The organism is Stenotrophomonas sp. YJH_SMC_14-1, assembly GCF_059372275.1.
Window position 1 is genome coordinate 171,770 of record NZ_JCAFVK010000006.1, and the last position, 57,671, is coordinate 229,440.

38 protein-coding genes (1 of these 38 cut by a window edge) are annotated in these 57,671 nt (G+C 66.3%); 29 read left to right on the plus strand and 9 right to left on the minus strand.

Features of this window, described 5'->3' with window-relative positions:
* Positions 1-3,303, minus strand: the 5' portion of a protein-coding gene (locus AC5P9P_RS15005; protein WP_495232902.1) for an indolepyruvate ferredoxin oxidoreductase family protein. 384 nt of this gene lie to the left of the window's left edge; 3,303 of the gene's 3,687 nt are visible here — the first part of the coding sequence; the start codon lies at positions 3,301-3,303; its stop codon lies beyond the left edge, outside the window.
* 171 nt (positions 3,304-3,474) lie between these two features.
* On the opposite strand from AC5P9P_RS15005, the gene AC5P9P_RS15010 reads away from it, so the two are divergent.
* Positions 3,475-4,110, plus strand: coding sequence for a tetratricopeptide repeat protein (locus AC5P9P_RS15010; RefSeq protein ID WP_005407536.1), 636 nt, complete (start codon positions 3,475-3,477; stop codon positions 4,108-4,110).
* Positions 4,111-4,232: 122 nt separating this feature from the next.
* Here AC5P9P_RS15010 and AC5P9P_RS15015 read toward each other — a convergent pair whose 3' ends face one another.
* Positions 4,233-5,717: an AAA family ATPase gene (locus AC5P9P_RS15015; RefSeq protein WP_033834601.1), complete on the minus strand. Its 1,485-nt coding sequence runs from the start codon at positions 5,715-5,717 to the stop codon at positions 4,233-4,235.
* A gap of 123 nt (positions 5,718-5,840) precedes the next feature.
* On the opposite strand from AC5P9P_RS15015, the gene AC5P9P_RS15020 reads away from it, so the two are divergent.
* The 9 genes from AC5P9P_RS15020 (at position 5,841) to AC5P9P_RS15060 (ending at position 14,810) form a co-directional block, all read left to right on the plus strand.
* Positions 5,841-6,470, plus strand: coding sequence for a nucleotide-binding protein (locus AC5P9P_RS15020; RefSeq protein WP_005407538.1), 630 nt, complete (start codon positions 5,841-5,843; stop codon positions 6,468-6,470).
* Between the two features lie 49 nt (positions 6,471-6,519).
* Entirely contained in the window at positions 6,520-6,996 is a 477-nt protein-coding gene (locus AC5P9P_RS15025; protein ID WP_005407539.1) for a SixA phosphatase family protein, read from the plus strand.
* A gap of 4 nt (positions 6,997-7,000) precedes the next feature.
* Positions 7,001-7,618 (plus strand): YceI family protein, encoded by a 618-nt coding sequence (locus AC5P9P_RS15030; protein ID WP_005407540.1) that lies wholly within the window; start codon positions 7,001-7,003, stop codon positions 7,616-7,618.
* On the plus strand, positions 7,615-9,663 hold the full coding sequence (locus AC5P9P_RS15035) for a phospholipase D family protein (RefSeq protein ID WP_005407541.1): 2,049 nt from the start codon (positions 7,615-7,617) through the stop codon (positions 9,661-9,663). The genes AC5P9P_RS15030 and AC5P9P_RS15035 overlap by 4 nt, the downstream gene beginning before the upstream one ends.
* Before the next feature lie 10 nt (positions 9,664-9,673).
* Positions 9,674-10,108, plus strand: a complete 435-nt coding sequence (locus tag AC5P9P_RS15040; protein ID WP_005407542.1) for a hotdog fold thioesterase — start codon at positions 9,674-9,676, stop codon at positions 10,106-10,108.
* A 120-nt stretch (positions 10,109-10,228) separates the two neighbouring features.
* Complete coding sequence (locus tag AC5P9P_RS15045; RefSeq protein WP_024956258.1) at positions 10,229-11,020, plus strand: lysophospholipid acyltransferase family protein; 792 nt, start codon at positions 10,229-10,231, stop codon at positions 11,018-11,020.
* Between the two features lie 52 nt (positions 11,021-11,072).
* Positions 11,073-12,062, plus strand: coding sequence for a YheT family hydrolase (locus AC5P9P_RS15050; protein WP_181453280.1), 990 nt, complete (start codon positions 11,073-11,075; stop codon positions 12,060-12,062).
* A 56-nt stretch (positions 12,063-12,118) separates the two neighbouring features.
* On the plus strand, positions 12,119-14,188 hold the full coding sequence (locus AC5P9P_RS15055) for a tetratricopeptide repeat protein (protein WP_111109048.1): 2,070 nt from the start codon (positions 12,119-12,121) through the stop codon (positions 14,186-14,188).
* 10 nt (positions 14,189-14,198) lie between these two features.
* Entirely contained in the window at positions 14,199-14,810 is a 612-nt protein-coding gene (locus AC5P9P_RS15060; protein ID WP_005407546.1) for a YbhB/YbcL family Raf kinase inhibitor-like protein, read from the plus strand.
* Between the two features lie 36 nt (positions 14,811-14,846).
* Here AC5P9P_RS15060 and AC5P9P_RS15065 read toward each other — a convergent pair whose 3' ends face one another.
* The 3 genes from AC5P9P_RS15065 to AC5P9P_RS15075 form a co-directional block, all read right to left on the minus strand.
* Positions 14,847-15,314: an META domain-containing protein gene (locus AC5P9P_RS15065; RefSeq protein ID WP_049432642.1), complete on the minus strand. Its 468-nt coding sequence runs from the start codon at positions 15,312-15,314 to the stop codon at positions 14,847-14,849.
* A 142-nt stretch (positions 15,315-15,456) separates the two neighbouring features.
* Positions 15,457-16,284, minus strand: coding sequence for an META domain-containing protein (locus AC5P9P_RS15070; protein WP_495232903.1), 828 nt, complete (start codon positions 16,282-16,284; stop codon positions 15,457-15,459).
* A gap of 73 nt (positions 16,285-16,357) precedes the next feature.
* Positions 16,358-17,152 carry an undecaprenyl-diphosphate phosphatase gene (locus AC5P9P_RS15075; RefSeq protein ID WP_024956253.1) on the minus strand — a complete coding sequence of 265 codons (795 nt, stop codon included), beginning with the start codon at positions 17,150-17,152 and terminating at the stop codon, positions 16,358-16,360.
* Between the two features lie 223 nt (positions 17,153-17,375).
* Here AC5P9P_RS15075 and glnA point away from each other — a divergent pair, with 223 nt between their 5' ends.
* From glnA to AC5P9P_RS15165, 18 genes are all read left to right on the plus strand, one after another.
* Positions 17,376-18,785, plus strand: a complete 1,410-nt coding sequence (gene glnA, locus AC5P9P_RS15080) for a type I glutamate--ammonia ligase (protein ID WP_005407550.1) — start codon at positions 17,376-17,378, stop codon at positions 18,783-18,785.
* 323 nt (positions 18,786-19,108) lie between these two features.
* On the plus strand, positions 19,109-19,447 hold the full coding sequence (locus AC5P9P_RS15085) for a P-II family nitrogen regulator (RefSeq protein WP_004134334.1): 339 nt from the start codon (positions 19,109-19,111) through the stop codon (positions 19,445-19,447).
* Between the two features lie 21 nt (positions 19,448-19,468).
* On the plus strand, positions 19,469-20,899 hold the full coding sequence (amt, locus tag AC5P9P_RS15090) for an ammonium transporter (protein ID WP_049402861.1): 1,431 nt from the start codon (positions 19,469-19,471) through the stop codon (positions 20,897-20,899).
* Positions 20,900-21,203: 304 nt separating this feature from the next.
* Complete coding sequence (locus tag AC5P9P_RS15095) at positions 21,204-22,928, plus strand: ShlB/FhaC/HecB family hemolysin secretion/activation protein (protein ID WP_495232904.1); 1,725 nt, start codon at positions 21,204-21,206, stop codon at positions 22,926-22,928.
* A 106-nt stretch (positions 22,929-23,034) separates the two neighbouring features.
* On the plus strand, positions 23,035-38,559 hold the full coding sequence (locus tag AC5P9P_RS15100) for a hemagglutinin repeat-containing protein (RefSeq protein WP_495232905.1): 15,525 nt from the start codon (positions 23,035-23,037) through the stop codon (positions 38,557-38,559).
* Between the two features lie 28 nt (positions 38,560-38,587).
* The gene (locus tag AC5P9P_RS15105) at positions 38,588-39,139 is read left to right on the plus strand and encodes an imm11 family protein (RefSeq protein WP_197628585.1); all 552 of its coding nucleotides are present in this window, start codon (positions 38,588-38,590) and stop codon (positions 39,137-39,139) included.
* Between the two features lie 724 nt (positions 39,140-39,863).
* Complete coding sequence (locus tag AC5P9P_RS15110) at positions 39,864-40,538, plus strand: hypothetical protein (RefSeq protein ID WP_033834608.1); 675 nt, start codon at positions 39,864-39,866, stop codon at positions 40,536-40,538.
* Positions 40,539-40,933: 395 nt separating this feature from the next.
* Entirely contained in the window at positions 40,934-41,386 is a 453-nt protein-coding gene (locus AC5P9P_RS15115) for a hypothetical protein (protein WP_495232906.1), read from the plus strand.
* A gap of 74 nt (positions 41,387-41,460) precedes the next feature.
* Positions 41,461-42,279, plus strand: a complete 819-nt coding sequence (locus AC5P9P_RS15120) for a VENN motif pre-toxin domain-containing protein (protein WP_053451608.1) — start codon at positions 41,461-41,463, stop codon at positions 42,277-42,279.
* A gap of 196 nt (positions 42,280-42,475) precedes the next feature.
* Entirely contained in the window at positions 42,476-42,883 is a 408-nt protein-coding gene (locus AC5P9P_RS15125; protein ID WP_141097868.1) for a hypothetical protein, read from the plus strand.
* 258 nt (positions 42,884-43,141) lie between these two features.
* Entirely contained in the window at positions 43,142-43,888 is a 747-nt protein-coding gene (locus AC5P9P_RS15130; RefSeq protein WP_033834611.1) for an N-acetylmuramoyl-L-alanine amidase, read from the plus strand.
* 67 nt (positions 43,889-43,955) lie between these two features.
* Positions 43,956-45,122, plus strand: a complete 1,167-nt coding sequence (mltA, locus tag AC5P9P_RS15135) for a murein transglycosylase A (RefSeq protein ID WP_049402885.1) — start codon at positions 43,956-43,958, stop codon at positions 45,120-45,122.
* Between the two features lie 108 nt (positions 45,123-45,230).
* Positions 45,231-45,545, plus strand: a complete 315-nt coding sequence (locus AC5P9P_RS15140; protein WP_049402859.1) for a hypothetical protein — start codon at positions 45,231-45,233, stop codon at positions 45,543-45,545.
* A gap of 107 nt (positions 45,546-45,652) precedes the next feature.
* Complete coding sequence (locus tag AC5P9P_RS15145) at positions 45,653-47,698, plus strand: TonB-dependent receptor (protein WP_049402858.1); 2,046 nt, start codon at positions 45,653-45,655, stop codon at positions 47,696-47,698.
* 114 nt (positions 47,699-47,812) lie between these two features.
* Entirely contained in the window at positions 47,813-48,874 is a 1,062-nt protein-coding gene (locus tag AC5P9P_RS15150) for a two-component system sensor histidine kinase NtrB (protein ID WP_033834635.1), read from the plus strand.
* Positions 48,867-50,315, plus strand: a complete 1,449-nt coding sequence (gene ntrC / locus AC5P9P_RS15155) for a nitrogen regulation protein NR(I) (protein WP_033834614.1) — start codon at positions 48,867-48,869, stop codon at positions 50,313-50,315. Before AC5P9P_RS15150 ends, ntrC begins: the two co-directional genes overlap by 8 nt.
* A 93-nt stretch (positions 50,316-50,408) precedes the next feature.
* Positions 50,409-50,978 (plus strand): superoxide dismutase family protein, encoded by a 570-nt coding sequence (locus tag AC5P9P_RS15160; protein WP_005407586.1) that lies wholly within the window; start codon positions 50,409-50,411, stop codon positions 50,976-50,978.
* A 31-nt stretch (positions 50,979-51,009) separates the two neighbouring features.
* The gene (locus tag AC5P9P_RS15165; RefSeq protein ID WP_012478735.1) at positions 51,010-51,636 is read left to right on the plus strand and encodes a superoxide dismutase family protein; all 627 of its coding nucleotides are present in this window, start codon (positions 51,010-51,012) and stop codon (positions 51,634-51,636) included.
* A gap of 100 nt (positions 51,637-51,736) precedes the next feature.
* Here AC5P9P_RS15165 and AC5P9P_RS15170 read toward each other — a convergent pair whose 3' ends face one another.
* A complete protein-coding gene (locus tag AC5P9P_RS15170) occupies positions 51,737-52,804 on the minus strand; it encodes a TonB family protein (RefSeq protein WP_229295647.1) in 1,068 nt (355 codons plus the stop codon).
* Between the two features lie 98 nt (positions 52,805-52,902).
* A complete protein-coding gene (locus AC5P9P_RS15175) occupies positions 52,903-53,790 on the minus strand; it encodes a hypothetical protein (protein ID WP_033834616.1) in 888 nt (295 codons plus the stop codon).
* Between the two features lie 93 nt (positions 53,791-53,883).
* On the opposite strand from AC5P9P_RS15175, the gene AC5P9P_RS15180 reads away from it, so the two are divergent.
* Positions 53,884-55,179 (plus strand): acetyl-CoA C-acetyltransferase, encoded by a 1,296-nt coding sequence (locus AC5P9P_RS15180; protein WP_012478738.1) that lies wholly within the window; start codon positions 53,884-53,886, stop codon positions 55,177-55,179.
* Positions 55,180-55,298: 119 nt separating this feature from the next.
* Here AC5P9P_RS15180 and AC5P9P_RS15185 read toward each other — a convergent pair whose 3' ends face one another.
* Together AC5P9P_RS15185 and AC5P9P_RS15190 are read right to left on the minus strand one after the other, a co-directional pair.
* Positions 55,299-56,594: a heme biosynthesis HemY N-terminal domain-containing protein gene (locus AC5P9P_RS15185; RefSeq protein ID WP_012478739.1), complete on the minus strand. Its 1,296-nt coding sequence runs from the start codon at positions 56,592-56,594 to the stop codon at positions 55,299-55,301.
* A gap of 6 nt (positions 56,595-56,600) precedes the next feature.
* Positions 56,601-57,578, minus strand: a complete 978-nt coding sequence (locus AC5P9P_RS15190) for a uroporphyrinogen-III C-methyltransferase (RefSeq protein ID WP_012478740.1) — start codon at positions 57,576-57,578, stop codon at positions 56,601-56,603.
* Between the last annotated feature and the right edge of the window lie 93 nt (positions 57,579-57,671).

Genomic DNA, 57,671 nt, shown 5'->3' on the forward strand with positions numbered 1-57,671 from the left:
GTGGAAGCGCAGCTGGTAATCGCCCTCGAACTGCTGCTGCAGGCGGCGCTGGAAGTCACCGCTGGTGTACAGGCGGGCCACTTCGTACTCGTCCTTGTAGGCCATCAGCTTGAACAGGTAGCGGGCTACCGTCTCGGTCAACGCAGTGGAACCGCCGATGCGCTCGGCTTCGGCGGCGCGCACGCGCTCGACCAGGCTGCGGTAGCGGTTGGCATAGGCAGCATCCTGGTAATCGACCAGGAAGGCGGCGCGACGCTCGATCATTTCGTCCAGCGAACGCGACAGGCGTGCGTCGTCCAGCGGCAGGAATGCCACGTCGCCACCGTGCGAGGGCAGGCCACGCAGCTCGCGTTCGTCGCCGGTGTTGCGCGGTGCCGCGGTCGCACCCCATTCATTGCCTTCCCACTCGCCCGGCGGCAGCGGGTGCAACGGGCCGGGGGTGGACTCGGTATCGGTGTGGCGGTTGCGCACCAGGCCGGCGGCCTGCTGCACGGCCTGCGGGTCGACCACCGCCAGGCGGCCCCAGGCAAAGGCCTGCTGGTTCATCGCCACGGCGGCGCCATTGAGTTCGATGGCGCGCATCAGCGACTCGAACGACAGCGGCACCAGGCCCTGCTGCCAGGCGTAGCCGAGGATGAACAGGTTGGCGGCGATGGCATCGCCCAGCAGCGCGGTGGCCAGCTGGGTGGCATCGAGCAGCAGCGGCTCCTGGCCGCCCAGGGCTACGCGCACACCGGCGATGATGTCGGCGGCGGGGAACTGCATGTCCGGACGGGTGGTGAACGTGCCCGGCATCGCTTCGTAGGTGTTCAGCACCACCTGCGAACGGCCGGCGCGCACCTTCGAAAGCGCCCAGTAGTCGTTGACCACCACCATGTCGCAGCCCAGCACCAGGTCGGCTTCACCGGCGGCGATGCGCACGGCGTGGATGTCATCCGGGCGGCGTGCGATGCGGATGTGCGTGGTCACCGCGCCACCCTTCTGCGCCAGGCCGGTCTGGTCGAGCACGGTCGCGCCCTTGCCTTCCAGGTGGCCGGCCATGCCCAGCAGTGCACCGATGGTCACCACGCCGGTACCGCCGACGCCGGTGATCAGGATGTTCCAGGGTTGTTCCAGCGTGCCGCGGATGGTTGGTGCCGGCAGATTGTCCAGCAGCGTGGAGGCATCGCGCTTGCTGTCCTTGCGCGGCTGGCCACCGTGTACGGTGACGAAGCTCGGGCAGAAGCCGTTCACGCACGAATAGTCCTTGTTGCAGTTGGACTGGTCGATCTCGCGCTTGCGCCCGAACTCGGTTTCCTTCGGCAGCACCGACACGCAGAAACTCTTCTTGCCGCAGTCGCCGCAACCTTCGCAGACCAGCGAATTGATCAGCACCCGCTTCTGCGGATCTTCCAGCTTGCCGCGCTTGCGGCGGCGACGCTTCTCGGTGGCGCAGGTCTGTTCGTAGATCAGGATCGAAACACCCTTCACTTCGCGCAGGCGCTTCTGCACCTCCTCCAGTTCGCTGCGGTCGTGGAACTCCACGTCGCTGGGGAAGTGCTCGCGCTGGCCGGTCCACTTGCCGATGTTGTCCGACAGCACCACGATGGTGTGGATGCCTTCGGCGCGCATCTGCCGTGCGATGTCGGGCACGCTCAGCGGGCCGTCCACCGGCTGGCCGCCGGTCATCGCCACCGCGTCGTTGTAGAGGATCTTGTAGGTGATGTTGACGCCGGCCGCGACCGCCTGGCGGATCGCCAGCGAGCCGCTGTGGAAATAGGTGCCGTCGCCCAGGTTCTGGAACACGTGCGGGGTATCGGTGAACGGCGCCTGCCCGGCCCAGGTCACGCCTTCGCCGCCCATGTGGGTGAAGGTGTCGGTGCTGCGGTCCATCCAGGTCACCATGTAATGGCAACCGATGCCGGCCAGTGCCCGCGAGCCTTCCGGCACCTGGGTGGAGGTGTTGTGTGGGCAACCGGAGCAGTAGTGCGGCACGCGCGGGAAGCTGGCGCGCGGCAACGCAAGCTCGGCCTCCTTCTGCTGCATCCACTGCAGGCGTTGTTCAATGGATTCGTTGTTGAAGAACTTCTGGATGCGGCGGCCGATCACGCCGGCGATGGTGGCCGGGGTCAGTTCGCCGGTGGACGGCAGGATCCATTCGCCACTCTCGTCGTACTTGCCGACGATGGACGGGCGCTGGCCCCAGCTGGCCGGCCAGTTGAAGAACTGTTCCTTCATCTGGCGCTCGATGAAGGCACGCTTCTCCTCCACCACGATGATGTCTTCCAGCCCCTGCGCGAAGCGCGCGATGCCCTGCGGTTCCAGCGGCCAGGTCATGCCGACCTTGTACACGCGGATGCCGATGTCGGCGCACGCGGCTTCGTCCAGGCCCAGGTACTCCAGCGCCTGCAGCACGTCCAGGTAGCTCTTGCCGGTGGTGACGATGCCCAGCCGCGCGCGCGGCGCATCCATCACCACCTTGTCGATGCCGTTGGCGCGGGCAAAGGCCTGCGCGGCCTTCACCGCATAGCGGTGCAGGCGCATTTCCTGGTCCAGCGGCGGGTCCGGCCAGCGGATGTTGAGGCCACCCGACGGCATCTCGAAGTCTTCCGGCAGCACGATGCGGCGCGCCATCGGATCGACCTGCACCGACGCCGACGATTCCACCGTCTCGGCGATCGTCTTGAAGCCGACCCAGCGGCCGGTATAGCGGCTCATCGCCCAGCCCAGCAGGCCCATGTCGAGGATGTCCTGCACGCCGGCCGGGTTCAGCACCGGCATCATCGCGCTGACGAACTCGTCCTCGCTGCCATGCGGCAGGGTCGAACTGCGGCAGGCATGGTCATCGGCGGCCAGTGCCAGCACGCCACCATAGCGCGAGGTGCCGGCCGCATTGGCATGCTTGAACACGTCGCCGCAGCGGTCCACGCCCGGTCCCTTGCCGTACCACATGCCGAACACGCCCTGCACGTTGGCGCCGGGGAACAGGTTGGTCTGCTGGGTGCCCCATACCATGGTGGCGCCCAGGTCCTCGTTCAGGCCGGGGGTGAACTTCACCTTGGCCGCTTCCAGATGCTTGCGCGCGCGCCAAAGTTCCAGGTCGAAGCCACCCAGCGGGCTGCCACGGTAGCCACTGACGAAGCCGGCGCTGTCGATGCCTTCGGCGGCATCGCGCAGGCGCTGCATCAGCGGCAGCCGCACCAGCGCCTGCACGCCACTCAGGTAGATCCGCCCCTCGTTGCGGGTGTACTTGTGGTCGAGCGTGTAATCACGGTCGAGCAGGTCGGCGGAGGAGGGCGAAGTGAGTTGCGCGGTACTGGTCATGGCTGGCCCGGTAGGATCGGCTGGCACCGGCCGCGTGCGGGCACGCGGCGGGAAAGGCGCGAATTGTAGCAGCGGGGCCGTGGTGGGCCCGGCACTCGCGCCCGCGCCGCTGCTGGGGTTAGGATCGGGGCGAGAGAGGGAGGCTGCGGTTGTGCAGCCTGGGGAGAAGGGATGTCAGTTCCAGGAAAGATCCTGGCCAGCGTGCTGCTGGCCTCGGGAGCGGCCACGGCGTGGGCCGCGCCGGCCATGCCGGCACCACAGGAGTTCTACTTCGACAGCGACCTGGCGGCGGCACCGATGGTGGCGATGCAGGGCGAAGGCGATGAGCTGGTCACCCAGCTGGTGAGGTTGCGCGAGCGCGGCCGGCGCGCGGTGGAAGCCACCGTGCAGCTGGCTTCGGTGGCCAGCACCCAGGGCCGTGCCGAGCTGGCCGACCAGCTGTATGGCGAGGCCCTGAAGGAGGCGCCCGCACAGAGCAGCGCGGGCCGTAGCGTGCGTTGGAACTATGGCTGGGACCTGCTGCGCCAGGGCAAGCCGGAGGCGGCGCTGGAGCAATGGTTGTCGTCGGCCGGCAATGCGCGCAGCAAGCCCAGCTGGGTGCCACCCACGTACGCGCTGGCCCTATGGCGGATGGGGCAGAAGCAGGAGGCCGTGCAGTGGTATGCCGCAGCAGTGCGTACCGAGCCGTCGCAATGGAGCACCAGTGCCAATTACGCGCAGCTGCTGCCGCAGTGGCGCGAGGATGAGCGCGCGTCGTTGGCCGAAGTGCAGCAGGCCTGGGCGGCGGCCCCGCCTGCGTGGCCCTGAGGGAGGGGTTCGGCCGGGTTTACGGCGTCCCCCGCGAATCCACCCCGCCCGGCCAAGCGCGGCTTCTGATGTTCACAGCCAACCAGCCGCCACGAGGGGCTGCGCCGTTCGCTGGAAACCCCTCAATCGTCCGCGGAAACCGTCCGCCCCGATGCCCACGCCCGCAGCGCCTCGACCTGCTCGGCCATCAGTACCGACAGCGGCCGCGTCGCACGGATCTCGTTCATCAGCAGCTCGGTATCCAGTGGCCGGCCTTCGGCGTGCGCCGCATACAGCCCGGCCACGATCGCCTGCTCGATCTCCGCACCTGAGAAACCATTCGCCGCGGCCGCCAGCGCTGGCAGCGCGAAGTCGTCGGCATTGAGCTGGCGCCGACCCAGATGCAGCCGCAGCAGTTCCACGCGCACCTCCGGCGAAGGCAGGTCAACGAAGAAGATCTCGTCGAAGCGGCCCTTGCGCAGCAGCTCGGCGGGCAGCTCGTGCACCTGGTTGGCGGTGGCCACGATGAACACCGGTGCCTTGCGCTCGGCCATCCAGGTCAGCAGGTAGCCCAGCACGCGGCGTGACACGCCACCGTCCTCGCCACCGCTGGCCAGGCCCTTCTCGATTTCATCCATCCACAGCACGCAGGGCGCCAGCTGCTCGGCCGAGGCCAAGGCCTGGCGCAGGTTGGCCTCGGTCTCGCCGTGGTACTTGTTGTACAGCGCGCCCACGTCCAGGCGCAGCAGCGGTACGCCGAAACCGGCGGCGGTGGCCTTGGCCAGCATCGACTTGCCGCAACCCTGCACGCCCAGCAGCAGCATGCCGCGCGGTGGGTCCAGCCCGGCCGGTGCGGAGCCAGCGATGAACGCCACACGCCGCTGGTTGATCCAGCGCTTGAGCCGGTTGGCGCCGGCCACGTCGCCGAACCGCGCGCTGTCATGCTCGAAGAACAGGTGGCCGCTGCGGTTGAGCAGCTCGAACTTCAGCCGTGCCAGCTGCGGCAGGTCGTCGTCGCGCAGCGCGCCGTCGGCGTAGATCAGCTGCCGGGCGATGCGCCGGGCATCGACCAGGCTCAGGCCCTGCAGGTTCTTCAGGATCTTCTTCACCGCCTCGCTGTCGACTTCGACGCGGCGGCCGCCGTGTTCGCGGGCGTAGGCATCGGCCTCCTCGCGCAGCATCTTCAGCAGGGCGTTGGCATCGGGCAGGCGCGGGTTGAAGCGGACCGCCAGCGCTTCCAGCTCGGCCGGCAGTTCGACCTTGGCGCCGATCAGCACCAGCACGTGCGGTTCGCTGTGGCGGCGCTGGATCAGGTCGCGCAGGGCGCGCTGGTGGCTGGCATAGCCCAGGTAGGGGTGGAAATCGAGCAGCAGGTAGACCCCGCGCTGCCCGGCCTGGCGGATCATCTGCAGGGCCGCGCTGGCGTCGGGTGGCCCGGCCGGCGGATCTTCGCTGTCCAGGTCGATGCGGCGCAGGCCCTCGGTGATCGACCACCGGTGCAGCGCCCGCCAGACGTGCATCAGCGTCTGCCGGAACAGGTCGACGATGCGACCCTCGTCCTGGGTCTCGATCACGATCAGGGGGGTGTTGGCGCGGATCAGTGCGCTCAGGTCCTGCAGCTCGCTCATGCCGGTTCGATCCTTCGGGGGCGCCACGATAGCAAAGGCGATGGCCGCAGGTTCAGCGCGGTGCTACCTCCCGTCACCACCGCCGGTGTACGCTCGGGGCACGTACCCGGAAGCGAGGCTGGCATGAAGACGATCCTGGTGGCCGGTTCCAAGGGCGGGGTGGGCAAGACCACCGTCGCCACCCACCTGGCCGCGTACGCGGCATTGCAGGGCAGGGCCACGGTGATCGCCGACGCCGACCCTCAGGGCTCCAGCACCCGCTGGGCGCAACGGCGGGCCGGGCTGGAAAGCGCGGTGCTCCCCATTGATGTGTATCGAAAGAAGCAGTGGGCGCAGAAGCTGCCCGATGGCACCGAAACCGTCATCATCGACGCACCGGCGGGCGCGTTGGCCGACGATATCCCCCATTTCCTTGACGCTGCCGACGCGGTGGTGGTGCCGGTGCTGCCCTCGGCGCTCGACATCGAAGCCATCGTCGGCTTCCTCAACAGCCTGGCCCAGAACCCGCGGGTGCACAGCCGCAAGCTGCCGGTGGGGCTGGTCCTCAACCGCACCAAGCCCTGGACCCAGACCTCGCAGCAGGCGTTGCAGATGCTGGCCGAATGGCCGTACCCGGTGGTCGCGCAGCTGCGTGACAGCCAGAGCTACGTGGTCATGACCGGCCTCGGCCGCAGCCTGTTCGACTACCGCTCGGCCCAGGTGCGGGAGCATCAGGCCGACTGGGAGCCGCTGCTGTCCTGGCTCAAGCTTTGATGCCTGCGTCACTCTTCCTGCTGCATCCTCTTCTTCATGGAAACCCGCGATGCGTGAACTGATCCTGCTGCGCCATGCCCATGCCGAACCGGCTACCCCCGGCCAGGCCGACCTCGACCGGCCGTTGTCGCCGGTGGGGCTCGCCGAAGCCGAAGCCGCCGGCAAGTGGCTGAAGGAGAACAACCTGCTGCCGGACTGCGTGCTGTGCTCACCGGCGCGGCGTACCCGCGAAACCCTGGAAGCCGTGCTCGGCACCATCGGTTACGTGGAAAAGCGCCTGGAAGACCGCATCTACGAAGCCACCCCCGGCACCCTGGCGGCATTGGTGGACGACCGCCGTGATCTCGACCGGGTGCTGATCGTCGGCCACAACCCGGGCCTGGAGCGGCTGGTGGCGTTGATGACCGAGGGCACCAGCAGCGACTACCGCGGCATGCCGCCGGCCGGCATCGCCGTGCTCGGCTTCCCGCGCGAGGCCTCGATCGAGCCAGGCGTGGCCAGCCTGAACGCATTCTGGTGGCCGTGATCCGATGAGCCTGGCGCGGCGCAGCCGCTATCTGCTGCCCGCGCTGCTGGCACTCGGCCCGGCCTGGGCGGCCGTGCCCACGCCGACCACCCTGCCACCGGTGGTCGCCGAAGCGCACCGGGTAATGCGCCTGGATACCCAGCGTTCGCAGATCGGCTTCGAGGTGCGCACCCGTTTCGGGCAGCGTATCGAAGGCCTGTTCCCGCACTTCGAAGGGCGCATCGAGATCCTCTCCGACGGCCGCCACCAGGTGCATCTGAAGATGTTCACGCGCTCGGTCGAGATCCCCGGCAAGGCGCGCTATACCGGATGGATGCGCGGCGAGGAGTTCTTCGATGCCGGCCGCCATCCGGTGGTCGAGTTCGACTCGCTGCCGTACTGGCCGGAAACCGTGGAGAGCGGTGGCGACATCAACGGCCGGCTGACCCTGCGCGGGATCAGCCACCCCGAGACACTGAAGGTCGAGAAGGCGGAGTGCGCCCGACCCGGCTATGATTGCGACGTCGTCAGCCGCGGTACCGTGCAGCGAGGCCGGTATGGCATGGACAGCTGGCAGCTTGCCTTGAGTGACCGAGTGACTTTCGTATTGCGTGCGCGCCTGAGCGAGGCGCCGAAACCGTGAACCTCCTGCTGCGTGTACTGGCGCTGGCAACCGTGTTGCTGGGCAGCGGTTGTGCATCGCTGTCGAATGCCGAGCGCGACCGCGCCGAGGCAATCGCCGTGCAGGCACGTTCGACCGTGGTCGACTGCCAGCGTGCAGACCGCTGTGCACAGGATTCGCCGCTGCGGGCGCTGGCCGGCCGGGCGTTCACCGAATCCACCCCGGAACGACCGCGCCACTACGCCACCCTGCTCGATGAGGGCGAGGGCGCCCTGGTCGCACGCCTGAACCTGCTGCGCAGCGCCACCCGCAGCATCGACCTGCAGACCTACATCTTCGACAAGGACGACAGCGCCCGTCTGGTCATCGACGAACTGCTGGCCGCATCGCGGCGCGGGGTGAAGGTGCGGCTGCTGATCGACCAGCTCTCGGCGATCTCCGACCTGCAGATCCTCGGCGCCCTGTCCGGCGCCCACCAGAACTTCCAGCTGCGGGTCTACAACCCGACCTTCGGCAAGGCCCGGCTGAACTACTTCGACTATGCCGGCAGCGTGCTGTGCTGCTTCCGCCGGTTCAACCAGCGCATGCACAACAAGCTGCTGGTGATCGACGATGCGATCGGCGTGGTCGGTGGCCGCAACTACCAGGACGACTATTACGACTGGGACCGCGAGTACAACTTCCGCGACCGCGATGTACTGATCGCCGGCCCGGAAGCACGTGCGATGGCGGCCAACTTCGACGCGTTCTGGCGCGCACACCGCAGCGTGCCGGCCGAGCGCCTCAACGACGTGGGCCGCACGTTGCTGCGCGAGGGCGTGCCAACGCTGCCGCCGGCCAGCTTCCGCCGCCCGGAACGGGTACAGCGGGTCAGTGCCGAAGCCAACGACACCGAGTTCGTCACCCGTTCCTTCGTCGATACCGCGCTACCGGTGGCTTCGGTGCGCTACGTGGCCGATCTGCCACGCAAGCATCGCCGCGAGAAGGCCGATGCACCGCTGGCCGGCCAGCATGTGACCGAGCCCCAGCTGGATGCGCTGATCGCCAGTGCGCAGAAGGAAGTGATCCTGCAGACGCCGTACCTGGTACTGTCCAAGCCGGCGCAGAAGCTGTTCCGTGAACTGCGCAAGCGCCCGCAGCCACCGCGCGTGGTGGTGTCCAGCAACAGCCTGGCGGCGACTGACAACCCGATCGTGTATGCGTTGTCGTACAAGTACAAGCGGCGCAACATGCGCGAACTGGGCTTCAACATCTTCGAATACAAGCCGTTCCCGCTGGACGCGCCGGTTGACTACCGCAACCTGCTGCCCGACCCGATCGCTGCGCCCGGGGGGGAAGACGAAGGCGGTCGCAATCCGCTGATCGGTGGCAGTGCTGCCGGCAGCAACGCACGCGGTGGCAGCAGCAGTGGTTCGGATGCCGGCAGCAGGCAGGGCCCGTTGAATCGCCACAGCGATGGTGCCTACGACAACGCACGCGCACGCCGTCGCGCCGCCGGCAGCGAGGTGGAAACGCGCCTGCTGCGCACCGAGACGCGGCCGTCGTTCCTGGGCAGCAAGGCGGTCAACAAGCCGTTGCCGGTCACCCGCAAGGGCGCGCGCATGGGCCTGCACGCCAAGTCGCTGGTGGTCGACCGCCGCATCGGCGTGGTCGGCACCCACAACTTCGATCCGCGCAGCGAGAACTACAACACCGAAGGCGCGGTGATCATCGACGACCCGGTTTTTGCCGAGGAACTGGCGCAGAGCATCCTGCGTGACACCCACCCACAGAACTCCTGGACGGTGGCGCCACGGGCGAAGCCACCGGTGCTGTCGGGGCTGAATTACAGCGTCGGCAAGGCCTCCGAAGCGCTGCCCATCCTTGATTTCTGGCCCTGGCGCTACGCCACCGACTACGAGTTCAAGCCCGGCCCGGAGTGCCCGCAGCCGCTGCCGCGGCAGGATCCTGATTTCCATCGCTGCTACGTCGCCGTCGGCGACTTCCCCGAAGTCAACGTCGGCCCGAAGTGGCTGCTGGTGCGCATGCTGACCGCATTCGGCGCCGGTCTCGTTCCCATCCTCTGAAGGTACCCGCATGGCCCAGGTGTTCCGCGAAGCCGTTTCCATCGAGCAGCTCAACGCGCTCAGCCGCAACACGGCGATTGAATCCCTGGGCATCGTCTTCAGTGCCGCCGGCGAGGACTGGCTGCAGGCCACCATGCCGGTGGATGAGCGCACCCGCCAGCCCTACGGCATCCTGCACGGCGGTGCCTCGGTGGTGCTGGCCGAGACCCTGGGCAGCAGCGCCGGCAACCTGTGCGTGGATACCGGCAAGCAGGTCTGCGTGGGCCTGGAGATCAATGCCAACCACGTGCGTGCCGTGCGCTCGGGCACGGTCACCGGCACCGCCCGCGCGCTGCACGTCGGCCGCAGCACCCAGCTGTGGGAGATCCGCATCGAGGACGAGCAGGGCCGCCTGGTATGCATTTCGCGGCTGACCCTGGCGGTGGTGGCTGCCGGTCACGGCTGAGCCCCCCTGGGGCTCGTTGACGGCAGCGGAACCCAGCGTTCCCCGCCGATTGCCCCGGTCGATGGCGGTTATGGCCTAAATCGGCTGGCAGCGATGACGGCCCTCCGGTATCGTGCGCGGATGACTTCCCCCACTCCGGCCCCCCGTGGCGGCGTGGCGCGTGTGTGCCGTTACCTGTACCGCGTACCGCTGCTGTTGGTCCACATCATCGTGTTCCTGCCGCTCATCCTGATCGGCATGCTTCCGCCGTGGGGCGAACTGCGCGTGGGCGAGGCGACCTTCGGCGCCAAGGTGGTCAACTGGTGGCAGGGCGGGCTGATGTGGATCTTCGGCTTCCGCCTGGTGCAGGTCGGCGCGCCGCTGCCCGGTGCCGTGCTGTTCGTGGCCAACCATGTCAGCTGGGTCGATATCTGCATCCTGCACAGCCAGCGCATGATGGGCTTCGTCGCCAAGCGCGAGATCGCCAGCTGGCCGCTGGTGGGTTGGCTGGCCGCGCGCGGCCAGACCATCTTCCACCAGCGTGGCAACACCGAATCGCTCGGTGGCGTGATGCAGGTGATGGCCGACCGCCTGCGCGAGGGCAAGGCCGTGGGCGTGTTCCCGGAAGGGCGGACCCGCGGCGGTCACGAAGTGGGCCCGTTCCACGCCCGCATCTTCCAGGCCGCGGTCGAGACCGGCGTGCCGGTGCAGCCGGTGGCCCTGGTGTACGGGGCGAAGGGCGACGCGCAGACCATCGTCGCGTTCGGCCCGAACGAGAGCTTCTTTGCCAATTTCCTGCGCCTGCTCGGCGAGCCGGCGCGACGTGCGGAAGTGCACTTCCTGGCGCCGATCGGTGCACAGGACCTGGAAGGCCGTCGGCGCATCGCGGAAACCTCGCGCGCGCGCATCGTGGCGGCCATGAGCGCCGGGTGAGGCTGCGGTGGCCCTGATCCCGCCACCTGTCCTGGACGCCGGTACGCCGACGCTGCATGCGGCTGACTATCAGCCGCCGCGCTGGCTGCGCAATCCGCACCTGCAGTCGATGCTCAGCTCCAGCCGCATGCGCCTGCAGCGCGGCCTGCTGCTGCTGGCGGCCACCGGTGCGGTCAGCGAAGAGCTGATCCTCGATGGTGGTGATGGCGTGCGCCTGCAGGGCTGGCACAGCCATGTCGAAGGCCGCGAGCCCAAGGGCATCGCCCTGCTGCTGCATGGCTGGGAAGGCAGTGCCGAATCCAGCTACATGCGCATGGCCGCCGCGCGCATGATCGAGCAGGGCTTCGACGTGGTGCGGCTGAACTTCCGCGACCACGGCAACACCCATCACCTGAACCCCGGCATCTTCCACTCCAATCTCATCGATGAAGTGGTGCACGCCGCGGGCGATATCGCCTTGCGCTGGCCGCAGCTGCCGCTGGTGGCCGCCGGTTATTCGCTGGGTGGCAACTTCGTGCTGCGCCTGGCCCTGCGCGCGCCGGCGGCCGGCGTGCCGCTGCTGCGCGTCGCCTCGGTGTGCCCGGTGCTGGACCCGGCGCTGACGATGGAGAGCATCGAGAACGGCCCGGCGATGTACGACTGGTACTTCCGCCGCAAATGGGCCGGCTCGCTGCGCCGCAAGCGCGATCTGTTCCCCGAGCTGAGCGACTGCGACGACCGCGTGCTGAAGCTGGACATCCGCGCGCTGACCGCCTGGCTGGTCGAGCGCCACACCAGCTTCGGTTCGCTGCAGGCCTATTTCGACGGCTACTCGATCGCCGGCGACCGCCTGTCGACCCTGCAGGTACCGGCCGACATCCTGATGGCGCAGGATGACCCGGTGATTCCGTACGCGACCTTCAGCAACTGGCAGCTGCCGGGCCAGGCGCGCCTGGAAACCGCCTGCTGGGGCGGCCACTGCGGGTTCATCGAAAACTGGCGCGGCGACGGCTTCTCCGAGCGCTGGGTCGCCCAGCGCCTGCAGCGGGTCCTGCAGGCCTGAACCGGCGACAGCGCGCAGCCCGCTACAATGCGGCTTTGCACTTGAACCGGACTGCCATGCAAGACCAGATCATCCAAGCGTTGCGCCAGAACCAGGCCGACCAGGCCGTGCAGCTGGCCCAGGCGTGGACCCGTGACGAACCCGGCCAGGCCAACGCCCACCGCTGGCTGGCGCTTGCGCTGCAGCAGCAGGGCAACGCCGAGGAGGCGATGGGGGCCCTGCAGCAGGCGCTGCGGCTGGCCCCGGACGACGCCCAGCTGCACCTGCAGCATGCCGGCCTGCTGCTGGCACTGCGCCAGTTCGAGGGTGCCGACGAAGCACTGGTGCGCACCACCGGCCTCGATCCGAACTCGTTCTCCGCCTATCTGATGCAGGCGCACCTGGCGATCGGCCGCAATGACTTCGACGAAGCTCAGCGCATCTCCACCCTGGCCGCGCGCGTGGAGCCGGACCATCCGGAACTGCTGACCATCGACGGCATGGTTGCACTGCGCCGCGGTGACGCCGACCGTGCACTGGCGCTGCTGTCGGCTGCCAGCAAGGCACTGCCGGACGATACCCGCGTGCTGTATGCGCTGGGCTTTGCCTATCTGGGCAAGGACATGCTGGCGTTTGCAGAGCAGTCGTTCCGCCGCGTGCTGGAACTCAATCCGTCGCTGTCCTCGCTGCATGGGCTGGTGGTGCAGCTGGCACTGCGCCAGGGCAACGTACCGGCCGCCGCCGAAGCGATGCAGGTGGCCCTGCAGCAGCCGGAGATGGACGTACCGTCGATGCGCCGCCTGGCGGGTGAACTGTCGCTGCGCAATGGCCAGCCGCTGCAGGCCCTGGACTACCTGCTGCCGCTGCTGGAGACGCAGCCGGAAGACCGCCAGGTGCTGCAGCTGCTGTTGATGTCATGGCAGCGCCTGGGGCGCGAGGATGAAGCACGTGCGCGCCTGGATGCGGTACTGGATACCGATGACCAGCTGCACGATGTGTGGCTGGCACGCCTGGCCATCGAGCAGGTGGGCAGTGAAAGCGCCGTGACCGCGGTAGAGCGCTGGATGGCGGCGATGCCCGCGCATCTGCCGGCCCTGGAGGCGCGCCTGCGCCTGCATGACATGGCCGGCGAACATGCTCAGGCCGAAGCGATCGCTGAACGCATCGTCAGCCTGGAACCGGGCCGCGTCAGCGGCGAGACCCGGCTGGTCGAAGGCCTGCTGCAGCGCGATCCCGCCGCCGCCGTGGCCCGCGTGCAGGCGCTGATCGAGCTGGCGCCGGAAGAGCATCGCGCCGACCTGCGGACGTGGATGGGCGAGATCCAGGACCGCGCCGGGCAGCCGCAGGACGCCCTGCGCACCTGGCTGTCGCTGCAGGCTGACCAGGCGCCGCAGCGCTTGCCACTGCCGCCACAGGCCAAGTCCCCGCCGAGCTGGCCGGACAAGGGCAGCATCGACGGCGATGCCAGCTCCGCGCCGATCTTCCTCTGGGGCCCGCCGGGTTCGGGCGTTGAGCGGGTGGCGACCGGCCTGGCTGCTGCCAGCCCGGTGCTGCGCAGCGACCGCTACACCAACACGCCGCCCGATGATGCGTTCCAGAACTACAACACATTGCAGGACCTGGCCTCAGGCGTGCTGACGCCGGAGCGGCTGGTGCAGCGCTGGCGTGAACAGCTGCCGGCACGTGGCCTGCAGAGCGACACCGTGATCGACTGGCTGCTGTGGTGGGACAACGCCCTGCTGTGGGCGCTGCGCCCGCAGCTGCCGCAGGGCCGCCTGGTGCTGGTGCTGCGCGACCCGCGCGACATGCTGCTGGACTGGGTGGCCTACGGTGCCGCCGCGCCGCTGGCGATGACGTCGCTGGCCGAAGCCAGTGAATGGCTGACCCGCGCGCTGACCCAGATCGCCACGCTGCATGAGGACGACCTGTACCCGCACGTGCTGCTGCGCATCGACCAGATCGGCAACGATCCGCAGGCGATGGCCGAACTGCTGGGCCGCCTGTTCGAGCGGCCGATGCCGCCGGCGGCACAGCTGGGAGCCCCGCGCCTGCCGGCCGGCCACTGGCGCAACTACCGCGACGTGATGAGCGCCGCCTTCGCCCAGCTCACCCCGGTTGCGGTGCGCCTGGGTTACCCGGAAGAGTGAGGAGAGTCCGATGCAGTTGACCAGCCACAGCCTGACCAACGGCGCACCGATCGATCGTGAGTTCGCCGCGGGCGACGCCAACGGTTTCGCCCCGGACCGCAACCCGCACCTGGCCTGGAGCGGGGCGCCGGCCGGCACCCGTTCGTTCCTGCTGGTATGCGTGGACCCGGACGTACCGACCGTGCCGGAGACGGTTGGCCGCAGCGACATGAGCGTGCCGCGCGACCAGCCGCGCTGCGATTTCGTGCACTGGGTGATGGCCGATATCCCGGCCACGGTGCAGGAGATCGCCGCCGGCAGCTGCAGCGACGGCTTCGTGGTGAAGGGCAAGCCCGCACCCGCCGGCCCGGCCGGCAGCCGCCAGGGCCTGAACGACTTCACCGGCTGGTTCGCGGGCAACCCGGACATGGCCGGTGATTACCTGGGCTATGACGGCCCGTATCCGCCGTTCAACGACGAGCGCATGCACCGCTATTTCTTCCGGGTATTCGCGCTGGACGTGGCGTCGCTGGACCTGCCGCAGCGCTTCACCGCCGCCGACGCGTACCGCGCCATGCACGGCCACGTGCTGGCCGAAGCCGCACTGCACGGCACCTACACGTTGAACCCGGCGCTGGGCTGAGCAGCACACAGGGAAGATGCCGGCCAGCGGCCGGCCCTACCTTCCATCCGCTTGCAGCGCCGCCGGTTCGAACACTGCGGTGTCGCCTCTCGCGTTGCGCAGCACCAGCGCGCCGCGGTCGTCAAGCGCAAGCGTCGGTGCCGAGCCTTCGCCGTGCATCAGCTTTCCGGCGAGCTTCTGCTGCGTGGGCAGTCTCTGATCGATGCATAGCGCTGTGGTCTGCACGCCGTTGCGCAGGATCAGCAGATTGCCCTGCAGCCGGTACTCGTTGCTGACGTGGTTGCACAGGTTCAACTCGCTCATGAAACCGGACTGGAAGCGCAGTGTGTAGGGCGCGCGACCGCGGACGAACAACGCGTCGATGCGCTTTCCTTGCGCGTTGGTGGCACGCACCAGTTGCCACAGGTGCGCTTCAAGCTGATAGGTGCTGGGCGTGCTGGCAGCGGCCACATTCGCGGACATGACGAGCAGCGCAGCAATGATGAGGACGGGGACGTGCTTCATGCCGATCTCCCGATGCATCCGGGTAGTGCCGGCCGCTGGCCGGCAGCATCCGTGTGTTGGCAGTGCCGCGCAGGGCAGCCGGCCAGCGGCCGGCCCTACCGACCATGAAGAAGGGCGGCCTCGCGGCCGCCCTTCCATCGTTTTATTTCTTCTCGATGGCCGACTCGACCACCATGTCCAGCACGTACGCCTGCGACGGCGCATCGGCCGGCGGGTTCTTCACCTCGTAGCGCTTCACGCGCACCACGTTGCGCACGCCGTCTTCGTGGGTGTAACCCTCGATGTTGCCGTAGAAGTTCTCGAACTTGCCCGGCTCGCCCTGCTTCAGGCCCTTGTCGTCGAACTTCACTTCGCGCACCTGCAGGCACTGGTAGTCCGGGATCAGCGGGTGCGAGCACTTCTCGGTCTTCGCAGCCACTTCCAGGAACACGGTTTCGCCGGCGCCGCCGTAGCGGGTTTCAGCGGTCGGTTCCGGGTTGAACACCAGCACGTCGCCCTTGGCGGTGGTCAGGGTCAGCTTGCCATCGGCATCCTGCTCGGCCTTCAGCTCGCCCTGCAGGCGGCTCGACACGGCCTCGTCCAGCGCCATCAGCGCCTTGTCGGTGCAGGCCATCATGGTCGAGGCCATCGCACTGACCGTCAGCTTGCCGTCGGCCAGGGTGTAGCCGCCACCCATGTGGTTGCAGGCGTTGCTGACCGACAGGCGGCCATCAGCGAAGTCCAGGGTGACCGGCTTGTCTTCGCGGGCGAACAGCGCGTCGATGCGCTTGCCGTCGGCGCCGGTGGCCTGCTGCAGCAGCCAGTGCTGGCTCTGCAGGCGCTGCGCATCCAGGTGCGCCAGCGTCTGCTGGTCTGCTGCCTTGGCCGCGGCCGGGGCCACGTCGTCGTCGCCTGTGCCGGCCGGTGCCGGGGTCTGGCTGCAGGCGGCCATCAGGGCCAGCGGGAGGAGCAGGGTGAGCTTGCGGTTCATGGTGATTCTCCTTGGGGAACCGTGGGGGAAACGGGGTAGGGCCGGCAACGGGGTTGCCGTGCCCCGGTGCTGTTCAGCTGCCGGACGGCAGCCACAGCAGCAGCGCCGCGCCCAGCGCGATGCGGTAGATGGCGAAGGCGGTGAACCTGTGCGACTTGATGTAGCCCATCAGCCACTTCACTACGACGAAGCCGGTGACGGCCGCGGCAAGGAAGGCTACGCCCACGTCGGTCCAGTTCTCGCTGCCCAGCTGCCCAGCCTTGGCCATTTCCAGGAAGGTGTAGGCGCTGGCGGCGAACATGGTGGGAATGCCGACCAGGAACACGAACTCGGCGGCGGCCGCGCGGCGGCTCAGGCCCAGCAGCATGGCCAGGAAGATGGCCGAGGCCGAGCGCGAGGTGCCGGGGAACACGCCGGCCACGACCTGCGCCAGGCCGACGCCGATCGCCACCGTCCAGGTCACCTGGTCGCGGTCGGGCAGGCGCGCGGTGTAGGCCTCCACCAGCAGCATCCAGACGCCACCGATGATCAGCGCCCAGGCCACCGGGCTGACCGTTTCCGGCAGCGACCAGCCGGCCTTGCGTACCACCAGGCCGACCACCGCGGTGACCAGGAACGCCGCGCCCAGCTTGAACACGTACTCGCGGTTCCCGCGCTGGTTGAAGCCGGTGGCCAGCTGCAGCAGGCGCTGGCGGAACACCAGTACCACGGCCACGATGGCGCCGGCCTGGATGACGATGTTGAAGAAGTCCGAACGGGCACCCAGCCAGTGCTGGGCGATGAGCAGGTGGCCGGTGCTGGAGATCGGCAGGAACTCGGTCAAGCCTTCGAGGATGCCCAGCAGCAGGGCGGAGAGCAGGTCGGACATGGACGGTGCGTGCACGCGCGGCGGAAGGAAGAAGGGCGAGAGGATAGACGATCCGCGCTGCACCAAACGGGTGCGTCTGGTGGTCGGTGCACTCGTTTGGTGCGCCGCGTTCTGCACCCGCACGGGGCGGCCTTCATGAAATCAATGACTTGCGGCATCTGAAAAGTTGGCACGGTCGTTGCTCTACCTCAGCAGGCATTCATCCCCATCCGAGGTCGTACCGATGTCCGTGGAAAACGTTGAGAAGCTGATCAAGGACAACCAGATCGAATTCGTCGATCTGCGCTTTGTCGACATGCGTGGTGTCGAGCAGCACGTGACCTTCCCGGTCAGCATCGTCGAACCGTCGCTGTTCGAAGAAGGCAAGATGTTCGATGGCAGCTCGATCGCCGGCTGGAAGGGCATCAACGAGTCGGACATGGTGCTGCTGCCGGATACCGCCAGCGCCTACGTCGACCCGTTCTACGCCGATCCGACCATCGTGATCAGCTGCGACATCCTCGACCCGGCCACCATGCAGCCGTATGGCCGTTGCCCGCGCGGCATCGCCAAGCGCGCCGAGGCCTACCTGAAGTCCTCCGGCATTGCCGAAACCGCGTTCTTCGGCCCGGAGCCGGAATTCTTCATCTTCGACTCGGTCCGTTTCGCCAATGAAATGGGCAACACTTTCTTCAAGGTCGATTCCGAAGAAGCCGCCTGGAACAGCGGCGCCAAGTACGACGGCGCCAACAGCGGTTACCGTCCGGGCGTGAAGGGCGGCTATTTCCCGGTTCCGCCGACCGACACCCTGCACGACCTGCGCGCCGAGATGTGCAAGACCCTGGAACAGGTCGGCATCGAAGTGGAAGTGCAGCACCACGAAGTGGCCACCGCCGGCCAGTGCGAGATCGGCACCAAGTTCAGCACCCTGGTGCAGAAGGCCGACGAACTGCTGCGCATGAAGTACGTGATCAAGAACGTCGCGCACCGCAACGGCAAGACCGTCACCTTCATGCCCAAGCCGATCGTCGGCGACAACGGCAGCGGCATGCACGTGCACCAGTCGCTGTCCAAGGGCGGCACCAACCTGTTCTCCGGTGACGGCTACGGCGGCCTGAGCCAGCTGGCGCTGTGGTACATCGGCGGCATCTTCAAGCACGCCAAGGCCATCAATGCCTTCGCCAACTCGGGCACCAACAGCTACAAGCGCCTGGTGCCGGGCTTCGAAGCGCCGGTGATGCTGGCCTATTCGGCCCGCAACCGTTCGGCCTCGTGCCGCATTCCGTGGGTCTCCAACCCGAAGGCGCGCCGTATCGAAATGCGCTTCCCGGACCCGATCCAGTCCGGCTACCTCACCTTCACTGCGCTGATGATGGCCGGCCTGGACGGCATCAAGAACCAGATCGACCCGGGCGCACCGAGCGACAAGGACCTGTACGACCTGCCGCCGGAAGAAGAGAAGCTGATCCCGCAGGTCTGCTCCTCGCTGGACCAGGCGCTGGAAGCGCTGGACAAGGACCGCGAGTTCCTGAAGGCCGGTGGCGTGATGAGCGATGACTTCATCGACGGCTACATCGCGCTGAAGATGCAGGAAGTGACCAAGTTCCGCGCGGCCACCCACCCGCTGGAATACCAGCTGTACTACGCCAGCTGACCGGATGCGATGGCGGTGGGTTTCCCCCTCCCACCCGCCGCCATCGCTTCCGTTTTCGCGGCTGGGGAGCCGCGGTCAGGTCGGGGTCGGATCCCGTTCGTTTACGAATGGGCTCTGACCCCTGATCCAGGGGCAAGAGAGAGACCGGATACGCGACCAGGGCCGCCCTCCCTCCCGCGTCGGTCGTGCAAGGAGAGAGGCACGGCCGTCCCGGCCCTGTACGTGTCCGGTGCAACAGCCACGGTCATCATCCTGATGACCCGTGGTTGCCTGATGCCAACGCGCGCTGGCGCGCTGGCCCCATCCACCATCGGGACATGCGCATGAAACTGATCTCCGCCATCATCCGGCCGTTCAAGCTCGACGAGGTCCGCGAGGCCTTGTCCGACGCAGGCGTGTCGGGCATTACCGTGACCGAAGTGAAAGGCTTCGGCCGCCAGAAGGGCCACACCGAGCTGTATCGCGGCGCCGAGTACGTCGTCGATTTCCTGCCCAAGATCAAGATCGAAACCGTAGTCACCGACGAGCGTGCCGATGCGGTGATCGAAGCGATCCAATCGTCGGCAGGCACCGGCAAGATCGGTGACGGCAAGATCTTCGTCACCGCCGTTGAACAGGTCATCCGCATCCGCACCGGCGAAATCGGTGCCGACGCGCTGTAACCCCTTTCCGGAGACTCCCCCATGAAGATGCGCCTTCTCACCGGGTGGCAAGCCCGGTTCCATGTCGTGTGGCTGTTGATGCTGCTGAGTGCGCTGGCCGCGGGTGCTTGGCCGGGCAATGCCCACGCCCAGGCGCAGGTGTCGCCGCTGCCGAGCGAAAGCGTGGCCGTTGAACCGCTGCAGGACCCTGCAGCTGCAGCCGCTGCGCCGGCCGTGGCCGAAGCGGCCGCCGCCTATGATCATGGCGACGTGGCCTGGATGCTCACCTCCACCCTGCTGGTGCTGCTGATGGTCGTGCCGGGCCTGGCCCTGTTCTACGGTGGCCTGGTGCGTTCGAAGAACGTGCTGTCGGTACTCAGCCAGATCCTGGTGGTGTTCTCGCTGGTGCTGCTGCTGTGGGTGGCCTACGGCTACAGCGCGGTGTTCAGCGCGGGCAATCCCTTCTTCGGGTCGTTCACCGAGTTCGCCTTCCTCAAGGGCTTCACCCCCGAGTCGGTCGGCAACACACCGATCAAGGGCCTGCCGGACTATCTGTTCGTCGCGTTCCAGTCGACCTTTGCCGGCATCACCACCGCGCTGATCGTCGGTGCCTTCGCCGAGCGCATCAAGTTCCGCGCGGTGCTGCTGTTCTCGGCGCTGTGGTTCACCCTCAGCTACATCCCGATGGCACATATCGTGTGGGGTGGCGGCTACCTGGGTGAGCTGGGTGCCATCGACTTCGCCGGCGGTACCGTGGTCCACATCAACGCGGGCGTCGCCGGCCTGGTCGCCGCGTGGTTCGTCGGCAAGCGCCTGGGCTACGGCCAGACCGCGCTGAAGCCGCACAACGTGCCGTTCACCTACATCGGCGCGATGCTGCTGTGGGTGGGCTGGTTCGGCTTCAACGCAGGCTCGGCGGCAGCGGCCGATACCGTGGCCTCGCTGGCCTTCCTCAATACCGTGCTGGCTACTGCCGCAGCGGTGCTGGGCTGGACGCTGGTGGAGGCAATCAGCAAGGGCAAGCCGTCGGCACTGGGCGCTGCCTCGGGTGCGGTGGCCGGCCTGGTCGGCATCACCCCGGCCTGCGGCACCGTCGGCCCGCTCGGCGCGATCATCATCGGCTTTGTCGCCGGCATGGTCTGCGTCTGGGGGGTGACCGGCCTCAAGCGCCTGCTGAAGGTGGACGACACGGCGGACGTGTTCGGTGTGCATGGTGTCGGCGGCATCGTCGGCGCGATTCTCACCGGCGTGTTCAGTGCACAGTCGCTGGGTGGTACCAAGGCGGATCTGGATATCGCCCATCAGGTCTGGGTGCAGGTGGTCAGCGTCGGCCTCACCGTAGTGTGGTCGGCGGTGGTGACCGCGGTCATCTTGCTGGTGGTCAAGGTCGTGGTCGGCCTGCGTGTGACCGAGGAGGCCGAACGCACCGGCCTGGATGTGACCTCGCATGGTGAATCGGCCTACGAGGCCTGACCGGTTTCACGGTTTCAAGGGCGTCCCGCCACTGCTGCGCTGCACGCAGTGGCGGGCGTCAGGTACAGGTTTTCCTTGTGCCACCGGCATCAGTGGACGCAATGACGGAGCTCTGCTGGTTCCAGTGTAGATCCAGGACTCTGCCCGCTGGCGGAATGCCCTCCGTCAGACATCACACTTTGCCTTGAAGGCTTGCGCCAGCGTGGTTCGCTGGTGCTTTTTCCTGCCACACGATTCCCTTACAGTGCTGCCTCTTCCAGCCGCATCTTCGTCGGTCTGGCAGTCATCAGCAGGGAAAAGCATCGTGGAACAGGGACGTAAAGTACGCAGCCGGGTGTTGCAGTGGCGGTTGTCCGTGGGCGTGGCATTGGCCATCACTGGCCTCCAGGCGCCGGCATGGGCACAGACGGTGTCACCGGAGCAGGAACTGCTCCGGCAGCAGGAGCGCGAGCGCGTGCTGCGTGAACAGCAGGAATCCACACCGGATGTGCGCCTGCAGCCAGCCACCGAAGACCTCGGCCGCCTGCCGGTTGATGAGTCGCCCTGTTTCACCATCACCACCATCGCGCTGCAGGGCGAGCTTGCCGACCGCTTCCGCTGGGCGCTGGCGGCAGCCGATCCCCGCAGCAACCCCGCCACCGGGCGCTGCCTGGGTACGGCGGGCGTGGACATCGTGATGAAGCGCGTGCAGAACGCGATCATCGAGCGCGGCTACGTCACCACCCGCATCCTTGCCGCACCGCAGGACCTGAAGGCCGGCGTGCTGACGCTCACGGTCGTGCCAGGGCGCGTCAACGTCATCCGCTTCGCTGACGGAGAAGGCCGTACCCCCGCCCTCTGGAATGCGATGCCGGTGAAGCGTGGCGAGGTGCTGAACCTGCGTGACATCGAGCAGGCGCTGGAGAACCTGCAGCGCGTGCCGACCGCCTCAGTGGACATACAGATCGCGCCACCGGCCGATGGCGCGGCCGCCAAACCCGGCGAAAGCGACCTGGTGATCAGCTGGAAGCAGGCGCGTCCGGTACGCGTCAACCTGACCCTGGACGATGCCGGCAGCCAGAGCACGGGCAAGATGCAGGCCGGTGCCACGGTGTCGGTGGACAACCCTGCGGGCCTGAGCGATCTGTTCTACGTCAACGTGGGCAGATCGGTGTTCAACGGCAGCGAACGTGGCACCGACAGCTGGGCGGCGCACTACAGCGTACCGCTGGGCGGTTGGCTGCTGGGTGCCAACGCCAGCAAGTACGACTATGAGCAGACCGTTGCCGGTGCGTTCGAGAACTACGTCTACAGCGGCTCCAGCCGCAATGCGGAACTGCGGCTGACCCGCATGCTGTTCCGCAACGCGCATGCCAAGACCAGCATGTACGCGCGTGGCTGGTACCGCGAATCGGACAACTTCATCAACGATACCGAGATTGAAGTGCAGCGCCGGCGCATGGCTGGCTGGGAGCTGGGCCTGGGCCACCGTCACTTCATCGGCAAGGCGACACTGGATCTGAACCTGGCTTACCGCAAGGGTACCGGTGCCTTCAACGCGTTGCGTGCGCCGGAAGAGGCGTTCGGCGAAGGCACGGCGCATGGCCGCATCTATACCGCGGACGCGCAGCTGGTCCTGCCGCTGCAGTGGGGCAAGCAGAGCCTGCGCTACATCGGCAGCTGGCGTGCGCAGTGGAACCGCTCGCCATTGGTGCCGCAGGACCGGTTCTCCATTGGTGGCCGCCACACCGTGCGTGGCTTTGATGGCGAAATGTCGCTGACCGGTGAGCGTGGCTGGTTGCTGCGCAATGAAGTGGGCGTGCCCCTAGGCGGCGGTGTGGAGGCCTACGTCGCCGTTGATCACGGGCGTGTCGCCGGCCCGTCCACGGCCCGATTGCTGGGCGACCGGCTCACCGGTACGGCCCTCGGGCTTCGCGGTGGCACCCGCCACATCAACTGGGATGCGTTCGTCGGCAGCCCGCTGTCCAAGCCGCGTGGCTTCCAGACCGCCTACACCACCTTCGGAATGAACCTGGGCGTCTCGTTCTGACGCCTGCACATGACCGGCCTGCGCAGTCCCCTGCGCGGCCAACACGATGCGGTACCGCGCAGCCTGCTGCGCATACAACCCAACAGCACCGAAAGGAATCAGCGCCGTGAACAAAGTCTACCGTCTGGTCTTCAACCGTACGCTCGGCGTCATGCAGGTCGCCTCCGAGCTGGTCAACGCTGCGCACGGCGGGATAGACCACCGCGGCGGCAATACCGTCGGCACCCTGCGGCCGATCAGTTTCGCGCTCTGGCTGGTGCTGGGCTGGGTGGGATTGGTGCAGCCGCTGTCCGCGCAGCAGGCGCCGGCTGATCGCGGCCGTATTGCCGCCGACCCCGGCGCACCGGCAAACCAGCGCCCGACGGTGATCACCTCGGCCAACGGCACGCCGCAGGTGAACATCACCACGCCCAGCGCCGGCGGTGTGTCGCGCAACACCTACCAGCAGTTCGACGTCGGCCAGCAGGGTGTCATCCTCAACAACTCGCGCGGCGACGTGCAGACCCAGCTGGGTGGCTGGGTGCAGGGCAATCCGTGGCTGGCCACCGGTACCGCGCGTGTCATCCTCAACGAGGTCAACAGCAGCAACCCCAGCCACCTCAATGGCTACGTGGAGGTCGCGGGTGCGCGGGCGCAGGTGGTCATCGCCAACCCGGCCGGCATCCAGGTCAATGGCGCAGGCTTCCTCAACGCCAGCCGGGTGACCCTCACCACCGGCACGCCGATCGTTACCAATGGCGTGCTGGACGGGTATCGCGTGGAAGGCGGCAGCATCGGAGTCGGTGGTGCAGGCCTGGATACCAGTCGCGCCGACTACACCGACATCATCACCCGTTCGTTGCAGGTCAACGCCGGCATCTGGGCCAACCAGCTGCAGGCCAGCCTGGGAAGCAACGTGGTCAGTGCCGATCACAGCAGTGTCCAGGCGCAGAAGCCGGCTTCTGCGGCGCCCGTCTTCGCGCTGGACGTGGGCGCACTGGGCGGCATGTACGCCAATCGGATCTGGCTGGTCGGCAACGAACACGGCGTGGGCGTGCGCAACGCCGGCAAGATCGGCGCGCAGGCCGGTGAACTGGTAGTCACCGCCGATGGCCGGCTGGAGAATGTCGGCGCGATGCATGCGCAGCAGGACACCCGCATCGACGCCAGCGGCGGGATTGCCAATGCCGGCACGCTCAGTGCCGAGCGTGAGCTGCGCGTGCAGACCCCGGTAGGCGTCGACAATAGTGGTGGCACGCTCAATGCGCGCCGCATCGAAGTGAACGCCGATGCGCTGCGCAATCGTGGCGGCAGCATTGAACAGCTCGGAACGCAGGCGCTGCAGCTGCAGGCGGCCGATGTCAGCAATCTGCAGGGCCGCATCGGCAACGTGGCCAGCGTCTCGCCGGGTACCGGCACCGGTACCCCGCCTGGCACCGGTACGCCCGGTACGGGCAATCCGGGCACCGGCACGCCCGGCACGGGTACCCCAGGCAGCGGCTCTCCGGGCACCGGCACCCCGCCGGTCACGCCGCTCCCGCCCCTGGCAACCGGCATGCTCAACATCGCCGGAACCCTGAGCAACGACGGTGGCCGCATTGAAGCCAGCGGTGACCTGCAGCTCAGCGCCCGCAACAGCCTCGACAACAGCGACGGTACGCTGGGCGCCAGTACCCTGCAGGTACAGGGACAGGCGCTGCGCAACATGCGCGGCACCCTGCAGGTCCAGGGTGCGGCCAGCGCGCAGGTGCAGCAGCTGGACAACAGCGCCGGCCACATGACCTTCGCCCGTGGCTTCGAGTTGAAGGCGCAGTCGGCGATCAATCGTGGCGGCAGCCTTGCCCACGGTGGCAGCGCGGCGACGACCTGGACGATCGGTCAGCTCGACAACGGCGAGGGCAGCATCTCCAGCAATGCCACGCGCCTGGGTCTGGACATCGGCGCCCTGGTCAACACGAAGGGCAACATCAACCACGCCGGCAGCGAAGGGCTACTGCTGCGAGCGGAGGTACTGGAGGGTGTACAGGGCAGCATCGCTACCGCAGGCGCGGCAGACCTGCTGCTGGGCCGTGCCGACCACCGCGGCGCGCAGCTGGTCGCCCGCCAGCTCGAGCTGACGGCACAGGACTTCGACAACCGTGGCGGCCGCGTGCTGTCCACCGGCCAGCAGGCCAGTACGCTCAGCGTGCGCAATCATCTGGACAACAGCGACGGTGGCCTGCTGGCCAGCAATGCCGACCTGCAGATCGACGCAGCATCCTTTGGCAATGCCGCAGGTACCGTGCAGCAGGCGGGTACCGGCAACCTGCGCATCACCACCAACCTGCAGGGCCAGGGCGGCACCGTCCTCAGCAACGGTATCCTGCAGCTGCACGGCGATACCCTCAACCTGCGCAATGGCACCACCGCTGCACAGCGCATCGATGTACGTGCCGGCGACCTGACCACCGCGGGCGGCACGCTGACCTCGACGGGCAGTGATGCATTGCGCCTGCAGGTCGCGCGCACCCTGGACAACAGCGGCGGCACCGTGGGTGCCAATGGTGCGCTGGACATCAACGGCGGCACCGTCATCAACGATGGCGGCAAGCTGATCGCCGCAGGCACCGGCACCAGCCGCATCCATGCCAGCCAGCGGCTGCAGAACCAGCGCGGCCTGCTGTCCGGCAATGGCGACCTGGACATCACGGCCGATGGCCTGCTGAACGAGGGCGGCAGCATCGACCACGCCGGCACCGGCACGCTGAAGATCGACGCGACCTCGGTGAAGGGGACCGGTGGCAGCATTGCCAGCAACGGTCAGCTGCAGTTGAGTGGGCAGCAGCTGGACCTGCAGAAGGGCAGCACCCGCGCCCGTGACGTGAAGATCGACGCTGCCGGGCTGGACACCAGTGGCGGCAGCCTGCTGTCACTGGGCGAAAATGCGATGCAGCTGCAGGTGCAGGGCCTGCTGCGCAACGACGGCGGCAGCATCAGTGCCAACGGCGCCCAGCAGATCCACGCGGGCGCGCTGTCCAACCGCGGCGGCGCGCTCAACTCGGCCGGTACCGCGGCGTCGCAGATCCGGGTCGACGGCACCCTCGACAACAGCGGCGGCAGCATTGCCAGCAATGCGGGTAACCTGAAGTTGCAGAGCGGCGCCCTGATGAACGCAGGTGGCACGCTCAGCCATGCAGGTACCGCCGGTCTGGTCATCGACACCGGGCGCCTGGACGGCGCGAAGGGACAGATCGCCACCGCCGGCGCACTGCAGCTCAACGCGGCCGAAGTCGATCACCAGAGCGCGTCGCTGACCGCCACGCAACTGGACATCACGGCAGCCGGGTGGAACAACCGGGGCGGACGCATCGTCGCCACTGGCACCGGCAGCAATACGCTGCGCGTGCAGGGCACCCTGGACAACGGCAATGGTGGCACCCTCGCCAGCAACGGCAATCTGGATATCCACGCGCGCACCTTCGGCAATGCCGGGGGAACCGTGCAGCAGGCCGGTTCCGGCAGCCTGGCCATCACCACGCAGGACCTGACCGGTGCCGGTGGCACCCTGCTCAGCAATGGTTCGCTGGACCTGCAGGGCGACAGCCTCGATCTGCGCGACGGCACCACGACGGCGCAACGCATCAGCATCGATGGTGACAGCGTGATCACGGCAGGTGGTCAGTTGAGCGCGCTGGGCGCCCAGCCCCTTCAGCTGCAGGCCCGCAGCCTGCTCGACAATACCGGCGGAACGCTGGGCAGCAATGGCGCCATCGACGTACGCGCAGGGCGCTTCGTCAACGACCATGGCAAGCTGATTGCGGCCGGTGAAGCGGCCTCTGCGATCCGGGCTGCACAGCTGGAGAACCGCAGCGGATCGATCTCTGCCAACGGCAACCTGCACATCGAGGCGGAAACACTGTCGGGCCAGGGCGGCAGTATCGGTACTGCCCGCGCGCTGGATCTGCAGGGCGGGTCGCTGGACCTCCGCGGCGGTACCGTGGCGGCCGAGCAGCTCGACATCGTGGCCGGCAGCCTGGACAACAGTGCGGGTGCGCTGCGCGCTACGGGCAGTGGAACGCTGACGATGCAGATCAGCGGTCGCTTGGCCAACGACGCCGGCACCATTGCCAGCAACGGTGCCCAGCACATCGAAGCCAGTGAGCTCTCCAACCGTGGCGGCACGCTCAGTTCGGCCGGCAGCGCGTCCACTGAGCTCCGCATCGACGGCCTGTTCGACAACAGCAACGGCATGCTGGCCAGCAATGGCGCGGCGCTGAAGATCGACGCCGGCAGCATGGCCAGCGTCAAGGGCACGCTCAGCCATGCCGGCAGCCAGGGCCTGCTGCTGCGCACCAGGCAACTGGATGGCCAGGGCGGCACCATCGCCAGCGCGGGCGCCATCACCCTGCAGGCGGGCAGCGTGGACCATCGCGGCGCTACCCTGCAGGCCGAGCGCATCGCGCTGGACGCACAGTCATTCGACAACCGCGCCGGCAAGGTCATGGCGACTGGCGCGGAGGGCAGCCGGATCGACGTGGTCGGCAGCCTGGACAACGGTGAGGGAGGCCTGCTGGCCAGCAATGGCGACCTGGGCATCCAGGCGGCGGTGTTCGGCAATGCCGGCGGTACCGTGCAGCACGCTGGCGAAGGCGTGCTTTCGATCAATACTGGAACGCTCAACGGTACGGGCGGCACGCTGGTCAGCAATGGCAGCCTGCTGCTGAAGGGCACCACCACCGACCTGCGGGCGGGTGTCACCTCGGCCAAGCGGATCGAGATGGATACCGGCACCCTGATCACCGCCGGCGGCACGCTCACCGCGACCGGCGGCGACATGCTGCGGCTGAGCGCGCGCGAACGCATCGACAACAGCGGCGGCACCGTATCCAGCAACGGTGGGCTGGACCTGCGCAGCGCCGAGCTGGTCAATGCTGGCGGTACGCTGCAGTCCGCCGGTACAGCGGCCAGCCAGCTGAACATCGGCCAGAACCTCAACAACCGTGGCGGTCGCATCCTGGCCAACGGCGAGCTCGGCATCACCGCCGGCAGCATCGACAACCAGGGCGGCACGCTGCACAGCGCTGCACGCCTGGTGGCAAAGGCCGATGGCCTGCTCGACAACAGCAACAAGGGTGTCATCGCCAGCGGTGCGGGCATGCGCGTGTCAGCGGCTTCGCTGGACAACCGCACCGGCAGCATCGAGCAGGCGGGCGACAGCCTGTTGCAGATCGATGCCGACACGCTGCAGGGTCATGCCGGCCGCATCGTCAGCAATGGCGAGCTGCAACTGAAGGGCGAGACCATCGATCTCAGTGCGGGCACCACGGCCGCGCAGCAGGTCAGCGTCGAGGCCGGCCAGCTGGACAACACGGCGGGCACGCTGACCGCTACCGGCAACCAGGCGATGTCGCTGCAGGTACGCGGCGCGCTGGGCAATGACGGCGGCACCATCGCTGCCAACGGTGCGCAGCAGATCAGCGCCGGTTCGCTGTCGAATGCGGGCGGTACCTTAAGTTCGGCAGGTACGTCCGACAGCCGGATCACCGTCACCGGCCGTTTCAACAACGGCGGCGGCACCCTCGCCAGCAATGCCGGCAACCTGCGTGTCGATGCCGGGCAACTGGTCAATGCCGCGGGCAGCATCGTCCATGCAGGGAAGGGCGTATTGACCGTACAGGCCACCCAGCTGGACGGCGCCGGCGGCAGCATCGCCACGGCAGGCGGATTGCAGCTGGATGCAGTGACCGTGGACCATCGCGGCGCCACCCTCACTGCCGATCACTTCGCCCTCAACGTCGACCGCTTCGACAACCAGAACGGCAAGCTGCTGGCGACGGGCGCGCAGGCCAGTACCGTGCAGGCCACCACGTCACTGGACAACGGTGGCAACGGCCTGATCGCCAGCAATGGCGACCTGACACTGACCAGTGCAGTGTTCGGCAATGCCGGCGGCACCGTGCAGCAAGCTGGCACCGGCATGCTGGCCATCAACACACACACCTTGAATGCCCAGGGCGGCAAGCTGCTCAGCAATGGCGCCCTGCAGTTGACCGGCGAAACCACCGACCTGCGTGACGGCACGCTGTCGGCTACCCGCATCGCCGTGGATACAGGCACGCTGCTCAACGCGGGCGGTTCGATCATCGCCTCTGGCAGCGATGCATTGAAGGTGTCCGCGCGCGACAGGCTGGACAACAGCGGTGGCACGCTTGCCGGCAATGGCACGCTGGATCTGCGCAGCGCGCAGCTGCTCAACAACCGGGGCACGATCCAGGCTGCCGGCGGCGGTATCAGCACCCTGGCGATCACCCACGCGCTGGAGAATCGCGGTGGCCGCATCCTGACCACAGGAGACGCCACCCTCACCGCAGGCGCGTTCGACAATCGCGGCGGCATCGTGCACAGCGATGGCAGCAGCGCATTGACCGTGCGCGTCGACGGCCTGCTCGACAACAGCGACAAGGGCACCCTGTCTGCCGGAGGCGCACTGCTGGCCGAGGCACAGTCCATCAACAACGATGGTGGCACCGTGGCTGCTGGTCAGGACATGCAGCTGACCAGCGCCGATGCGCTGCGCAACCAGGGCGGCCTGGTCCAGGCCGGCAAGCACCTGCAGGTCTCGGCCAGCGGCCTGAACAACAACAGTGGCCGGATCATCGCCAACGATCTGCAGCTGGATACCCGCGGCCAGGCACTGGACAACCGCAGCGGCATCATTGCCAGCCTTTCCGGAAACGCAGAGCTGCGCAGCGGTGCCCTGGACAACACAGGCGGCCTGCTGCAGTCGGCGGCAGCCCTCAGCATCAACACCGCCGGACAGCGGCTGATCAATGCCGGTTCCAACGGCAACGGCATTGTCAGCAGTGGCACGCTGCAGATCCGCAGCGGCGATCTGGACAACCGTGGTGGCGCGGTGTCCGCCAAGGCCGGTGCCGACGTGCAGGCCATCAACATCGACAACAGTGGCGGCGGCTCGCTGGTGAGTGCGGCCGACCTGCTGCTGCGCGCGCAGCAGCTGGCCAACACCGGTGGCAGCGTGACCGCCGGTGGCAATGCCGACATCAGCTTGCAGGGCGCGCTGCTCAACAGTGGCGGCCTGGTGGCCGCGACCGGCCGCCTCGACCTGCAGGCCGGCCATGTCGACAACCGCAATACGCTCAGCCCGGGCAATGGTCCTGCACTGGGGTTGCAGGGCAAGACCCTGCAGGTGACCACCAGCAACCTGGACAACCAGAACGGCCAGGTGATTGCCGACAACCTCGTGCTGCAGGTGAACCAGCGCCTGGACAACAGCGGTGGCCTGGTGTCGGCGGCGCTGGGCTCCGATGTCCGCGCCGATACCCTGGTCAACAGCGGCGGCACCCTGGTGGCCGGCAGGCAGCAGACCCTCCGCACCCGCGAGATCATTGGTGATGGCCGGCTGATGTCGCAGGGTGACATGACTCTGGAGCTGGGCCAGAGCCACACCAACCGTGGCGAGATGGTGGCCAACGGCACGCTGAGCCTGTCCATCCAGGGCAACCTGGACAACACCGGCAAGCTGGCCGGCGCCAACGTCAACATCAATGCGGGCAACATCACCAACGCCTCCACCGGCGAGATCAGCAGCATCGGCCTGACCCGCCTTGCAGCGGGCGGCGCACTGGTCAACTACGGCCTGCTGGACGGCAACGTCACCCATATTACCGCCGCGACCGTCGACAACATCGGCAGCGGCCGCATCTACGGTGACCGCGTCGCCATCCAGGCAAGTTCGCTCAACAACCTGGCAGCCAACATCGGCGGCGTGGACCGTGCAGGTACCATCGCCGCGCGCCAGCGCCTGGACCTCGGCGTCGGCACGCTGACCAACAGCGGCAAGAGCCTGATCTTCAGCGATGGCGACGCTGCCATCGGCGGTGCCCTGAACGGCCTGGGCGCGGTAGGCAGCGCCCAGAAGGTGGACAACATCGGCTCCACCATCGAGGTCAGCGGCAACCTGGACCTGTCCGCGCTGGCGGTGAACAACATCCGCGAGAACGTGGTCGTGGAGAAGGTCACCACCGTGCATGCACCGGTGCGGCTGGAACAACCCGGCTGGTTCAAGAACGCCAACAACAACAACCGGGATTTCCGCGCTACCTCGAATTACCAGCCGTATGAGATCTACTACCTCAACCCGGCGGACATCCTCGAAGACACCCCCTATGTCACTCCGGATGGCCAGCAGATCCGCAAGGCGGTGATCCGGCTGTCCAGCAACACCAGCGCCTATGCGTTCGCCCGCGGTGGCGTGCATGGCGCACGCGCGTCACGTGAGCGCCTGAGCGTGCAGGACGGCACGGTCACGATCTATTACGTCAGCCGCGCCGACAACCGCAACAATCCCGATCAGCTTGGCGCAGGCGCGGAAGATCCCTTCCGCGATCTGTCCACCCGTGGTCCGGGGTCGCCGCCGATCGAGTACGTGACCGATACCCTTCGGTACAACAACGCCTACGGCACCTGCACCACGACCTGCGTGCAGATCATCACCTATCCGGACTATAACAATCCGGACGCGACGCTGATCAACATGCAGCGTCACCCGCAGGAGACCAGCGGCAACGAGAAGACCCGCATTGCCACCCGCACCACCGTGGAAGACGTGGTGGTTTCGGCAGGAAACAACGCCGTGATCAACGCGGGCGGCAGCATGCGGATCAGCACCGATCGGCTGGAGAACCGTTTCGCCAACATCGCCGCGGGTCGCGACCTGGCCATCGTCGGCCTGAACCGCGATCAGTCCGAGGTGATCAATGCTGCCGAGCAGCTGACCCGTACCAGCACCTTCGACAACCAGTCCATCACCTACGGTGGCTCCTCCAGCCGCTGGAAGGCGGCACCGATCACCGAGAAGACCGGCGCGCTGGGTTCGTCGATAACCGCCGGTGGCAAGCTCACCATCGATGTCGGCAACCTGCGCAACGACAACAACGGGGGCAGCAACCCCAACGCCGGTGGTGGCAAGGGCACCGCGCAGCTGGATACCAACGGCCGCGGTGCAGGTGCGGTCGGCCCTGGCGCGGGCAGCGTGCAGGGGCCCGGCCAGAGCACAGGCCAGGGTGCCGGCAGCGTGGACGCACAGGGGCCGGGCACCGCTGGCGCGGCGCAGGGCGCCAACGGTGGTCATCAGCAGGCGGTCGCCCAGACCGACGGCGTGCGCGCGGACGCGACGGGTGCCCAGGGCCCGAGCCAGGCCGGCAACGCCGGGGCGGGTGCTGGCACGGCGCAGGACATCAATGCCGCCCAGGCCGGGCAGGCCAATGCCAACGGCCCGGCGGCGGTGCGCGCCGGAGAGCATGCCGGCAGTGGTGGCAATGCCGCAGTGGATGGCAAGCAGGCCACGACGACAACCGGTGCTGATCCGCGCGTGGTGATCACCACCAGCCCGAATGCCAGTGCACCCACCGCCAGCCTGTTCAATGTGGACGCCAACCGTGGCAACCACATCGTGGAAACCGACCCGCGCTTTGCCAGCTATCGCGATTGGCTCAGCTCGGATTACCTGCTGCAGCGCGCAGGCTTCGATCCCTCGCAGACGCAGAAGCGCCTGGGCGACGGCTTCTACGAGCAGAAGCTGGTGCGCGAGCAGATCGGCGAACTCACCGGCCGCCGCTTCCTTACCGGCCATGCCAGCGACGAGGACCAGTACCGCGCGCTGCTCGAGGCCGGTGCCACGGTGGCGAGCGAATGGGGCCTGCGCCCAGGCGTAGCGCTCACCGCCGAGCAGATGGCACGCCTGACCAGCGACATCGTCTGGCTGGTGGAAAAGGACGTCACCCTGGCCGATGGCTCGGTGGTTCGCGCGTTGGTCCCGCAGGTCTACCTGCGGGTGCTGCCGGGCGACCTTGGCAACGATGGCGCATTGCTGGCCGGCGCGGAGGTGGACGTCAAACTGCGCGGTGACCTGGTCAACAGCGGCACGATTGCCGGCCGGCAGCTGGTCAGCATCGATGCCGGCAACATCCGCAACCTGTCCGGCGGCCAGATCAGCGGTGCCCAGGTGGGCCTGTCGGCGCGGCAGGACATCGACATCATCGGCAGTACCGTCAAGGCTACCGATGCGCTGGCGTTGAAGGCCGGCGGCAACATCACCGTGGCCTCGACCACCACGGAATGGAAGGATCAGGGCGACCGCCTGTCGCAGCAGAAGACAACGCTGGATCGCGTGGCGGGCCTGTATGTCACCAACTCCGGTGGCGATGGCGTGCTGTCGGTGGTGGCCGGCGGTGACATCGGCCTCAAGGCTGCAGAGATCCGCAATGCCGGCAGCCACGGCATCACCCAGCTGGTTGCCGGTGGCAACCTGGACCTGGGTGCGCAGACGTTGGGCCAGAGCAGTGCGCTGAACCACGACAGCCGCAACCACACCAGCAACAGCCAGACCACGCATGCGGTGACGTCGATTGAGGGCGCTGGCGATGTGGTGCTGGCGGCGGGCAAGGACATCAACCTGGCTGCAACCCGCATCAAGGCCGATGGCGGCATGGCCCTGCAGGCCGGTGGCGATATCAACAGCCAGGCGCTGGTGGACAGCCGCAGCAGCGACTTCAATGCAGGTGGCAAGCGCAGCTCGCTGCAGATCAGCCAGAGTGATGAGACCGTGCGTGGCAGCCAGTTGCAGGCTGGCGACAATGTAGTGCTGAGAGCGAACCGCGATATCAACCTGACTGCCACCCAGGTTGCCAGCTCGGATGGCACGCTGAGTGTGGCGGCCGGTCGCGACGTCAACCTGCTTTCGGCCAACGAAACGCATGACTTCAGCCTGGACAGCTACGACAAGAAAAAGAAAACCCTGTCGAGCACCACCACCACCCGCCACGCCGAGAGCAGCGACAGCTACGCCATTGGCACCGGCCTGATGGGCGAGAGCGTGAGCGTCACCGCCGGCCGCGATCTGACCGCCGTAGGCGCGGTGGTTGATGCCACCGGCACAGTGGTCCTCGGTGCGGGCAACAATGTGCTGATCACTTCTGCGGAAGACCATCACAGCAGTGAGTCCAGCGAGACCAGGAAGAAGTCCGGCTTCACCGGTGGCTTCTCCAATGGAACCGCTTCGATCGGCTACGGCAGCTCGAAGAACAGCAGCAGTTCTGCCGAGCAGTCGACCACCCAGGTCGGCTCCGCCATCGCCTCGCGCGAAGGCAGCGTGCTGATCAACGCCGGCAACCAGCTGACGATCGCCGCGTCCGACGTGGCCGCAGGCAAGGACCTGACCTTGGTCGGCAAGGACATCAACCTGATTGCCCGCCAGGATACGGTGGATACCCAGGCCAGCCAGTCGAGCAAGTCCAGCGGGTTCTCGGTGGGCGTCACCTACGACCCGGCCAAGGCGTACCGCACTGCACGCGACAACGCCACCGAAGGCATGGCCGACAGTGGCACGATGATGGGCCGGATCACGCGTACCGCTGAAGGCGTAGCGGCCGGCGTGTCGGCGGCCGTGCTGCCGGCGATCACGGCCGGCAGCCAGCGCTCGAACAGCAACCAGAGCCACTCCACCAGTGACGCCCGGGTCAGCAACCTCAATGCTGGCGGCAATCTCTCGCTGATCGCCAATGGCGGCTCGATCACCAGCCAGGGTGCGCAGATGACGGCCGAGGGCAATGCTGTCCTGCTGGCCACCAAGGACATCGTGTTCGATGTCGCGCACAACACCGAGCGCAGTGACAGCGACAGCCGGGGCAAGGGTTGGGGTATCGCCACCAACTCCGCCGGTCTGCCGTTTGGCACCAACAATTCGCGCAGCGAGGGCGCCGGCCAGAGCGATACCATCACCGGCACACAGCTGTCGGTGGGTGGCGGTGTACGCATGGCCACCACAGAGGGCGATATCAGCCTGACCGCCGCCAACATTGCGGCGGAAAAGGACGTCAGCATCCGCGCTGCGGGCGACCTGACGATCCGTAGTGGGCAGGACACGGTCAGCAATGCCAACCGCTCGGACAGCAAGGCGATCGGCACTGTGCAGATCTCCGATACCGAGAAGTTCTCCGGCTGGCATCGCGAGCAGCATCGCGATGACAGCGCGCAGGTCTCGCAGGTAGCCAGCACCATTGGCAGTCTCGGCGGCAACGTCAACCTCACCGCCGGTGGCAAGTACACGCAGAGCGCCAGCAATGTGGTGGCGGCCAAGGACGTGAACATCACTGCCGCTGAGATCGAGCTGCTGACCGCTGACGAAAGCGGTCACTACTCGCAGAGCGACAAGGACCTGAAGATCGGCGCCTTCGCGCGGGTGAAATCGCCGTTGATCGATCTGCTCAACAACGTCGACGCCGCCCGCAAGTCCGACGACCGCCTGCAGAAGATGCAGGGGCTTGCTGCTGGTGCCAATGCCTATCAGGCCGCCAGTGCCATCTCCAGCATGGCCGGCAAGGGCGGAGGCGGGGCACTGATCAGTGCCGAGGCCGGCGTTGGCTTCAAGACCTCCAGCAGCAGTGCCGACGGCAGCAGCCAGGTCTCGCGTGGCTCTACCATCCAGGGCGGCGGCAACGTCAACCTGACCAGCACCCAGGGCGACATCCACGTGGTGCAGGGCAACCTGAGCGCGGGCAACACGCTCAGTCTGGATTCGGCCGGTGACATCCTGCTGGAAGCCGGCAAGGCGCATGTGGCCGACCGTAGCAAGAGCAGCAATGCCGGCGCCGAAGTCGGCGTGGGCGTTGCGGTGGGTGCGCAGACCGGTGTGTATGTCTACGCCGAAGCGAGTGTGGGCAGCAGCAAGTCCAATGCCGAGAGCAGCACCTGGCAGAACACCACGCTGACCGGCAAGAACATCTCGATGAAGGCCGAGGGCGATACCACCCTTCGCGGCGCGACCGCCACCGCCGACCGCATCGACGTCAAGACGGGGGGCACGCTGACCATCGAATCGCTGCAGGACGTCGCCGAGAGCATGTCCAAGAACAGCCAGGTGGGCGGCCGCGTGCAGGTCTCGTTCGGCACCGCGTGGAACGCCGACGGCTACGCCAGCGGAGGCAAGGCCAACGGTAGCTATCAGGGCGTTGGCCAGCAGAGCGGCCTGTTTGCCGGCAATGGTGGTTATCACGTGGATGCTGGCCACGTGAATCTGGTGGGCGGCGCGATCGCCAGCACCAATGCAGGAAACAGCGAGCTGACTGCGGATTCGCTGACGTTTACCGACCTGCAGAACCATATGGACTACAAGGCCACGTCGGGCAGCATCAGCGGTGGCTTCGGCAGCAGTGGCAAGGGCCCGACGGACAAGAGTGTGGGAGCGGTTGAGCAGCTGCAGGGTATCGGCAGCAGCATCAAATCCGGAACGTTCGGCGGCGTGGATGGTGTCGGGTTCGGCGGTGGACTGCCGATGCATGAAAGTGGCAGCGACAGTTCAAGCACGCGTGCAACACTGACCGAGGGCAATATCACCATCGGCGGCAGGAAGACCACAGCGGCCGAACTTGGTGTCAATACCGATGCAGCTGCGGCACACCGCGCGCTGGAGGCAATGCCGGATGCCAACAAGATGCTGGCCGATCAGCAGGCGATGGCGAATGCAGCAGGCACGGTACTGGCCACCAGCAAGCAGATCGCATCGGACATTGGAAGCTACGGGATCAACAAGATCACTGATGCCTACCTGGAAGGGAAGAGCGCCGCAGAGAAGGAGGCGTTTGCCAACCTCAGTTCCAAGGACCAGTACGCCGCCCTTGCCGGATTTGACAGCTCCTACCCTGATGCACTGGTCACGCAGCAGAAGTGGGCACCCGACGGTACCTACGGCCGTGCGCTCAACGCGGTCTCCACCGCGCTGGTCGGCGGCGTGGCAGGGCAGGCAGGTGGTCAGGTCATCCCGAACACACTCGCGCCCTACGCCGCTGAGCTGATTGGAAAGACATTCGATCCAAACAAGCAGAGCGCCGTCCCAAGTGAGGCGATGCAGATGCTCTCGCACGCGCTTCTTGGCGCGCTGCTTGCGGAGGCGAATGGGGGTTCGGCGGGTACCGGAGCCGCTGCTGCAGGAGGTGGTGAACTGGCAGCCAAATTCCTGGGTGACTACTACGCGCGGCAGAATGGCGGGCAGCTGACTCCGGAGCAGGAACAGCAGATCAAGGCATTGGGCCAGGCGGTCGGCGCGATGGCTGGTGGGATTGGTGGAGACGGAGCCATGGGTGCGGCGTTGGGAGCCACCATCGCCAAGAACTCCGTCGAGAACAACTACCTGAATCATGCAGAGCGCATGCAGTTCCTGGACGCCATGCTTAGCTGCATGAAGAGCGGGGAGCGTTGCGGCGAACAGAAGGAGCTGGCAGCGCTGTCGGATGCGCGCAATACGGCACTGATTGCAGCATGTACCGCGGCTGCCGATTCGCCTGCCTGCCGCGCAGAGCAGTCGAAACTGGGTGACGCCTATTGGTCACTTACCCAGAATGATTCCACCTATCTGCGATGGATCAACGACAATGGCCTTGATCTGGCCCAGGCGGCACTGACGAAGGGCAATGGTGGCCAGCTCGCCTCCGATCTGCTGACGCATACGTCTTCCCTGGATGCCCGTTACAAGATCACCTGTGCAGCGGCAGGGCGCTGCGATCCATTCACCGCCGGCATGCTCGCGTTGAATGGGAAGACACAGGAGGCGGCGGCCAACGCGGCACTGAATCTGCTGTTCGACAAGGCGGGCTCGGGAGCAGGCGTGGTGACCAACGCGGGTGGAATGGTCATGGACATGGCGAAGATGAATGCCATCTACATGTCCATTGAGAGCACCAAGCAGGCCTTGAACGACTTCCAGCGCATCGGTGAAATTGGCGGCTGGGGTGTCATGAAGGAAAAGGGCGCCGGCGCCTGGTCGTCCATTTCAGGCTACTTCGGGAACGGCTGGGATGCGGCGACCTACGAGCTGGGCCTGAACCAGAAATGGAACCTGGCCGATGTGGCCGCAAACGGATTCACCAAGGGTGACATGGGGCTGGACGTCGCATTGGCTGTGATCAGCCTGGGTGATGTCACCGCGATGCGGGCGGCCGCGAAGGCCAGGAAACTGGCGGCGTTGGAGTCAGGCGCCGCTGCAAAGCCGGTGGCACCCGATCTGGTCCCCCCGCGACAGCCGGCAGACGTCCCGGCGCCTGTGAACAAGCCGTTGGCACTGCCTTCGCCAGAGTTCAATGTTCCCAACGGTTACACGCTGGTCAAGAACGCCGATGGCACGGCCAGCGTTACTGGTCCGCGAGGAGGAACCTACACCTCGACCGGGAGATATACGGATGAAGGCAAGCCGATCTTCAAAGACAATAGTGGGGGTTACGTCACCTTGGATGGTGCGCGTTCATCGGTCCCCGCTCCCGTCGATTTCGAGTCTGCTCCCAAGCATCATATTTGCACCAATAAATGTCTTGTGGGGGCCAATGGAAAGGTCGCGTGGACCAAAGAGTACATGCGGTTCTTCGAAGGCGCAGGGCTTGATATAAACAAGTCTGTAGAGAATCTGGTTGCAGTCAAGGGCCATCGTGGGCCGCACCCTGAGGCATACCATCAGTACGTATATGATAATCTTGACAGAGCGACCAGTGGCTTGAAGCCTGGCACGGCAGCGTACAACTCTGCAGTCACAAGAACGCTGGAGAGGATGAAGGCAGAAGCGGTTATCGTGGGAAGTCAGGTCAACAAGTGGTTGACGAGGAGTTGAGTTGAAATACTTTCGCATCAGGCCCGACATGAGCATTGCAGAGCGATGGACTCTAGGGAATATCAATCATGTGGATAACTGGCTCTTCATAGATCCTCCCGTCAACTTCATGGAACCTGGGACCTACAGCCTTGATCTCGTGAATTGTGGGGTTGAGGTCGATTACTCTCTTGCCGGGTATGCAAGTGTTCCAGTGGTAAGTGCGAGATTTCGAGATGCGCTTGTTGGCTTGCCTGAGTTCGATGAGCCCTATATGAATGTCGTTGTCGAACCATTGATCATCGAGGGTCAGGATGTTCGTGGCGAGTACTCTGTATTGATCGTGGAGACGCGCGTTGACTGCGTAGACGAAGGTCGTTCCGATTTCATGAAGTTTGAAGAGGATGATCCGGTCAGACCGGATCTCTCGGGTCAGTACAGGGCGTTCACGAAACTCATTGTCGATCGAGAGAGGATCGGCGCGAGGCATATTTTCCGAATCGAGAAATTCATGGGCGCGTTGATCGTGAGTGAAGAGGTGAGGCGTCGCCTGGATGAGGCTGGGGTGGTTGGTGCGGTCTACGATCCTGTTACTGAATGAGTAATCAATCAGTACATGGAAAGTTGACAAAATGCGTGGCGCTACCGACCTGTTATGGGTATGTATCTATCCATCTGGTCGGCGTGCTTGGTCGCAGGGGCGATTGTCTTCCTCGATTCTGAGTTCCGAATCAGCTCCCTCCGCTGCGGTCAGATGCGCGTGGTGGCACTCATTCCATGTGATCTACTGTGGGGTTTGGTTCGCTGTATCCTCATGCTTGGGTTGGTCACCCTACCTGTCCTGAGTATCGTGGCGATCGTGCGCTTCATGCGGCACCGCAGCTGCGGGCGTCCTGAACTATTTTGCTTATTTGTTCGTTGGTTGTTTTCGGACTTTCCGCGACGTACTTCACTTCCTGCTGGATATCCGCTCAGGGCCAAGGGGGGGGGGGCAGCGGTGCTTCGGGTGATCGGCGTCCGGCAAGTGCAGACTCCATATGAATGAAACAGGTTCAATCAGCTCGGCAGTAGCGATATGAGCAATGTGGGCAAGATGACGAAGTGGTCGATCGCGCTTCTGTCAATCGCCAGTGTACTGGCTACGATTTGTCCATGATCAGTTCCCGCCTCCCTGTTTCCGCACCGCTGGCACTGGCCCTTGCGGCCTGCGCGGCTAGCGCGCCGGTGCAGCACACCCCGTTCGTCACCTGGGTGTGGTCGCCGAACCAGAACGCGCACACGCCGGATGGAATGGATGATGTGATTTCTGTGAGGACGAGGAATCAGTGAGTACTGAGGGCATTGCAATCCATCTTCAGGCACGGCCTGACAGAGCCATCTCGATTGCCGAGAGGCATCTCCATGTCATGGATAGGATGTCGGCAATCGAGTGCCCATTGGGATTCCATGCTCTCGAGCTGCCGCCTGTACCCGACTGTGGAGGAGAATTGCTGGCAAGCTATGAGATCAAGACTGGACTGAAAGGTCTGTCGATCATCGGTACATACGCTTTCAGGGGGACCGGGTACGACTACGCGGATGTGGCTGCGTTGGACGAGATCACTCTGTATGGGTTCAGAAGCAGCAACAAGGCACGGGACTATCCGAGCGTTCTGACGAACTGCGTCGCTTCTGTTGCCGAGGCGTTCGGTGCGTACAGAGTGAAGGTCACGTACGGCATGCATTCGATGGACTATCAGGACGGTGTGGGCCGAGAGGGGCCAACCCTTGAGGATCTGAAAGCTGCTGGAGTCAAGGATTTCGACGGCAGGAAGAACATCCTGACGATGTACCCTGCCCAGTTCTGGGATGCCCGGCTTTGCAGCGACGCACTTGGATTTGGACCCGAGGAGGTTTCCTCCCGCCTTGAAGGTAAGGTTGATAAGGTGGAACTGACAGCGAGTGGTGTCTACATTCTCCTGAGTGACAAGGTTGATCTTTCCTATGAGGAGTATCTGTAGTTCAATCGCCGCGCAAAAGCGCTTCTGGGTTTGCAGTAGTCCGGAGCGTGACGGGATGACCCGACGGGTTACGTAACGCACCTCATCGATCCGAGCACCAGTAGTCTGATCAACATCACGGTGCCTGGAGCACATGCATTGGATCCGGGCTTTGTGATCCGACAGGTGCATACGAATGGATCCGGTGGATTCTCAGTCTCAACCAGAGGCTGGGGTACGGGTTCGAGTCCAATGTTCAACTAGAATTCGTGGGCCGATAGACAAGTGTGGAGTTCCAGTACGCGCGATATTGGTAGCGAAATTGGCAAGTTGCAGTGGCTTTGGAGTACTTTTCCCTCGAGGCAGAAACGCATGAGCTACCGGGGCCCTGATGGAAAGATGGTGGAGGTCTGCCAGTGAGTGAGCGTGAGTTGGGGGCAAAGATTGTGTCCGTGATTGCCAGTTCCGCGCTTGGAGGGGCTTTATTCATAGGCATTCCGCTGAGTTATCGGATAGGCAGTCTTTCGCAGGCTGCAATTTTCGCATCGCTGGTTTGCGCCATAGCTGCTGTGTTGGGCCTCATCTTCGGTGTGCCTGGGGTTATGCTTGTGGATAAATTTCTTCCGCGGCTCAAAGCTCGCCATGTTGTAGCTGCACCAGTCTGTGCCTTGTTGGCGTGGCTCGTGTTCGAGGGTGCCTTCTCTCCTGGCGCTTGGATAAAGGTCTGGACCAGTCCTTCCTTTTGGCTTGAGTGGGCTCCCAGGCGCGCTGGCATCATGCTTTTCATTGGGTTGGCCGCGGGTGCCTTCTACATGTTGATCTGGCCGCGGATTGGACGAATGATGAAGGTCAACACGGCCTGTGATTGAGGGCGATGGAATCGGGTGCCTGTGCGCAGCAAGGTGGCGGCGGCTGACAGCCAGGCATACAGCGGCGCGGGGAAGTGGGGCGCCTCGATGACTACAACCGTGCACTGAACGCAGTGACGACGGCGCTGGTGAGTGGTGTGGCGGGACAGGGCGCTGGTCAGGTCGCGCCCAATGCACTGGCGCCATATGCCGCTTACTTCATCGGCAGCAAGCTGGACCCGAGCCACGGCAGCGATCCCAATGCGACTCTGCACTTTCTGTCGCATACGGTGTTGGGTGCGCCGCTGGCGGAAGCCAATGGAGGCAGCGCGGGAACCGAAGCGGTGTCCGCGACCGGCGGCGAGTTGGCCGCGAGAGTGCTGACCAATTCGTTGACCGGCGGAAACCCCGCCAAGCTGAGCCCGGAACAGAAGGAGGTGGCGCTGGCGCTGTCGCACGCGGTCGGAGTACTGGCGGGTGGCTTGTTAGCGCAGGATCTGGCTGGGATCACGTTGAATGCGGGGATTGCCAAGAATTCGGTTGAGAACAACTTCCTTGCGGAAGAACAGGCTCGTGCAATGAAGCAGCAGCTCGACGAGTGCGGCGGCGACACTTCATGCCAGAAGACGGTGCGTGATGTTGTTAAGCAACTGTCGGAGCGAATGGACTACGGGCTGCTATCGGTGTGTAGCGCGAACTCGTCGAGCCCTGCGTGTCAGGTGTTTGTCAATGCGGCCGTCTCCTACAAGTACGGCTCGTGGCCCGGAGTGCTTGGGCTGTTCGATGAACTTGGTCACAGTAGCGAGGCGCTTTCCTCGTTCGGCCACTCCCTGAACGGACGTGCCTATCGTGAGCTGATTTTTGAGAGTGGGGGCTCCAGCCGGTCTATATCCTGCCTCAAGAACACACTGTAGCTGCACTGGCGGAGTAGGCCGGGAATCTTGACAGGACGATTGATCAGTACGGCCTCTTCTCGAAGGAATCATCAGCTGAGCTGGGGCTTGGACTTTCGAAGGTACTGCTTCGAAAATATGGCGCTGTTACCATAATCGAAGGGAGCGGAGGCCTCGGGAAGGGTGCGAAGGCGGGCAGTTCTGAAGCACTGCGATGATGAGTTTGGAAGAAAATTCTCTGGCGAAGAAATTATTAATGGAAAGTGGGTGGCTTTTAATGTCGGATAGTTTCGAAAAATTCTCTTGCATTGATTTTACGGCTCTGTATGGAAGTGTGGTTTCGTTGAGGGCTTTTCTTGTTGTTCGTGGTAGGGAATGCTTTCTGGTGGATAGTCGTGATCATCAATTTTCTGATCTTAGGATGGATGTGTGTTCACCTGGTCTCGAAAGGTTGCTTGATGAGGCAGTGGGGGGATGGGTTGGTGGTGTTTCCTCATACTTTGATGAGATCCTCATATCGGGAGTAGTTCGCGAAGCGACGACCCGGAGAGACCTTGCGTCCATTGCGGAAGTTTCAAGACTTACACTTTTCAGGGATGAATTGGTGTTTGAAGTGATAGTTTGATGTTGGTTGTTTGCGGATACTGATTGGTACTTTGTGGTCTGATTGAGGTTGTGGGTTTTTGATTATTTTGGTTGTCATTGGAGAGTGGGGTTGTGTCTAGTGTCGGGCGAGGTGTTTGCGTGCAATTGTTTCTATGGGCTCGTGCGGGTCATTAGGCGAATTGTGGTTGTCGAATATCCGGTTTCAGGGCCAAGGGGTGTCTGGGAGATCGGCACTTCGCGCCGAACGACTGCTGCAGTCCATGGTTACAATCCGTCCATGATCAGCCCCCGCCTTCTGGTTTCCGCACTGCTGGCGCTCGCCCTGACGGCCTGCACCGCCACCGCGCCCGTGCAGCACAACCCGCTCGCCACCTGGGTGCCGTCACCCAACCAGAACGCGCGCACGCCACTCATCATCGTCATCCACCACACCGAGCAGAAGTCGGTGCAGCAGAGCCTGCATACGCTGCGTACCGCCAACAGTGGTGGGCCGGTCAGTGCGCACTACCTGATCGGCGCCGATGGCCATCGCTATCAACTGGTCGCCGATGAGCGCCGTGCCTGGCACGCCGGTGCCGGGCGCTGGGGCACCATCACCGATCTCAACTCGGCTTCGATCGGCATCGAGCTCGACAACGATGGCCGCAGCCGGTTCAGTGCGGCGCAGATCGAATCACTGATCCTGCTGCTGCGCGACCTCACCACCCGCCTGAACATCCCGCCGCGCCAGGTGATTGGCCACGCCGATCTGGCGCCGACGCGCAAGCAGGATCCGAGCCGCTTCTTCCCCTGGCAGCAGTTGGCCGAGGCCGGCTTTGGCGTGTGGCCGCGCGCGGCCGACGGTGCTGCGCCAGAGGGTTTCGACGCGTGGAATGCGCTGGCCCGCTTTGGCTATTCGCTGGACAACCGCGAGGCCACCGTCGCCGCCTTCCACCGCCGTTTCCGTGGCCGCGACGACCTGCCGAAGACGCTGGATGCCGAAGACGCGCGCATCCTGTACTCGCTGCTGCTGCAGACGCCGTGACCCCGCGCATGAACGCTTGGCCCCGCGCTGGGTTGCCGCCCAGCGGCCGGCCCGCCACCATGGCGGCATGATCGATTCCGCTACCTTCTTCAAGCGCAGGCACTGGACCCTGTTGGCAGCGGCGGTGCTCGCCGGTTGCGCCACCACCGCTCCCCGCACGGGTTCCGAAGCGCCCACGCCGACCTCACCGCCGGCGGCCACCTACGCCAGGGTCGACTGGAAAGCCCTGCCAGCGGTCTCCAACAGCGATCTGCAGGCCGGTTTCGTTGCCTGGCGCAGCAGCTGCACCCGCCTGAAGAACGATGCCGTCTGGGCCAGACCCTGCGCCACCGCCGCAGCGGTGTCAGACAAGGACCCGGCCGCGATCCGCCAGTTCCTGCAGCGCGACCTTGATGCCTATGCGCTGCGTGCCGGTGGCCACCAGGCCGACGGACTGATTACCGGCTACTACGAGCCGATCTATGCCGGCAGCCTGACCCGCACCGACAAGGCGACGGTGCCGGTCTACGGCACTCCCGATGATCTGGTGGTGGTGCAGCTGGAGAGCCTCTACCCGGAACTGAAGGGCAAGCGCCTGCGCGGTCGCGTCGAAGGCAAGGTGCTCAAGCCCTATGACGACGCCGGCACCATCGCGGCCAAGGGCGCCAACGCCCCGGTGCTGGCCTGGCTGACCGACCCGATGGACCTGCAGCTGCTGCAGATCCAGGGGTCCGGCCGCGTGCGCCTGGCCGATGGCAAGCAGGTGCGGCTGGCCTATGCGGAACAGAATGGCCACCCCTACCGCGCCGTCGGGCGCTGGCTGGTCGACCAGGGCCAGCTGAAGAAGGAAGACGTCACCATGGACGCGATCCGCGCCTGGGCCCGGGCCAATCCCGCGCGCGTGCCGGAACTGCTGCGCAGCAACCCCAGCTACGTGTTCTTCGTGCGCAACCCGGACAGCCCGGAAGGCCCGCGTGGTTCGCTGAACGTGCCGCTCACCGCCGGCTACAGCGTGGCGGTGGACCGCAGCGTGGTGCCGCTGGGCAGCCTGCTGTGGCTCTCCACCACGCGCCCGGACGGCACCCCGGTGGTGCGCCCGGTGGCCGCGCAGGACACCGGCGGCGCCATCGCCGGTGAGGTGCGCGCCGACCTGTACTGGGGCAGCGGCGATGCCGCCGGCAAGCTGGCCGGCGACATGAAGCAGAAGGGCAATATCTGGATGCTGTGGCCGAAGGGCGTGCCCCTGCCGAACTGAACCAGCAGGGGTCGGATCCCTTTCCAAAGGGAAGGGCTCTGACCCCGGATGCCTGATAATGGCGCCATTCCGAACTTTCCGGCCGCGCCTGCGGCCAGGACCCCTGCAATGACCTACGCAAAGCACAACGCAAAACCCGGCGCGAAGTCCGCCGCAAAGAAGTACTACAAGCACTGGGCCGAATCGGGCCTGGGCAAGGGCAACGTGCTGATGGAAGCCCGTGGCGAGAAGATCGTGCGCCAGGTGGAAATCTACGGCACCAAGATGGTCTGGGCCGACGAGCAGGCCCACAGCGACGACCGCTTCCTGCTGGCCGACCAGCCAGTGTCGTTCCTGGATTTCGACGAGGACGACGAAATCTCCGCGCGTGAATTCGAAGCCGCCTGGAAGAAGGCACGGGAAGCCACCGGCTACCCGGTGTAATCCCAGCCCCCGGCACCCGCCCTTGTAGCGCCGAGCCTTGCTCGACGCTGCAAAAGCGGGCATGTGAAATGTTATATGATTACATTTCACCGCAGCCGCCCCTTCCCATGAAGACTCCCACCCTTGTGGCCGCCCTCGCGGCCGCTCCGTTCGCCCCTGAAGCTTTCGCACAGTCCGCCGATGCCGCGCTCACCCTCGGCAAGGTGCAGGTGCACCAGCATGGCGAAGGCCAGCTCAGCGCGCGCCAGGTGCTGACTTCGGTGGACGTGCTCGGCGCGGACCAGATCGAAGACCGCAACGTCTCGCACAGCTGGGAACTGCTGGGGCAGATGCCCGGCATCCAGCTCACCGAAACGCGGCAGGGGGCCGAATCGGGCAAGGTCAGCTTCCGCGCCTTCAACGGCGAGGGCTACCTCAACGCCATCAAGACCCTCATCGACGGCATCCCCAGCAACGTCAACAGTGGCAACCAGCGCTTCATCGACATGCTGTTCCCGCTGGACATCAGCTACATCGAAGTGGTGCGCGGGACCAACGACCCGCGCTATGGGCTGCACAACATCGGTGGCAACGTGAACTTCGGTACGCGTCAGGGCGGCAGCTACACCGATGCGCGCCTGGCCTACGGCAGCTACAACACCCGTGATGCACAGCTGGCGGTTGGCCGCGAAGCCAATGGCTTCGCGCAGAACTATTTTGTTGGCACCCAGGCCAGCGATGGCTATCGCGACCACGACACCTCGAAGAAGTACTCGCTGGGCGGCAAGTGGTTCTTCGGCACGCTGGACGAAGGGCTGCGCGTGGGCCTGACGGCGCGCGCCTATCACCATGAGGCCGACGAACCCGGCTTCATGACCGCCGAGGAACTGCGCACGCACCGCCGTGGCAGCGAGCTGCGCAACGGCAATGATGGCGATGACCGCGACATGCGGCAGATCGCCGCGCACGTCGACCTGAAGCTGTCCGACGCACTCACCTTCGGCACGCGGCTCTACTACAACCGCTATGAAGACGACCGCCGCGTGACCTTCAGCGACCTGCCCACCGGCAACCTGCCGCGTCAGCGCCGCGTGTGGGATGAGCGCCAGACTGGCCTGTTCAGCACGCTGACCTGGCAGGCCAGCCCAGCGCTTACCCTCGAAGGCGGCTTGAACTACGAGCAGCAGGACAACGGCTATATCCGCGAGCGCTACGCCTACGCCGAACCCACCGATTTCAGCCAGCCGCCGGCGCGGGTGCAGAACAACGATCGCCACAGCTTCGACAACTGGGGTGCCTACGTGCAGGCCGTCTACCAGCCGGTCGAGGCTTGGAAGATCGTGCCGGCCTATCGTATCGATCGCTTCAGTGGCAGCACGCACCTGATGAATGGCGTCCGCGGACGCCTGCAGGACTACGGCACCATCGGTCAGCCCAAGCTGAGCGTCATCCACAGCCTGGGCCAGACCACCCACGTCTACGCGAACTGGGGCCGCACCTTCCAGGTACTGACCGGGTCCACCGCGCCGGCCTACCTCACCCCCGGGCAGGCACCGATGCAGCCGTCCACCAACACCGGCATGGAGCTGGGCCTGAAATTCCAGCCGTTTGCCGGCAGCCAGGCACGCCTGGCGGTGTGGCAGCAGGACGCGGAAAACGAGGTATCCAACATGCCGGCCACCGGCACCACGGTCACCCTGGGCAAGACCCGCCGACGCGGCGTGGATGCGCAGCTGAGCCTGCAACTGGGCGACGACTGGACGGTATGGGCCTCGCACGCCTACCAGGAAGCGAAGATCACCCGCGACGACCGCGATGCCGGCATTTCCCTGCAGGGCCGCGAAGTGGCTGCCACCCCGCGCCATATCAGCAATCTGGGTGTGGATTACCGCGCCGCTGATGCGCTGCGGCTGGGCCTGCAGGCGCGTGCACAGGGCGATTACTACCTGGAAGAACGCAACGTGGCCGGCAAGTTCGGTGGCTTCGCCGTGCTCGACCTCAGTGCGGCCTATCAGCTCACCCCGCGTTTCAGCGTGGACCTGCAGCTGAAGAACGTCACCGGCCGCCAGTACGCCTACGCCTGGTACGACAGCTTCTTCTGGGACAGCGCCCGCCCGATGTTCTCGCCGGCCCCGGGCCGCAGCGTGTTCGTCGGCCTGAACATGAAGCTGTAACCGGCCACGCATCTGGTAGTGGTCGAGCTTGCTCGACCTGCGGCAGGGGTCAGAGCCCTTTCCTGACGGAATGGGATCCGACCCCGGACCCCCGTTTTGCACTACATTGGTGCAATGTCCGACCCCGCACCCCCGCCGTCCCTCGATGCCCTGGGCACGCCGCTGGCCTGGGCCGGGGCCGATGGCTGCATTGCCGGCTGCAATCCGGCCTTCGCCCGCTGGCTGGGCGTCAGCGTCCGGCGCCTGCTGGGTCGGCCATTGGTCGCCTTGGAAGTGCAGGGCGAGGCGTTGGCCCATTTCCTGGCCCGCGACGAGCGCGACAGCCTGCGCCTGAACCGGCTGGCGCTGGCGGTGCCCGGCGAGGCGCCGCGCTTCGCCGAGGGCTGGATGAGCCGCCGCGACGATGGCGGCTGGCTGCTGGAGGCGCATCCGGTCGATGAGTTCCCAGGACTCGATCCCACCCAGGCGCTGCCCAGCGCGCTCAGCGCGGCGCTGAAGGGGCTGGCCCACGAACTGCGTAATCCGCTGGCCGGGCTGAAGGGCGCGGCGCAGCTGCTGGCGCGGCGTGCCGCTCAGCGCGACGCCGGCGAACGTGAGCTGATCGAACTGATCGGTTCGGAGATCGAGCGCCTCAACGGCCTGCTCGACCAGCTGCTGTCGCCGGCCCCGGCCGCGCCGCATGCCGAACTGAACATCCATGCCGCGCTGGAACGCGTGCTGCGCCTGGCCGAGAGCGAAGCCGGCTGGGCGGTGCGCCTGCAGCGTGACTACGACCCCAGCATCCCCGAATTCCATGGTGACGCCGACCGCCTCACCCAGGCGGTCTGGAACCTGGTGCGCAACGCGATCCAGGCCGGCGCCGGCAACATCACCCTGCGCACCCGCGTGGAGCATGGCGTGCGCATTGCCGAGCAGCTGCACACGCTGGCGTTGCGCCTGGAAATCGCCGATGACGGCCGTGGCGTTCCCGAGGAACTGGCTGAACACCTGTTCCTGCCCTTGGTGAGTGGCCGTGCCGAAGGCACTGGCCTGGGCCTGGCGCTGGCCCAGCAGGTGGCGCGCGAGCATCGCGGCACGCTGACCTACCGCTCGCGCCCGGGCCATACCGTGTTCACTCTGCTGCTGCCGATCGTCAGCGGCGCCGCCCCGGCCGAGGAGGTCCCGCGCGATGTCTGAGTCCTCTTCGTCCCCGCAGTGCATCTGGGTGGTCGATGACGATCGGGCCGTGCGCTTCGTGCTGTGCACCGCGCTACGCGAGGCGGGCTACCAGGTCCTCGATTTCGACAGCGCCGCACCCGCCCTGCAGGCGTTGAGCGAAAGCCCGCCACCGGCGCTGCTGTTCACCGATGTGCGCATGCCCGGCGACGATGGCCTGGTGCTGCTGGACAAGCTCAAGGCCGCGCTGCCGCAGCTGCCGGTGGTGGTGATGTCGGCCTATACCGATGTAGCCAGCACGGCCGGCGCGTTCCGCGGTGGCGCGCATGAATTCCTGTCCAAGCCGTTCGATCTGGACGATGCGGTGGCACTGGCGCAACGGGTGCTGCCGGCCGTCGCACCGGCATTGGCGGCGGCCACACCTGCGGCCGAAGCGCATAGCGACCAACCGCCGCAACTGGTGGGCGATACCCCGCCGATGCGCGCGCTGTTCCGCGCCATCGGTCGCCTGGCGCAGGCACCGCTGGCGGTGCTGATCACCGGCGAGACCGGCACCGGCAAGGAGCTGGTGGCCAATGCGCTGCATCGCGAATCACCGCGCGCGCAGGGGCCCTTCGTCGCGCTCAATACCGCTGCAATCCCGTCCGAGCTGCTGGAAAGCGAGTTGTTCGGCCACGAAGCCGGCGCCTTCACCGGCGCGCAGCGCCGCCATATCGGCCGCTTCGAGCAGGCCGATGGCGGCACACTGTTCCTGGATGAGATCGGCGACATGCCGCTGCCGTTGCAGACCCGGCTGCTGCGCGTGCTGGCGCAGGGCGAGTTCTTCCGCGTCGGTGGCCGTGAACTGATCCGCGTCGACGTGCGCGTGGTCGCCGCCACCCACCAGGACCTGGAAGGGCTGGTTGCACAAGGAAAGTTCCGCGCCGACCTGCTGCACCGCCTCGACGTGGTGCGCCTGCAGCTGCCACCGCTGCGCGAGCGCCGCGAGGACATCGCACAGCTGGCCAGTACGTTCCTGGCCGCCGCCGCGCGCAAGCTGGATACGCCGCCGAAGCGGCTGACCGCGGCCGCACTGCAGGCGCTGCGCGAACACGACTGGCCGGGCAACGTGCGCGAACTGGAAAACGTGTGCTGGCGGATGGCGGCGTTGGCGGCCGCCGACACCATCGGCGTGGCCGACGTCGATACCGCGCTCAACCGTACGCGCGGTCGTCGCAGCAGCACCACCAGCGCCGATCCAGGGCAGTGGGAAGCGCTGCTGGCCGAATGGGCACGCCGTCAGCTGGCCGAAGGCGTGGAAGGGCTGCACGCGCAGGTGCGCGAGCGGGTCGACCATGCCCTGCTGGAGGCCGCGCTGCAGATCACCCACGGCCGCCGTGCCGAAGCCGCGGCCCGCCTGGGCCTTGGCCGCAATACCCTTACCCGCAAGCTGGGCGCCGGACGCCGCCGCGGGGGCCATTGAACGGCCCCTGCACGCGATCCTCGCGCCCGCTTGCCGAACTGTTGATCGTTCATGGACGATGCAACGCTTAGTGTCATCTGCAAGGAGTCTTTGATGCGTCTGTCCTTTGCCATCCTGCCGTTGTCCGCCGCCGTGCTGCTGTCTGCCTGCGGCAGCGCGCCGAAAAAGACCGAACCTACTCCGCCGCCGCCGACCGTGGTCAGCGCAGCGAAGCAGGGCGAGGCCAATCTTGCGCCGGCCTCGGCCAGCATTGTCAGTGGCCGCATCGCACTGATGGTGGAGCCCGGCGGCATCCACATCACCGGCCTGATCGGTGGCCTGCAGCCGATGCAGCAGGCCGGCTTCCACATCCACGAGCGCGGCGACTGCAGTGCGGTGGATGCCAGCAGTGCCGGCAATCACTTCAATCCCGGTGGCGCTGCGCATGGCCGCGCCGGCACCGGCAAGCACCACCTGGGCGACATGGACAATCTGCGTGCCGACGCCCAGGGCCGCGCCAACGTCGATATCCACCTCAAGGGCGTTACCCTTGGCGGAGGCGCCGCCACCGATATCGCCGGACGTGCACTGGTCGTGCATGCCAACGCCGACGACTATCGCAGCCAGCCCGCCGGCAATGCCGGCGTCCGCATCGCCTGTGGCGTGATCCGGGTTGTCCGCTGATCACTGCAGGCATCATCCAGGGAGAGATTCCATGCGCTTGATCCACACTTCGCTGTTCGCAGCCATTGCTGCGCTGGGCCTGGCGGCCTGCAACCAGCAGCCGGCCGCGCCGCAGGCTGAAACCCCGCCGGCCGCGCCGGCCGACGGTGCCACCACCGAACCGGCTGCAACGCCGGCCCCGGCGGCTGCACCGGCTGCCGATGCTACGGCCAGCGCCGAGCTGGCACCGACCCAGGGCAACGAGACCAAGGGTAGCGTCACCTTCAAGGTGGTCGATGGCAAGGTCCACGTGACCGGCCAGATCAGCGGCCTGAAGCCGGGCAGCGAGCACGGCTTCCACATCCACGAGAAGGGCGACTGCAGCGCCCCGGACGGCATGAGTGCCGGTGGCCACTTCAACCCGGGCAAGCAGGATCACGGCAATGTCGCCACCGATCCGCACCACGGCGGCGACATGCCCAACATCAAGGCCGACGACAAGGGCGTGGCCACCATCGACGGCCCGGTGTCGAGCAACGTCAACATCGGCAAGGGTGATGACTTCGACATCATCGGCCGTGGCCTGATCGTCCACGCCGATGCGGATGACTACAAGACCCAGCCGACCGGCAATGCCGGCGCGCGCCTGGCGTGTGCGGTGATCCAGAAGGCGCAGTAAGCGCGCTCCTGCTGGAAATGGAAAACGCCGGCGCAAGCCGGCGTTTTTCTTGCATCCCTTCCTGTAGAGCCGAGCCGATGCTCGGCTGCCTTTGCTGCGGTCAGGGGGATCGCAGCAATGTGTCGCGTCGCCGCCGCAGTTCAGCGCATTCGGCAGGGCCGCTTTCACACAGGATCGAGATATCGGTCTGCATGTGGGCCTTGCCCGTCTTGGCATCGATCACTTCGCGCTTGAAGGTGCGCACCACGGCCGGTGCCGTGCGGTGGGGCGGCACCATCACCAGCCAGTGGGTCATGGTCACCGGCTTCAACCGTCCCTCGGTCATCTCGATTTCCCGCATGATCGCGCCAAGACTGGTGTTGTAGAGCGTCATCCCCGGCTGACTCGACTGATCCGGCGCAAGATCTACACCCTTCATCTTCGGCAGCGCTTCGACGAAGCCGGCGACGGTGCCGAATTCCAGCAGGGCATCATTTGCAATCACCACATCATCTGGCTCCGGCTCTGATGCCTCCGTGGCCGCTGGCTGGCGCCGCGGTTCGAAGTTGAATGACTGGGTGAAGCTGATCCAGGGGTGCTTCACGGGCGCGTCCGGCGGGCAGGTCAGCCGCCAGTTCCGTGCGGCGTTGAGCAGCGTGTCATCAATGCGTGCATCCCCGCTGCTCCGGCCGATCTTCACCTCCGTTTTTGCCGGATCGCCGGCCACCGGGCGCAACCAGACTTCCGCCGAGCCGCGCAAACCGCTGGACCGCACTGCGCTGGAGAACCTGGGTTCGTTGTCCGCCCAGCTCAGGCGGTCCAGCCGGCAAGCCGGTTCCGGAACAGGCACGACCGGTTGCGCGATGCCGCCCGGGCCCGTGCACTGATACTTCCAGCTGAGGGCCGCCTGCCGGGCTGCATCATCCAGCACCCGGTTGCGGGAGCCGTTCAGCACGCGCGCATCGTGGGCGCGGCCCTGCGCATCGACGTTGACCTGCACCTTGACCGTGTTGCTGAAGCTGATATGGCTGTCATAGACCTCGGGCTCCGCCACGGCAGCAGCGAAGGCCGGCGCAACTGTGCAGGTGGGTGTCGCGGCAACCGGTGCCGCTGCCTGGGCCATGATCGGAAGGCCACAGACGGCTGTGGCAAGCAGGGTCAGCCCTGCGCATTGAAGTGTATACAGCATGCAGTTCGTCCTTGATCGCGCATGAGTATCCATGCACAAGCCCGCAATGGTGGCACATCGCGCCGCCGAACCGGTTGGCGGCGCGTGGTGCGGCTTGATCAGCGCGCCAGCAGTTCGCGCGCGTCCTGGCCGGCCTCGCAGTGCACGAACAGTACCGGCACGCCATGTGCTTCCAGCACCGCGGCCATCTGTCGCTGGCGCATCAGGAACTGCTCGTAGATGCCCTTCAGGCGGTCGCAATCGTTCTTGCCGTAATCGTAGTGCGCGCACCAGCCGGCCGGATCGAACAGCGCCATGCGTGCTTCGCCATGCGTGTAACGCAGCAGCGGCTCGGGCGCGGCGTTGAGCCATTCGTCTTCACCGGGGGCCATGATCGCGGTCTCGATCAGCGGCCACAGTGCGGCCAGGCCCTGGTTGTCGTACTGCATCGACATCATCGCGGCCAGATCATTCACAGTGAAATAGCGCGCGTGCTCGATGCGGGCACCGAAGGTGTTCTGCGCCATCAACGCGGTGTCGGCATGGGCCATGCCGTTGGCCAGCAGCGTGTCTTCCAGCGCCTCGGCCACCGCATTGGTCGTCGCCACGTCGCTGCCGGTCAGCAGGAACGGCACCACGCGCAGGCCGCCGCCCACCAGGCTGGCGTCGGCCTGGAACGGTAGCGGCACGTCGCCCTGGGCGTCGGTACCAAAGGCCAGCAGGCGCGGGCCCTGGTTGCGGCCCGGGGCACGCATCTGCAGTTCTTCCAGGCGGCGGTGGATCGGCCAGCCCGGGCGCAGCACTTCGGCCGGGTCGAAATGGGCGGCGGCGAACACCAGGTCCAGCTCGGCCACCTGCGGCACCAGCTTGGACAGGTCGCGGCCGACGCGATCGGCCAGTTCACCGGCCTGTTCGGCGCTGAGTACCGCCTGGCGGGGGATTTCACCGCCGGCCAGTTCCAGGGCCAGCACGCCAAGGGCATTCATCGCGGGGTCGGGTTTGCTCATGGTTCCACGGTTGGCCCATCACAGGGCGGCAGCTACACTTGGCTCCATTATGCCTGCTCCGCCGTGCAGGCCATGTTGCAGACACCCTCATCCATGCCAGGTATCTCCATGCCCAACGCTCGTCCCGTCGCCATCCTCGGTGGCGTCCGCATTCCGTTCTGCCGCCAGAACACCGCGTATTCGGATGTCGGCAACCTCGGCATGTCGGTCCGTACGCTGGGCGCGCTGGTCGAACGGTTCGGCCTGCACGGCCAGCAGCTGGGTGAAGTGGCGATGGGTGCGGTGATCAAGCACTCCAGCGACTGGAACCTGGGCCGTGAAGCCACGCTGTCGTCCGGCCTGTCGCCGCTGACCCCGGGCATCACCCTGCAGCGCGCCTGTGGCACCTCGCTGGACAGCATCATCACTGTCGCCAACAAGATCGCGCTGGGCCAGATCGAATCGGGCATCGGCGGCGGTTCGGACACCACCTCCGACGTGCCGATCGTCTACGGCAAGAAGCTGCGCGCGCGCCTGCTGGCCGCCAACCGTGCCAAGAGCACCGGCGACAAGATCCGCGCGCTCACTTCCGGCTTCAAGTTCTCCGAGCTCAAGCCCGAGTTCCCGGGTGTGGCCGAGCCGCGCACCGGCAAGAGCATGGGCGACCACTGCGAGGACATGGCCAAGGAATGGAACATCTCGCGCGACTCGCAGGACGAGTGGGCGGTGTCCTCGCACAAGAAGCTGGCCGCTGCTTATGAGCGCGGTTTCTTCAACGATCTGATCGCACCGTTCCGTGGCGTCGAGCGCGACAACATCCTGCGTCCGGATACCTCGCTGGAAAAGCTGGCCACGCTGAAGCCGGCCTTCGACAAGGTCTCCGGCCGTGGCACCCTGACCGCCGCCAACTCCACGCCGCTGACCGATGGCGCCGCCGCGGTGCTGCTGGCCAGTGAAGAGTGGGCGCGTGCGCACGGCCATGAGCCGCAGGCGTACCTGCGCGATGCGCACGTCTCTGCGGTGGACTTCGTGCATGGCGAAGGCCTGCTGATGGCACCGACCGTGGCCGTGCCGGAGATGCTCAAGCGCAACGGCCTGACCCTGCAGGACTTCGACATCTACGAGATCCACGAGGCTTTCGCTGCACAGGTGCTGTGCACCCTGCGTGCGTGGGAGAGCGAGGATTACTGCCGCAACCGCCTGGGCCTGGATGCGCCGATGGGCCGTATCGACCCGGACAAGATCAACCTGCTGGGCTCGTCGCTGGCTACCGGCCACCCGTTCGCCGCCACCGGCGCCCGCGTGATCGCTACCGCAGCCAAGCAGCTGGCCGAACGTGGCGGCGGCCGCGCGCTGGTGTCGATCTGCACCGCCGGCGGCATGGGCGTGGTGGCGATCGTCGAACGCTGATCGTTGCGACCGCGCGCCAACCAAGGTTGGCGACTACCGGGTTCCACACATGAAAACGCCGCCCAATGGGCGGCGTTTTTTTGTTGCTCCGGTGGGCTCCGACCGTTGGTCGGCACGCCTCACGGCAACCGCGGGTTGCCGAACTCGTCGCGCTCTTCATTGGCGTCATACACCGGCGGCTGCACCGCGATCGGCTGCTCTTCCACCGTGGCACGCAATGGTGCCTCGCTGCCGCGCACCAGCGCCACGCTGTCCTCGCCGCGCTGCAGTCGCAGCGCATTGGCCAGGCACTGCGCGGCCAGCGCGTGCTCGCCACGCTGCGCGAACAGTTCACCCAGTGCCTCCCACGCCGGGGCACCGGCGCCGGCGGCGATGGCCTCGTGCAGGAACGTATCGGCAGCATCCCACTGCTGCTGGGCCAGGGCGACGCGGCCCTGCGCCAGATGCAGTGCGGCCGAGCCATCATGCACATTGCGCCAGCGCGCCAGGTTGGCCTGGCGGGTGGCCAGGCGCTCGGCCGGCAGACGGCCGTACAGCGCGACCAGTTCGTCGTCCCAGCGCTGGTCCAGCGCCTGTTCCAGCGCCAGCAGCGCCGGCTCATCCCAGTTCAGGGCCACCGCACGGCTGGCATAGGCGCCCACCACGTCCGGGGTCGGCCGCAGCGCCTTCGGCGTGGCTTCCCACTGTGCGGCCAATGCATTGACGTCGGCCGCTTCCAGCAGCGCCTGTGCGGCCAGGCGGGCTTCCAGTTCGCTGTTCGATTCGGCCGGCAGTACCTTGCTCTGGCGCAGCGCACCCAGCTGGCCATAGGCCTCGTGTGCGCGGCCGGCACGCGCCAGCGCTTCGGTACGCAGCCACAGGCCGCGCGGCGGCAGCGGCTGGATCGCCGCCACGTCCAATGCGTTGATCGCATCCACCGGCAGATCGCGCGCCAGCAGCTGTTCGGCGCGCAGCAGCGCCTGCAGGGTGGCATCGCTCTCGCCAAGACGCTGCAGCAGCGCTTCACCGGCGGGGCCGTCGGCACGTGCCTGTGCGCTGCGCACGGCATTGGCCAGCGCCACCGCGCTCACTTCCGGGTCCTTGGCAGCGCCATCCAGCAGCTTCTCGGCACGCTGCCACTGGCCGTGCTCGTAGGCCTGCAGGCCGTCGATCAGGCGCACCCGGCCCTGCTTGCGGCGGTAGCGGCCCCAGGCGCGGAACGGTGCGGCAATCAGGCTCCACAGCAGCCACAGCACCAGCACTGCGATCACCGACAGCAGCGCCACCTTCGGCAGGTTGCTGTGGTAGTCGTAACCGCCGTAGCGCAGGGTTACTTCACCGAAACGGTTGAGGTCATCGGCGCCCAGCCATTGCGCGGCCACCACGCCGATGGCCACCGCCAGCAACAGCACAACCAGGGATTGCAGGGGTTTCATGCGGGATTACCTCCGGTCGGTCTGGGTGCGCAGTTGCTGCAGGGTGCTGCCAAGCACGGTGTTGCTGGCCTGCAGCGGAAGCTCGCGCAAGGCCTTCAGTTCAGCACGTTGCGCGCGCAGGGCCGGTGAATCCGGCCAGCGCCGCTGTGCCCAGTGCTCCACGCGTTCCAGTGCGGTATCGCGGCCCGTGCGGTCGCCGCGTTCGATCGCGGCGCGCGCCAGGGTCAGTTCCAGCTGCAGGGCGTCGTCGGCATTGCGACGTTCGGCGGCGGTCAGCGGGCCATTCTGGCGGCTCGGGGTGATGTCCACGAACGGGGCCAGCGTCGATTGCCACCACGGTTTTGCGGTGTCGGTCGCAGCGTTGCCGGTCACCTGCGACGGCAGCCCCTGCAGTGCCCTGGCCAGGGCGTCCAGCCGCTGCAGCGACTGCACGCGCGGGCCGGCGCCCAGCGCATCCAGTGCATCGCGCTCCTGCACCAATGCCTGGCGCAGGTTCAGGCCATCGCTGTCGGGCAGATCGGCCAGCGCGGTGGCGGCCTGTGCATACAGGCGGCGCGCGCCTTCCACGTCGTCGGCATAATTCAGCCGCTGCGCCGCCTGGGTCAGCAGCAGTTCGGCCTCATCGCGCTGTACCGCCTGGCGGCCCTGGTTGGCGCTGTCGGCCAGCTTGGCCAGGTTCTCTTCCAGCAGCGCACTGCGCTGCGAAAGGCCCAGCATCTCGTCGCGCAGCACGCGGTTGGTGGTCGCCGCATCCTGCAGCCGCTGGCTGGTCGCGCGCTGGTCGCGGCGCAGTGCATCCAGCGTCGCCTCCAGGCCCTGCAGCTGCACGGCCATGGTCTGTGCCTGCGCCTCCTGTTCGTGCTGTTGCTGCTGCCAGACGTACCAGCCGGCATAGCCGCCCACGCCAAGCACGACCACCCCGGCCAGCGGCAGCAGCCAGCGCACGGGTCGACGGGGCGGGGAAACGGGCGGAGTCTCGTTCATGGGGCTTCCTTGTCGGCAACGTCGCCGGTCAGGATCCGGCAGGCCGCGTTGTGCACAGCATCACTGTTGCCGACCACAGCGGCAAGCGTGACC

Excerpts from the sequence above, each read along its gene's own strand:
- AC5P9P_RS15010 (WP_005407536.1), top strand. The coding sequence starts at position 3,475 with ATGTCAGTTCCAGGAAAGATCCTGGCCAGCGTGCTGCTGGCCTCGGGA.
- AC5P9P_RS15015 (WP_033834601.1), bottom strand. The coding sequence starts at position 5,717 with ATGAGCGAGCTGCAGGACCTGAGCGCACTGATCCGCGCCAACACCCCC.
- AC5P9P_RS15020 (WP_005407538.1), top strand. The coding sequence starts at position 5,841 with ATGAAGACGATCCTGGTGGCCGGTTCCAAGGGCGGGGTGGGCAAGACC.
- AC5P9P_RS15025 (WP_005407539.1), top strand. The coding sequence starts at position 6,520 with ATGCGTGAACTGATCCTGCTGCGCCATGCCCATGCCGAACCGGCTACC.
- AC5P9P_RS15030 (WP_005407540.1), top strand. The coding sequence starts at position 7,001 with ATGAGCCTGGCGCGGCGCAGCCGCTATCTGCTGCCCGCGCTGCTGGCA.
- AC5P9P_RS15040 (WP_005407542.1), top strand. The coding sequence starts at position 9,674 with ATGGCCCAGGTGTTCCGCGAAGCCGTTTCCATCGAGCAGCTCAACGCG.
- AC5P9P_RS15045 (WP_024956258.1), top strand. The coding sequence starts at position 10,229 with ATGACTTCCCCCACTCCGGCCCCCCGTGGCGGCGTGGCGCGTGTGTGC.
- AC5P9P_RS15055 (WP_111109048.1), top strand. The coding sequence starts at position 12,119 with ATGCAAGACCAGATCATCCAAGCGTTGCGCCAGAACCAGGCCGACCAG.
- AC5P9P_RS15060 (WP_005407546.1), top strand. The coding sequence starts at position 14,199 with ATGCAGTTGACCAGCCACAGCCTGACCAACGGCGCACCGATCGATCGT.
- AC5P9P_RS15065 (WP_049432642.1), bottom strand. The coding sequence starts at position 15,314 with ATGAAGCACGTCCCCGTCCTCATCATTGCTGCGCTGCTCGTCATGTCC.
- AC5P9P_RS15070 (WP_495232903.1), bottom strand. The coding sequence starts at position 16,284 with ATGAACCGCAAGCTCACCCTGCTCCTCCCGCTGGCCCTGATGGCCGCC.
- AC5P9P_RS15075 (WP_024956253.1), bottom strand. The coding sequence starts at position 17,152 with ATGTCCGACCTGCTCTCCGCCCTGCTGCTGGGCATCCTCGAAGGCTTG.
- glnA (WP_005407550.1), top strand. The coding sequence starts at position 17,376 with ATGTCCGTGGAAAACGTTGAGAAGCTGATCAAGGACAACCAGATCGAA.
- AC5P9P_RS15085 (WP_004134334.1), top strand. The coding sequence starts at position 19,109 with ATGAAACTGATCTCCGCCATCATCCGGCCGTTCAAGCTCGACGAGGTC.
- amt (WP_049402861.1), top strand. The coding sequence starts at position 19,469 with ATGAAGATGCGCCTTCTCACCGGGTGGCAAGCCCGGTTCCATGTCGTG.
- AC5P9P_RS15105 (WP_197628585.1), top strand. The coding sequence starts at position 38,588 with ATGAGCATTGCAGAGCGATGGACTCTAGGGAATATCAATCATGTGGAT.
- AC5P9P_RS15125 (WP_141097868.1), top strand. The coding sequence starts at position 42,476 with ATGAGTTTGGAAGAAAATTCTCTGGCGAAGAAATTATTAATGGAAAGT.
- AC5P9P_RS15130 (WP_033834611.1), top strand. The coding sequence starts at position 43,142 with ATGATCAGCCCCCGCCTTCTGGTTTCCGCACTGCTGGCGCTCGCCCTG.
- mltA (WP_049402885.1), top strand. The coding sequence starts at position 43,956 with ATGATCGATTCCGCTACCTTCTTCAAGCGCAGGCACTGGACCCTGTTG.
- AC5P9P_RS15140 (WP_049402859.1), top strand. The coding sequence starts at position 45,231 with ATGACCTACGCAAAGCACAACGCAAAACCCGGCGCGAAGTCCGCCGCA.
- AC5P9P_RS15145 (WP_049402858.1), top strand. The coding sequence starts at position 45,653 with ATGAAGACTCCCACCCTTGTGGCCGCCCTCGCGGCCGCTCCGTTCGCC.
- AC5P9P_RS15150 (WP_033834635.1), top strand. The coding sequence starts at position 47,813 with ATGTCCGACCCCGCACCCCCGCCGTCCCTCGATGCCCTGGGCACGCCG.
- ntrC (WP_033834614.1), top strand. The coding sequence starts at position 48,867 with ATGTCTGAGTCCTCTTCGTCCCCGCAGTGCATCTGGGTGGTCGATGAC.
- AC5P9P_RS15160 (WP_005407586.1), top strand. The coding sequence starts at position 50,409 with ATGCGTCTGTCCTTTGCCATCCTGCCGTTGTCCGCCGCCGTGCTGCTG.
- AC5P9P_RS15165 (WP_012478735.1), top strand. The coding sequence starts at position 51,010 with ATGCGCTTGATCCACACTTCGCTGTTCGCAGCCATTGCTGCGCTGGGC.
- AC5P9P_RS15170 (WP_229295647.1), bottom strand. The coding sequence starts at position 52,804 with ATGCTGTATACACTTCAATGCGCAGGGCTGACCCTGCTTGCCACAGCC.
- AC5P9P_RS15175 (WP_033834616.1), bottom strand. The coding sequence starts at position 53,790 with ATGAGCAAACCCGACCCCGCGATGAATGCCCTTGGCGTGCTGGCCCTG.
- AC5P9P_RS15180 (WP_012478738.1), top strand. The coding sequence starts at position 53,884 with ATGCCAGGTATCTCCATGCCCAACGCTCGTCCCGTCGCCATCCTCGGT.
- AC5P9P_RS15185 (WP_012478739.1), bottom strand. The coding sequence starts at position 56,594 with ATGAAACCCCTGCAATCCCTGGTTGTGCTGTTGCTGGCGGTGGCCATC.
- AC5P9P_RS15190 (WP_012478740.1), bottom strand. The coding sequence starts at position 57,578 with ATGAACGAGACTCCGCCCGTTTCCCCGCCCCGTCGACCCGTGCGCTGG.